This window comes from Tunturiibacter empetritectus, assembly GCF_013410875.1.
GTDB classification, from domain to species: domain Bacteria; phylum Acidobacteriota; class Terriglobia; order Terriglobales; family Acidobacteriaceae; genus Edaphobacter; species Edaphobacter empetritectus.
In genome coordinates this window covers 1,668,836-1,726,506 of sequence record NZ_JACCCU010000001.1, presented here as the reverse complement: position 1 = coordinate 1,726,506, position 57,671 = coordinate 1,668,836, and the positions used below count along the sequence as shown (strand labels likewise).

General features: G+C 58.4%; 47 protein-coding genes and 1 tRNA gene (2 of these 48 running past the window's edge). 22 read left to right on the top strand and 26 right to left on the bottom strand.

Annotated elements, in window-relative coordinates:
* The 4 genes from HDF08_RS07315 to HDF08_RS07300 all read right to left on the bottom strand — a co-directional run.
* Positions 1-469, bottom strand: the 5' portion of a protein-coding gene (locus HDF08_RS07315) for a 3-hydroxyacyl-CoA dehydrogenase NAD-binding domain-containing protein (RefSeq protein ID WP_179637845.1). Its footprint begins 128 nt before the window's first position; 469 of the gene's 597 nt are visible here — the first part of the coding sequence; the start codon lies at positions 467-469; its stop codon lies off the left edge, out of view.
* Positions 469-654 carry a hypothetical protein gene (locus HDF08_RS07310; protein ID WP_179637844.1) on the bottom strand — a complete coding sequence of 62 codons (186 nt, stop codon included), beginning with the start codon at positions 652-654 and terminating at the stop codon, positions 469-471. Before HDF08_RS07310 ends, HDF08_RS07315 begins: the two co-directional genes overlap by 1 nt.
* Positions 655-693: 39 nt before the next feature.
* The gene (malQ, locus tag HDF08_RS07305; RefSeq protein ID WP_179637843.1) at positions 694-2,289 is read right to left on the bottom strand and encodes a 4-alpha-glucanotransferase; all 1,596 of its coding nucleotides are present in this window, start codon (positions 2,287-2,289) and stop codon (positions 694-696) included.
* 301 nt (positions 2,290-2,590) lie between these two features.
* Positions 2,591-4,564 (bottom strand): peptidylprolyl isomerase, encoded by a 1,974-nt coding sequence (locus HDF08_RS07300; protein ID WP_179637842.1) that lies wholly within the window; start codon positions 4,562-4,564, stop codon positions 2,591-2,593.
* Between the two features lie 350 nt (positions 4,565-4,914).
* Here HDF08_RS07300 and HDF08_RS07295 point away from each other — a divergent pair, with 350 nt between their 5' ends.
* Positions 4,915-7,410, top strand: coding sequence for an ABC transporter permease (locus HDF08_RS07295; RefSeq protein WP_179637841.1), 2,496 nt, complete (start codon positions 4,915-4,917; stop codon positions 7,408-7,410).
* 105 nt (positions 7,411-7,515) lie between these two features.
* Here the strand turns inward: HDF08_RS07295 and HDF08_RS07290 are convergent, their stop codons facing one another.
* Complete coding sequence (locus HDF08_RS07290; RefSeq protein WP_257030907.1) at positions 7,516-7,905, bottom strand: FtsB family cell division protein; 390 nt, start codon at positions 7,903-7,905, stop codon at positions 7,516-7,518.
* Positions 7,906-8,170: 265 nt separating this feature from the next.
* Between HDF08_RS07290 and HDF08_RS07285 the strand changes: the two genes are divergently transcribed.
* From HDF08_RS07285 to HDF08_RS07275, 3 genes are all read left to right on the top strand, one after another.
* A complete protein-coding gene (locus tag HDF08_RS07285; RefSeq protein WP_179637840.1) occupies positions 8,171-8,767 on the top strand; it encodes a biotin transporter BioY in 597 nt (198 codons plus the stop codon).
* A 92-nt stretch (positions 8,768-8,859) separates the two neighbouring features.
* Positions 8,860-9,714, top strand: a complete 855-nt coding sequence (locus HDF08_RS07280; RefSeq protein WP_179637839.1) for a menaquinone biosynthesis family protein — start codon at positions 8,860-8,862, stop codon at positions 9,712-9,714.
* Positions 9,715-9,900: 186 nt separating this feature from the next.
* A tRNA-Lys gene (locus HDF08_RS07275) sits at positions 9,901-9,976 on the top strand.
* A 311-nt stretch (positions 9,977-10,287) separates the two neighbouring features.
* Here HDF08_RS07275 and HDF08_RS07270 read toward each other — a convergent pair.
* The 3 genes from HDF08_RS07270 to HDF08_RS07260 form a co-directional block, all read right to left on the bottom strand.
* Positions 10,288-11,376 carry an oxidoreductase gene (locus HDF08_RS07270; protein WP_179637838.1) on the bottom strand — a complete coding sequence of 363 codons (1,089 nt, stop codon included), beginning with the start codon at positions 11,374-11,376 and terminating at the stop codon, positions 10,288-10,290.
* Positions 11,377-11,472: 96 nt separating this feature from the next.
* Positions 11,473-12,687: a glycogen synthase gene (gene glgA, locus HDF08_RS07265; RefSeq protein ID WP_218884519.1), complete on the bottom strand. Its 1,215-nt coding sequence runs from the start codon at positions 12,685-12,687 to the stop codon at positions 11,473-11,475.
* Positions 12,688-12,807: 120 nt separating this feature from the next.
* Complete coding sequence (locus tag HDF08_RS07260; protein WP_257031061.1) at positions 12,808-14,118, bottom strand: winged helix-turn-helix domain-containing protein; 1,311 nt, start codon at positions 14,116-14,118, stop codon at positions 12,808-12,810.
* Positions 14,119-14,159: 41 nt separating this feature from the next.
* On the opposite strand from HDF08_RS07260, the gene HDF08_RS07255 reads away from it, so the two are divergent.
* Positions 14,160-15,362 carry a DUF1579 family protein gene (locus tag HDF08_RS07255; RefSeq protein ID WP_179637836.1) on the top strand — a complete coding sequence of 401 codons (1,203 nt, stop codon included), beginning with the start codon at positions 14,160-14,162 and terminating at the stop codon, positions 15,360-15,362.
* Between the two features lie 215 nt (positions 15,363-15,577).
* Here HDF08_RS07255 and HDF08_RS07250 read toward each other — a convergent pair whose 3' ends face one another.
* Both HDF08_RS07250 and HDF08_RS07245 read right to left on the bottom strand, forming a co-directional pair.
* On the bottom strand, positions 15,578-17,302 hold the full coding sequence (locus HDF08_RS07250; RefSeq protein WP_179637835.1) for a carboxypeptidase-like regulatory domain-containing protein: 1,725 nt from the start codon (positions 17,300-17,302) through the stop codon (positions 15,578-15,580).
* Between the two features lie 137 nt (positions 17,303-17,439).
* Positions 17,440-19,179, bottom strand: coding sequence for a GWxTD domain-containing protein (locus HDF08_RS07245; protein WP_179637834.1), 1,740 nt, complete (start codon positions 19,177-19,179; stop codon positions 17,440-17,442).
* 287 nt (positions 19,180-19,466) lie between these two features.
* Between HDF08_RS07245 and HDF08_RS07240 the strand changes: the two genes are divergently transcribed.
* The 3 genes from HDF08_RS07240 to HDF08_RS07230 all read left to right on the top strand — a co-directional run bounded on the left by HDF08_RS07240 (position 19,467) and on the right by HDF08_RS07230 (position 24,457).
* Positions 19,467-20,867, top strand: a complete 1,401-nt coding sequence (locus HDF08_RS07240) for an efflux RND transporter periplasmic adaptor subunit (protein ID WP_179637833.1) — start codon at positions 19,467-19,469, stop codon at positions 20,865-20,867.
* A gap of 129 nt (positions 20,868-20,996) precedes the next feature.
* Entirely contained in the window at positions 20,997-21,755 is a 759-nt protein-coding gene (locus tag HDF08_RS07235) for an ABC transporter ATP-binding protein (RefSeq protein ID WP_306459670.1), read from the top strand.
* Between the two features lie 62 nt (positions 21,756-21,817).
* The gene (locus tag HDF08_RS07230) at positions 21,818-24,457 is read left to right on the top strand and encodes a hypothetical protein (RefSeq protein WP_373563175.1); all 2,640 of its coding nucleotides are present in this window, start codon (positions 21,818-21,820) and stop codon (positions 24,455-24,457) included.
* 82 nt (positions 24,458-24,539) lie between these two features.
* Here HDF08_RS07230 and HDF08_RS07225 read toward each other — a convergent pair whose 3' ends face one another.
* The 6 genes from HDF08_RS07225 to HDF08_RS07200 form a co-directional block, all read right to left on the bottom strand.
* Positions 24,540-26,150, bottom strand: coding sequence for an amino acid permease (locus HDF08_RS07225; protein ID WP_179637831.1), 1,611 nt, complete (start codon positions 26,148-26,150; stop codon positions 24,540-24,542).
* 24 nt (positions 26,151-26,174) lie between these two features.
* The gene (locus HDF08_RS07220) at positions 26,175-27,665 is read right to left on the bottom strand and encodes an APC family permease (RefSeq protein WP_179638856.1); all 1,491 of its coding nucleotides are present in this window, start codon (positions 27,663-27,665) and stop codon (positions 26,175-26,177) included.
* Positions 27,666-27,793: 128 nt separating this feature from the next.
* Entirely contained in the window at positions 27,794-28,426 is a 633-nt protein-coding gene (thiE, locus tag HDF08_RS07215; protein WP_353068731.1) for a thiamine phosphate synthase, read from the bottom strand.
* Positions 28,427-29,782: an acetyl-CoA carboxylase biotin carboxylase subunit gene (gene accC, locus HDF08_RS07210; RefSeq protein ID WP_179637830.1), complete on the bottom strand. Its 1,356-nt coding sequence runs from the start codon at positions 29,780-29,782 to the stop codon at positions 28,427-28,429.
* Positions 29,783-29,859: 77 nt separating this feature from the next.
* The gene (accB, locus tag HDF08_RS07205; protein ID WP_179638854.1) at positions 29,860-30,357 is read right to left on the bottom strand and encodes an acetyl-CoA carboxylase biotin carboxyl carrier protein; all 498 of its coding nucleotides are present in this window, start codon (positions 30,355-30,357) and stop codon (positions 29,860-29,862) included.
* Positions 30,358-30,396: 39 nt separating this feature from the next.
* Positions 30,397-31,470, bottom strand: a complete 1,074-nt coding sequence (locus tag HDF08_RS07200; RefSeq protein ID WP_257030906.1) for a M24 family metallopeptidase — start codon at positions 31,468-31,470, stop codon at positions 30,397-30,399.
* A gap of 88 nt (positions 31,471-31,558) precedes the next feature.
* Between HDF08_RS07200 and HDF08_RS07195 the strand changes: the two genes are divergently transcribed.
* A complete protein-coding gene (locus HDF08_RS07195) occupies positions 31,559-32,434 on the top strand; it encodes a metallophosphoesterase (RefSeq protein ID WP_179637828.1) in 876 nt (291 codons plus the stop codon).
* Positions 32,435-32,487: 53 nt separating this feature from the next.
* Here the strand turns inward: HDF08_RS07195 and HDF08_RS07190 are convergent, their stop codons facing one another.
* The 3 genes from HDF08_RS07190 to HDF08_RS07180 all read right to left on the bottom strand — a co-directional run bounded on the left by HDF08_RS07190 (position 32,488) and on the right by HDF08_RS07180 (position 34,111).
* Positions 32,488-32,694 carry a hypothetical protein gene (locus tag HDF08_RS07190; RefSeq protein ID WP_179637827.1) on the bottom strand — a complete coding sequence of 69 codons (207 nt, stop codon included), beginning with the start codon at positions 32,692-32,694 and terminating at the stop codon, positions 32,488-32,490.
* 5 nt (positions 32,695-32,699) lie between these two features.
* Positions 32,700-32,954, bottom strand: a complete 255-nt coding sequence (locus tag HDF08_RS07185) for a helix-turn-helix domain-containing protein (protein WP_179637826.1) — start codon at positions 32,952-32,954, stop codon at positions 32,700-32,702.
* A 116-nt stretch (positions 32,955-33,070) separates the two neighbouring features.
* Complete coding sequence (locus tag HDF08_RS07180; protein ID WP_179637825.1) at positions 33,071-34,111, bottom strand: 6-phosphofructokinase; 1,041 nt, start codon at positions 34,109-34,111, stop codon at positions 33,071-33,073.
* A 180-nt stretch (positions 34,112-34,291) separates the two neighbouring features.
* Here HDF08_RS07180 and HDF08_RS07175 point away from each other — a divergent pair, with 180 nt between their 5' ends.
* Entirely contained in the window at positions 34,292-36,019 is a 1,728-nt protein-coding gene (locus HDF08_RS07175) for an energy transducer TonB (RefSeq protein WP_179637824.1), read from the top strand.
* Positions 36,020-36,026: 7 nt separating this feature from the next.
* Here the strand turns inward: HDF08_RS07175 and HDF08_RS07170 are convergent, their stop codons facing one another.
* The 5 genes from HDF08_RS07170 to HDF08_RS07150 form a co-directional block, all read right to left on the bottom strand.
* Complete coding sequence (locus HDF08_RS07170) at positions 36,027-37,058, bottom strand: MBL fold metallo-hydrolase (protein WP_257030905.1); 1,032 nt, start codon at positions 37,056-37,058, stop codon at positions 36,027-36,029.
* Positions 37,059-37,078: 20 nt separating this feature from the next.
* Positions 37,079-37,936 (bottom strand): HAD family acid phosphatase, encoded by an 858-nt coding sequence (locus tag HDF08_RS07165; protein ID WP_257030904.1) that lies wholly within the window; start codon positions 37,934-37,936, stop codon positions 37,079-37,081.
* Complete coding sequence (locus tag HDF08_RS07160) at positions 37,905-39,695, bottom strand: AMP-dependent synthetase/ligase (RefSeq protein ID WP_179637823.1); 1,791 nt, start codon at positions 39,693-39,695, stop codon at positions 37,905-37,907. Before HDF08_RS07160 ends, HDF08_RS07165 begins: the two co-directional genes overlap by 32 nt.
* A gap of 146 nt (positions 39,696-39,841) precedes the next feature.
* Positions 39,842-40,495, bottom strand: coding sequence for a TetR/AcrR family transcriptional regulator (locus HDF08_RS07155; RefSeq protein WP_179637822.1), 654 nt, complete (start codon positions 40,493-40,495; stop codon positions 39,842-39,844).
* Between the two features lie 212 nt (positions 40,496-40,707).
* On the bottom strand, positions 40,708-45,267 hold the full coding sequence (locus HDF08_RS07150; protein ID WP_179637821.1) for a glutamate synthase-related protein: 4,560 nt from the start codon (positions 45,265-45,267) through the stop codon (positions 40,708-40,710).
* Positions 45,268-45,490: 223 nt separating this feature from the next.
* Here HDF08_RS07150 and HDF08_RS07145 point away from each other — a divergent pair, with 223 nt between their 5' ends.
* The 11 genes from HDF08_RS07145 (at position 45,491) to HDF08_RS07095 (ending at position 55,081) form a co-directional block, all read left to right on the top strand.
* Positions 45,491-45,931, top strand: a complete 441-nt coding sequence (locus HDF08_RS07145; RefSeq protein WP_179637820.1) for an arginine repressor — start codon at positions 45,491-45,493, stop codon at positions 45,929-45,931.
* A 13-nt stretch (positions 45,932-45,944) separates the two neighbouring features.
* Complete coding sequence (gene argC / locus HDF08_RS07140) at positions 45,945-47,042, top strand: N-acetyl-gamma-glutamyl-phosphate reductase (RefSeq protein ID WP_179638851.1); 1,098 nt, start codon at positions 45,945-45,947, stop codon at positions 47,040-47,042.
* Positions 47,039-47,821 (top strand): acetylglutamate kinase, encoded by a 783-nt coding sequence (argB, locus tag HDF08_RS07135; RefSeq protein ID WP_179637819.1) that lies wholly within the window; start codon positions 47,039-47,041, stop codon positions 47,819-47,821. Before argC ends, argB begins: the two co-directional genes overlap by 4 nt.
* Positions 47,818-49,113 (top strand): aspartate aminotransferase family protein, encoded by a 1,296-nt coding sequence (locus HDF08_RS07130; RefSeq protein WP_179637818.1) that lies wholly within the window; start codon positions 47,818-47,820, stop codon positions 49,111-49,113. The genes argB and HDF08_RS07130 overlap by 4 nt, the downstream gene beginning before the upstream one ends.
* Positions 49,106-50,194, top strand: a complete 1,089-nt coding sequence (gene argF, locus HDF08_RS07125) for an ornithine carbamoyltransferase (protein WP_179637817.1) — start codon at positions 49,106-49,108, stop codon at positions 50,192-50,194. Before HDF08_RS07130 ends, argF begins: the two co-directional genes overlap by 8 nt.
* Before the next feature lie 8 nt (positions 50,195-50,202).
* On the top strand, positions 50,203-50,649 hold the full coding sequence (locus HDF08_RS07120) for a DMP19 family protein (protein WP_373563174.1): 447 nt from the start codon (positions 50,203-50,205) through the stop codon (positions 50,647-50,649).
* A 52-nt stretch (positions 50,650-50,701) separates the two neighbouring features.
* The gene (gene argG / locus HDF08_RS07115) at positions 50,702-52,039 is read left to right on the top strand and encodes an argininosuccinate synthase (RefSeq protein ID WP_179637815.1); all 1,338 of its coding nucleotides are present in this window, start codon (positions 50,702-50,704) and stop codon (positions 52,037-52,039) included.
* 32 nt (positions 52,040-52,071) lie between these two features.
* The gene (locus HDF08_RS07110; protein ID WP_179637814.1) at positions 52,072-52,665 is read left to right on the top strand and encodes a hypothetical protein; all 594 of its coding nucleotides are present in this window, start codon (positions 52,072-52,074) and stop codon (positions 52,663-52,665) included.
* 68 nt (positions 52,666-52,733) lie between these two features.
* Positions 52,734-54,227: an argininosuccinate lyase gene (gene argH / locus HDF08_RS07105; RefSeq protein ID WP_257030903.1), complete on the top strand. Its 1,494-nt coding sequence runs from the start codon at positions 52,734-52,736 to the stop codon at positions 54,225-54,227.
* A gap of 8 nt (positions 54,228-54,235) precedes the next feature.
* Entirely contained in the window at positions 54,236-54,457 is a 222-nt protein-coding gene (locus tag HDF08_RS07100) for a hypothetical protein (protein WP_179637813.1), read from the top strand.
* Between the two features lie 18 nt (positions 54,458-54,475).
* Complete coding sequence (locus HDF08_RS07095) at positions 54,476-55,081, top strand: GNAT family N-acetyltransferase (protein ID WP_179638849.1); 606 nt, start codon at positions 54,476-54,478, stop codon at positions 55,079-55,081.
* A gap of 117 nt (positions 55,082-55,198) precedes the next feature.
* Here the strand turns inward: HDF08_RS07095 and HDF08_RS07090 are convergent, their stop codons facing one another.
* A complete protein-coding gene (locus HDF08_RS07090; protein WP_179637812.1) occupies positions 55,199-55,990 on the bottom strand; it encodes an ABC transporter ATP-binding protein in 792 nt (263 codons plus the stop codon).
* A 149-nt stretch (positions 55,991-56,139) separates the two neighbouring features.
* Between HDF08_RS07090 and HDF08_RS07085 the strand changes: the two genes are divergently transcribed.
* Complete coding sequence (locus HDF08_RS07085) at positions 56,140-56,574, top strand: DoxX family membrane protein (RefSeq protein ID WP_179637811.1); 435 nt, start codon at positions 56,140-56,142, stop codon at positions 56,572-56,574.
* On the opposite strand, the gene HDF08_RS07080 is transcribed toward HDF08_RS07085, so the two are convergent.
* Positions 56,571-57,671, bottom strand: partial view of a cytochrome P450 gene (locus tag HDF08_RS07080; RefSeq protein WP_179637810.1) — the 3' portion only. It continues 294 nt past the right edge of the window; 1,101 of the gene's 1,395 nt are visible here — the last part of the coding sequence; its start codon lies beyond the right edge, outside the window; the stop codon is at positions 56,571-56,573. The genes HDF08_RS07085 and HDF08_RS07080 overlap by 4 nt on opposite strands.

The following is a 57,671-nucleotide window of genomic DNA, read 5'->3' as shown; positions in this document are numbered from 1 at the left end:
CCGGATATAACACCTGTACCACCGGCGCTACGGCTGCATCACCCCGCACAAGTTCGCCCCGCACAGCAACGCACCGATCCGGCCTGTAGACACAGGACGCCAGATCCGTAATGCTCAGCGCATAACTTGGTGTACACAGAATTGTTTTGGGCGGGGCCATCCGGTCGATCATGCTGAAGATTTCAAGCTTCGACTCGAGCTCATCCGGCACAAAGTCGACGGCAATATCAGCCGTGCGAACGGCATCTTCAACCGTCGCGGCCAACTCCAGGCTTCCCGCCGCAACGCGCTTGCTCAGGTCCGAGTATTCCGCCTCGGCCCGCCACAGATTGGCCGGCATCACGTCTTCGAGCACCACGTCAAAGCCCGCCGCGGCACAAGCTAAAGCGAAGCTGCGGCCAGCCACTCCCGCTCCGATAATCGCAACCCTGCGAATCTCGGGAAGCAGCTGGCGCGCAACCTCCTGCATCACTTTTTGCTCGCGACCGCAGCGATTACGGAGTCGTAGCTCGGTTCTGCGCCCTTGATATGCTCGGACACGCGCTGGCGCTCCTCCTCTGTCAGCGACGGCAGCACTGCTAGAATGCGGCGCAGCGTTACCGAGATGTCATCAACGTAGTTCATAGTGCGGATTGCTTCGCCAGAGAGAGGCATGCTTTGGTGCTCCTAAGAGATTAAAGATACTTATTCAGTCTAAACGTTCGCGCCCAGCTCTGCCCGTTTCGACGCCTCTTCTACCGGCTTGCCTGCTTCGACCCCCTCCGATGGCTTCTCCCATCCATCACGATCGGTCATCGCCATCAGGTCGGCCAGCTGAGCTGCAAAGTCCGGATGCACGGCGTTCAGCCCGTACCGCCAGCACCAGTTCCCCGCTCCAGCCGACGGCGTATTCATTCTCGCTTCGCTGCCCAGATGCAACACATCCTGCATCGGAAAGACGCAGAGATTCGCCACAGACCGAGCCGCCGCACGAATCATCGCCCAGACGATATCTTCGTCGTGATCGATCTTCTGCAGATAGGTTTGCACATTCGTACGCTCGACATCGCTCACATCATCCCGCCACCAACCCAGCGTCGTGTTGTTGTCGTGCGTGCCCGTGTACACCACCGTATTCGGAACGTACCGATGGGGGAGATAGAGATGTGCGCCACGATCCGAGAACCCGAACTGCAGAATACGCATACCTGGCATGCCAAAGTGCTCCCGCAGCTCGTCCACCTCGGGGGTGATCAGCCCAAGATCCTCCGCGACAAATGGCAGATCTCCAAAGACCTCCTTCAAACGCTGAAACAGCTCATGCCCTGGAGCCTTCACCCACTGCCCATTGATCGCCGTCTCCTCCTCAGCGGGAATCGACCAGAACGCCTCAAACCCGCGGAAGTGGTCCAGCCGGATCACGTCATACAGGGTCAACGACCGCCGAATCCGCGCCACCCACCAGTCGAATCCTCGCTCTTTCAACAGACCCCACTTGTAGAGTGGATTTCCCCAACGCTGTCCGGTCGCGGAAAAGTAATCCGGCGGCACACCCGACACACGAACCGGTCTTAGGTCTTCGTCCAGCTCAAACATCTCGGGATGCGTCCATACATCGGCGCTGTCGTAGTTTACGAAGATGGCAACATCTCCCATGATGCGAATCTTCCGCTCGGCACAGTATCCCCGCAGCGCGCACCACTGCTCATTGAAAAAAAACTGGACTACCTGCTCAATCGCAAGCTCGCGTCCACGATCGTTCAAAAGCTTGCCCAGTGCATCGCCTTCACGCCGTGCATACCCCGGTGGCCACTCATGCCAGCTGCCATACTCGTGCATACGACGAAGCACGTTGAACATCGCATAGTCCTGCAGCCATGAGCTGTTGTGTTCGCAAAATCTCTGGAAGCTCGCCCGCCAGTTATCCGGCGCATGGTCGAGGAAGTTCCCAGCTGCTTCTTCGATCAGCGGCAGTTTCAGCCGAAACGCCGCCTCAAAGTCCGCGGACCCGTCATGCCCCGGCAGCCCTGCAATCCGCTCTCCTGCAATCCACCCGTCATGGACCAGAGCTTCGAGGCTGATCAAAAGCGGATTCCCCGCAAACGCCGAAAGCGCGGAGTAGGGAGAACTCCCATAACCGGTCGGACTCAGAGGCAGCACCTGCCACATTCTCTGCTTCGCTGCTGCCAGAAAATCTACAAACTCATACGCGGCAGGTCCAAAGTCCCCTATTCCACCATACGAAGGCAGCGAGGTCACATGCAGCAAGACTCCCGAAAGACGTTCCTGATTGCTCACTTCCCCACTCATCCAGCCCCCTATATAGCCTCAACGTATGATGCCAAAAATCGATCTTCGCACCGCAAAATGATAGGCCCTTGGGCGCACCCGGCCATTCGCCTACAATTAAGTCATCGGCGCCACCATCCATCCTAACCGTCAGGCTTAGATTATTTGCCTTAGTGAGGTACTCTCCCAGGTACGATCAGTATCCCTGGAGGCGCCGCCATTCAGCCCGGCGAGATCGACGGCAGTGTGCTTCGATGCAAAACGCAAAGATGCCCCAGGTCTTGATTCTCCTGGGGCATCTTTTACAGCATGGAGCGAACGGCTAGTTGCCGGCTGGCAAACCGGGCTCAGCCTGCTTCTTCGAGAACCTGACCGCGCCACCCTTCTCGTACTTCTGGGTCAACTCGCCGATGTAGACACGGAAGATCTCTTCCCGTTGCTCGTTGAGCAGTTTGTCTTTCGTTGCGTTGAAGTTCTTCGCGATGTCGTCGGCCGTGGGCTCCTGCTTGTCGATCACGCTGAGCACAACTCCAACTCGCCCGGCATTGATCGGCCCTGAGATCGCGCCCTTGGGCAACGAGAACGCCACCGAACCTGCACCGCTCATCGCACCGAGATCCGGCACCTGGCCATCCTTGCCGACCAGATCGCTGGTCTTCAATGGAACGTTCATCTCCGCCGCAGCCTTCTTCAGATCGTTCAGCACCTTCGCCCGCTCGTCCAGCTTGTTCAACTGGGCGCTCAGCAACTGAGGCACCTGCTGCTCGCGGTAGTCCTCGAGAATGTGAGACTTGTAATCCGCAAACTCCGGAGCGTGAGCCGGCTTTACGTCGGTCACCTGGAAGACGGCAAATCCATCGCCGGTAGCGACCGGAGCCGGGTCTGCACCCTTCACCACCGAAAACGCCTGCGTCAACAATCCCGAACCATCTGCCAACCCAGCGATCACGCCGTCCTTTGAAACATAGTCGGTCGTCACCGCGTGCAGCCCCTTCGAAACAGCAGCTTTGTCCAGACCGTTCTTCTTCGCATCCGTAGCCAGTGACGAAGCGAACGTCTGCTCCGCCGCGCCTGCCCTCTGCTGCTCGAGCACCGGCACAATCTCCGGCTTCACCTCAGCCAGTGGGCGAAGATGCGCCGTCTTCTTCTCCTCGACCTGCAGGATGTGATATCCGAACTGTGTCTTGACCAGCTCCGAGGTCTGTCCCCGTGCAAGGGTGAACGCCGCCTTATCAAACTCAGGTACTGTCTTGCCGCGATCCAGCCAGCCCAATTCTCCGCCCTGCGTCTTGCTGCCTGGGTCGTCCGAATTCTTGCTCGCTAGGTCCGCAAAGTTTCCGCCACTCTTGATCTGCTTCAGGATATCCTCAGCCTTCGCTTTTGCCGCGGAATCGGTCTTAGCATCGGCACCAGCAGGAACTGCGATCAGGATGTGACGAACCTTCACCTGCTCTTTGACCTGATACTGATCCTGATGGGCGTTGTAGTAGGCCAACACATCCGCATCCGAGATCTGCGGCTTGCCGCCTGGCAGATTTGACGTATCGAACGAAACATACTCAATCTTCCGCTGCTCAGGAACAGCATTCGCATACCGCGCCGCGTTTGTCTTGAAGAACGCCTGCAACTCCGAATCCGACGGGTTGATTGTCTTGCGGACATCATCGGCCGAGATCACCGCGTAGTCGAACTTCACTTTGGTACCATCGACCTTGTAGGACTCACGCACTGCGTTATCAGATACCGACACGCCACCCGTGATCAGCGCCTGCAGGCGGTTGAGCTCCATATCGCTCTTCACCTGCGACTCAAAGTCCCCGCGAGTTGTCTGAAACGCGCTTTGCACAAAATTGATATACGCATCGTCGCCGATATATTGGCCATTGGGAAACAGATACTGCGCAAATGGGCCGGTCTGCAGCTCGCGGCGCAGATCTTCATCGCTCACCTGCAGATTCATTCTGTCTGCTTCATGCTTAAGGATCGCCCGCTGCACCAGAATCTGCCCGGCGCGCGGCAGAAAGTAAGGCAGCAGCGCATCTGGAAAGTGCTGCTGCTGCAGCTGCCGACTGGCCAGCTGATTAACTTCAACCGTCTTGATGGGCGTGCTCTCTCCAAAGACGCGCCCGAAGGCTCCGGGCTGCTTCACTGTGGCATAAACCGACGCATCGTTCGTCGTAGCGTTGTCAAAGATGCCGGGCACCAGCGTAATCACCATCGTGATCACGGCAAATCCAATAATGACGGCGAAGATAATCTTCGTGATGCGGTTGTCCTGCTGCAGAATACGAATCATGCTTGACTAAAACCTTCACTTCGCGCAAAAGCCTCTCCCGTGCCGGGATTGGCTGCGTGCCCGGGATTTTGCGTGACCTTGCGGGGAGGTCTCTCGACCAACGCCACGCCGGTTGCAGGGCAAGCGACAAGTATAAATCATCAGCCTATGGAAATTCACCCGCCTCCGGCGCTCCAAAGACTCCACCGTCTACTCGTGTCCGTTCGCGGACAACCATTCCGATCTTGGACACCGACCGCTTCCTCAAAACATCCATGACCAAAGAAAACCCCGGAAAATGAGCTTTCGTCCGTGTTCTCTCTGGCACGGCAATTGCTAACTCCCTCATAATCATCTCTTCGAGGACCCGCATGCGCTCTTTCTTTCAAGATCTGAAGATTGCAGTTCGACATCTATCCAAGTCGCCCGGATTCGCCGCAACGGCCATTCTGATGCTGGCCTTAGCTATCGGTGCTACCACGGCAATCTTCTCTCTTGTTGAAGGCGTCCTGTTGCGGCCGCTGCCCTTTCCTGAACCGAGCCGCCTCGTTGTTCTCTCAGATATCCTCAAAGGTTTGGACACCGGCAGTGGTAATAATGAAGCCGGCGTCACCGCTCCCGACATCCGCAACTACAGCCGCGACACGCATAGTTTCACCAGCCTCGGCGGCTACCATTCCACCAGCTATGAGCTCTCCGGCGCAGGCGAGGCCGCCAACGTCAACGCAACACGCATGAGCAGTGGCGTATTCCCTGCCCTCGCTGTCCAGCCCCTTCTTGGTCGCTTCTTCACGAAGCAGGAGGACGATCAGCACCAGCAGGTCCTGGTCCTCAGCTACTCCACTTGGCAGACCCGCTTTCAGGGCGACCCTAACATCCTCGGCCGCAAGGTCCTGCTCGATCGCAAGCCCTACCTCATCATCGGCGTGATGCCCCGCAACTTCGAGTTCCCTCTCGTCCCTGGCCACCTTAACCGCAGTGAGTTCTGGGTTCCGGTCAGCTTCGAACCGGAGGAGCTCGGCACCGGCGCAGCCTCGTGGAACTTTCAGATGGTAGGCCGCCTCAAGCCGGGTGTAACCATCTCTCAGGCCATCGAGGACGCAAACCTTGTCGCCAAAGAGACTGTAAGGAACTACCCCGCCTTCATGGCAGAATTCAGCATCACCTCGATTATCCGGCCGCTGGATGAAGAGACCGTGGAAGAGGCGCGGCCTCTGATCCGTACCCTTTTTCTCGCTGTTGCCGTCGTTCTTTTGATCGCGTGTGCCAACCTTGCCGGTCTTCTTCTGGTGCGCTCCATCCGTCGCCGCCGCGAGATCGCCGTCCGTCTCGCGCTCGGGGCCACCGCCTCCACCCTGCTCTGGCAGGCGATCCTAGAAAGCCTCGTCCTGAGCGTATCGGGAGGAGTCCTGGGGCTAATTCTCGCCGCCATTGCACTTCGTGTGGGCATTCAAGCACTTCCTGAAACGCTGCCGCGCATCAATGAGATCGGCCTCGACTGGCCGGTCGTCGCCTTCGCCCTCGGACTTGCAGTGGTCACAGGCGTCATCTGCGGTCTCGCCCCCGCGTTTGCGGCCATTCGCACCAGCGTCAACGACACCCTGAAAGAAGGCGGCCGAACCGGTACCTCAGGCGGCGGCCACGCCAGGCTTCGCTCCGCACTCGTCATCTCCGAGATCGCCGTAGCACTCGTTCTGCTGGCGGCCTCCGGACTTTTGCTTCGCAGCTTTGAAAAGATGCGCCAGGTCGATCTCGGCTTTCAACCGGATCACACCCTCGTCGCCAGCTATAGTCTCCCCAAAAAACAATATGAAAACCAGACTGCCGTCAATGAGTTCGGCCACGAGCTTTTGGCACGTCTGCAAGCCCTTCCCGGTGTCAAAGCCGTCGGCTTTACTACCTTCCTCCCAGCGAGCGGAAACAACTCCAGCAGCGCCTTTGTCGCAGAAGGACACTCCCTGCCGGCGACTGCGGGGGGGCTCGATCTAGGAACCTCAATCGGTGTGCGAGGTGATTACTTCCGGGCAATGGGGATTCCACTCCTCCAAGGCAGGTTTTTCACACCCGATGACAACGCCAACCAGCCACCCGTAATCATCGTCAACCACATGCTGGCCCAGCAATCCTGGCCCAATCAAAACCCAATTGGCAAGAGGTTTCGTATCGGCACGGAGACGATGAAGACACCGTGGGCGACGGTAGTCGGCGAAGTCGCAGACGTGAAGGAGAACTCCCCCGACCTTCCCTTGAAGCAGCAGTACTACATACCGGACGAGCAGGAAGCAGAGATGGCGGGATCACTCGGATCTCCCACCGACATCGCAGACAACGGCGGGTACATTGTGTTGCGAACAGCAATGGCACCCGAGCAGATGGAAAATCTCTTGCGTTCCACAGTGCACTCAATCGACCCGCAGCTCCCTCTCACCCAGGTCCAAAGCATGGAGCACGCCATCTCGGACACCGAGGCACCCCGCCGTTTCAACACCGCACTGATCTCCTCCTTCGCCTTCATCGCAGTCTTGTTGGCCGTACTCGGAATCTATAGCGTCATAGCATTCTCAGTCGCGCTGCGTGTGCAGGAGATGGCAATTCGAATGGCTCTCGGATCTCAGCGCGCGGGTATCGTTCGTCTGGTGGTTATCTCAGGCGCCAAACTCGCACTCATCGGGTGTGCGATAGGTTTGGCAGGGGCCATCGCCGCCTCCCGTCTGCTGAAGACCTTACTCTTCGGGGTGAGTGCCTTTGATCCCCTGGTTCTCACTCTCGCGACACTGTCGCTCCTGCTGCTAGCCTTGGCCGCCTCTCTGCTGCCAGCCAATCGCGCAGCCTCGGTTGACCTCACCCAGGCACTCCGGTCCGAGTAGCACAAGAGCTCCGCCGCCCTCAAGTAAGCAAAGAAGAAGACAGCTCCAAAGGATGGGATAGGAAAGTGTCTGGAAGGCACTGCAAGGCTAAGCAGCCAGATTCATTTACTGCTTTGCGACACCTGTAGGACTTGATCCTGCGGGAGCGGGCATATACACGATCACCTCACCGGGCCGCGTGTAGTGCAATTCCTCGCGTGCCTGATGCTCAATCGCATTCGGATCGCTCTGTAATCTGCCGACATGCCCTTTCAACAGATCGTTCTCGCGCTGCAGACTGTGCAGCTGAATGTCGAGGCTTTGCGCGTCGTTGCGCTTCTGCTGATAAACCGTCAGCCCATTCTGCCCAAAGATAACGTGGTAACCCATCGCGACCGCGAGCACCGCTGCGGCACCAGTAGCGATCTTTCGCCACCCTACCCGGCCATGTTCATAGAGACGTGCGATGGCACCGGATCGCATCGCCACTACGCCTGCTGTCTTTAAACGTGTCATCCCAATTTCAGTACAAACTTCGCTCCTCGCACCGTCAAGTGGAAATCCCCAATTCCCCCAGGCACGTACCTACTTCATACCGGCTTCTGCTAAAAGGCTGAAAACTGAAGTCCACATCTTCCGTATCCATGCTGATGACCGAATAATCTGCACGAACCCAACCACCTTGTTATCCTTCTTGTGTGGAACGTGCAGTCTGGCCCCAACCCCAACACTTCAACCGCAGCACAAAACACTAAAGCAATAGCAGCGAAAGGATCTCCGCATGCAATCCGCCACCTCCTCTCAACTCGGTCTCACCCACCGCACCGGATCGCTTCAGGAATCTCTCTCCGGCAAAGTCATCCTCACCATCGCAGCGAGTGCCTTCGTAGCCATCTGCGCTCACATCTCTCTCCCACTTCCCTTTACGCCCGTGCCCCTCACCCTGCAGAACTTCGCCGTCATCCTCGTCGGCATGCTGCTCGGTCCCGTAGCTGGCTTCTCCGCAATGGTCCTCTATCTAGCCGAAGGCGCGATGGGCCTCCCCGTCTTCACGCCCCACAGCATCGGTGGCATCGCTCACCTGCTCGGGCCCAACGCAGGCTACCTCTTCTCCTACCCCTTGGCCGCGGCAACCGCCGGCTGGGCTGTCAGAGCCATGCAGCGCATCACCACCCCTTTCCGTGCAGGCCTTGTAGCCGCAACCCTCGCCAGCGCACCTATCTTCATCTTCGGAGCAGGCTGGCTAGCCCATCTCCTCCACACCAGCGCCGCCGCCACCTGGACCATGGCCATCGCCCCATTCCTTCCCGGCGAGATCGTCAAGATCACCGCGGCCGCCGGTATCTTCAGCTCAATCAAACGATGGCGCAAGTCCTAACGCGACCCATCAGCCGCAAGCAACCCAAACTTGACGCAGAGCCACTCACCACTGCGCATCACACACGCATAACGAACACCGAAGGAAGCATCATGACCACCGCAACCACCGCAATCCAGGAAATCAGCATCGCCCACAGCCCCGACTCCGACGACGCCTTTATGTTCTATGGCCTCGCCACCAATAAGGTTCGAGTCCCCGGCTACAAATTCACCCACACCCTCACCGACATCGAGACCCTTAATCACCGCGCCATCAACGAGGCCTTCTACGACGTCACCGCCATCTCCTTCCACGCCTACCCCTACCTGCAGGACAACTACACCCTCATGTCCTGCGGCGGCAGTGTCGGCGAAGGCTACGGCCCCATGATCGTCGCCCCCCGCAAGCTCTCGCTCGACGAAGTCAAGAAGACGCGTATCGCGGTCCCCGGCACCCTCACTACCGCCTATCTCACGCTCAAGCTCTTCGCGCCCGAGATCGAAACCGTCACCGTCCCCTTCGACAAGATCATCCCCGCCGTCGTCGCAGGCGAGTTCGCCGCTGGCCTCATCATCCACGAAGGCCAACTCACCTACGCTAACGATGGCCTCATCAAGCTCCTCGACCTCGGCCAGTGGTGGCGCGACCAGACTGGCCTACCCCTCCCTCTCGGCGGCAATGCCATCCGCCGCTCCCTCGGCGCCGAGGCTCTCCTCACCACCACCAACGCCTTGCGCGACAGCATCCAGCACGCACTCGACAACCGCGAAGAGGCCTTAGCCTACGCCATGCAGTTCGCCCGCGACCTCGACCCCACCCTCGCCAATCGCTTCGTCGGCATGTACGTCAACGAGCGCACCCTGAACTACGGCGAAGACGGCAAGGACGCCATTCGCAAACTTCTCGCCATGGGCTACGACCGCGGCATCATTCCCCACCGCGCCAGCGTAGACTTCGTCGGCTAGACCGGCCAGTTCACAAGCACTCAGCGCCAGCGCGCTGCGCAGATACTTTCATCCAACTCACAGCTTGCAGGCCTGTTTTACGCTGCAAGCTGTGTTATCTTTAATAAGTCGCCTGATTGAGTCCTGTCTACAACACCCCATGCAAAGACTCTCACCGATCTCCTTCTCCAGGAGTAAAAAACTAAAGGACGCGTAGCTCAGTTGGTAGAGCATTCGACTCTTAATCGACTGGTCGTAGGTTCGATCCCTACCGCGTCCACCACCTTTAACTACCATGCAAGTCAACAACTCACAGAGTGCAGGGAGCGAATTGCACTACTTTTGCACTAGATATAATCCCGGTGCATGATCAACAGCTCAGAGTCGGCCCCAGCACTCCGGAAGATCCGTCGCCATGACAGCAGAGCGCGATACTCTCCTCGTTGTAAGTGATACGCTCAACAGCGTGCTGTGCTTTACAGCAGACCTGTCTACGGACATCTCCACGCCCCCACACTGGCAGCAGAGGTCCCCAAGCCACTCAGTATCACTACACTTTTCGAACCCGTTTAATTCAACGTCAGATTCGCGTCGCTAAAGGGTAGGATGAGCTCCACGCCACTGAGCAATCTCGCCTAGGCTCATCGGGAGCAGCAGCACTCTTCCCTGCTCGGCCGAGCGAAATGTTGTCTCCAGCACAGCCATCACCGCAACCGCATCGATCGCCGGAATCGAAGCTTGTTGCCCTCCAAGCATCGCGTCCCTGATCTGCATGTAGTACATCTGCTGGTTGCCCGGCGGTGCGGGAATCTCTGTGCGCATGCCCATCTCGCCATCGTACAGAAGGCCCGGGTCAGGGTCGTAGCCGAAGCCGGGACTGCCAGGCACCATGCCTTCCTTCAACTGTGTCTCCTGCACATCTGCACCGTACTTCATCCAGCTCCCTCTTGTCCCATGCACAATCGACCTTGGACCGCCTTTCGAGACCAGCAAGGACGCATGAAGTATCGTACGCATGCTCTCATAGTTCAGCTGAACATGAGCCCAGTCGTCTGTCTTTCCGCCTTCGCGCAGAGTGGCAAAGCTCGCGCTAATAGATTGTGGGAGGCCGAAGAGATAAAGCGCCTGATCGATTAGATGTGGCCCCAGATCAAACCACAACCCCGCACCTGGACCCATATCCTCGCGCCAGCGCTGACGAACGTGAGGCCGATAGCGGTCCATGTGGCACTCATAGTGTGAGACCACACCAAGCAGGCCCGACTGCAGCACCGCACGTGTGGCCTGAATCTCGCTCTCCCATCGGCGATTGTGAAACACCGAAATCATTCTTCCCTGCTCCTCTGCAATTTGCAGCAGAGAGCGCGCTTCGGCGAGTGTCACCGTGAACGGCTTGTCGACCACCACATCCTTACCCGCGCGCAACGCAGCCGAAGCAAGCGGATAATGGCTGTCGTTAGGGCTCGCGATCACCACCAGATCGACATTGGGATGTATCGCCACCTCCGCGGGAGAACAAACCGTGATCTCACCCAGGTCCTTCCGCACAATCTCAGGCCTGCTTGAGCCCACCATTCTCAACGCAAGCCCCGGAACCGCACGAATTAGCGGTGCGTGAAAGGTCTTTCCTGCATAACCATAGCCGACCAGGCCAACATTAATTCTTCTGGAATCTCCGCTCATCCCACCTTCAGAGTCGCCAACCAAATATCAGCTCGGCAGTTTCGTGTTCTAGATTGTTATGTAACAAGGATCAACGAAATTACTTCGATGAATTGCCTAGCTGCGTTCGCGGATAAGCTTTCGGTAAAGATCGATCGTCTGCTCTGCGATCGCCGACCAGGCAAAGGTCTCTTCTACACGTCTGCGGCCAGCCTCCCCAAACCTCTTAGCCTTCTCAGGATCAGCGAGCAAGTCGGATATCTTCTCTGCCAGATCACGCGAAAACTTCTCTGGATTCGAGGGAAACGTAGTCACCGGATCTTGCTCGAACGACACCAGAGAACCCGTTACCCCGTCTATCACGACCTCAAGAATCCCCCCGGTCGCACTCGCCACTACCGGAGCGTGGCAGGCCATCGCCTCCAGATTGATAATGCCAAATGGTTCGTAGACAGAAGGGCAACAAAAAACAGCCGCGTTACTGTAAAGCTGGATCGCCTCCGGCTTGGTCACCATCTTCTCGATCCATACTACGTGCGGATTTATCTTACTGACTGCCTCAACCTTTTCGCGCATCTCGGCCGCAATCTCCGGTGTGTCCGGCGCGCCTGCGCAAAGCACAACCTGTGTTCCCTTCGGCAGATGAGGGATCGCCTCGACGAGATGCGTAACACCCTTCTGCCGAGTAATTCGCCCGACGAACAAAACGTAAGGCACCATCGGATCAACTCCATACTTGATGAGCGCCGACGTGTCCGAAGTCTTCTGATACTCCTTCAGATCAATCCCGTTATAGATAACGTGAATGCGTTCCGGGTTGATCTCAGGATAAGAACGAAGGATATCTTCTTTTGTTCCCTTCGACACAGCGATCACCGCATCGGCATCCAAGATCGCGGTACGTTCCATCCAAGAGCTCATCGCATACCCACTGCCCAGCTGCTCCGCCTTCCATCCACGCAAAGGTTCCAGGCTGTGCGTGGTCAGGACGAACGGAACGTTGAAGAGCTTCTTGGCAAAAAATCCTGCCATCGATACGTACCACGTGTGCGTATGCACCACATCGATCGCCGCCAGCGACTTCACCTGTGCGAGATTGAGACTCAACGCCTCAAGGGCCGTCTTGTACTTTCCCTCTGTGCCATTTGTGATCTCCGACCATGGTTCTGCACCATGAACATGCAAGTTCCCTTCATCGACCGATTGATTTCCCCAGCAATAGACCTCGACGTCGATCGTCCTGGCCAACTCGCGGCTGAGATATTCCACATGAACTCCGGCCCCGCCGTAAACATTTGGGGGATACTCCCGTGTCATCAGAGCAACTCGCAAACCAAGCCTCCTCCTGTTCGGTATCAACCTTTCAGCGTCGAAACGAACAGAGACACATCATACGCAAATACACTCAAAAATTCTGCGGCAGATGCGCGGATCTTCCGATCTGACAGAGCGTCAAGACAGCCAGCTCTTAGAAAACGCCGCGAGGCTCGATCGCGATTCTTCAACGAAAGTCTCCGCATTGTGCAGCAGGGAGTTAAACTCTGGATGTTTTCGCACTGCACTCAACCATGGGTCGGAACTCAGAGTGGCGGTTGCGCAAACAAACCCTGACTGCGCCGCCTGCTTTATAGCTTCTACAGCTAGGTCCGTCATCTTGAGCCGGCCATAGTGTCGCGCAAAATAAACGAGAATTTCGGGTTCGCGAGTTGTATCCGCAGTCTCCATCAGCTGGACAGCTTCACTCGTCCTGCCTTCGAGAACAGCCAACAGCGAGCTCATAAGAGCAACCATTAATTTCGATAACGCCATTCCGTTCAGTCGATCGCGCAAGAGACTAATCGCCCGTCTTCGATTTCCCAGAGCCGCCCAGGCTGCCGCGTCGAGATAGTAGGCAGCCCTTCCGCTGTAATGCTCAATGGCAGAGGCATATTCGCCGGAAAGAAACAGCGTATGAGCCACGCTCGTCACAAGCGCCGGGTCCAGCTCGACTCCTCGGTGGTGTGCTTTAACCGACTGCTGGAGCAGTCCTCGAAATCGGAATACTTGGACCAAACTGGTAAACGATTCCGGTTCTCCAGGATGGCGCCGCAACCGTTCCAGCAGCCGATCCAATGCTTCATTCGCATGTCCAGTGTCTACCTGAATCAAGGTATAGAACTGGTGCGCGCAGGCTAGGTCCGGATCAAGAGCGAACGCCCGCTGAAATGCGGCATGCGCCAGCTCCAGATTTACTGAAGAGCTGCTGCTGAATTTATCAAGGAACCAGCAGCATCGACCCAGCCACGCCCACGCAGGCGCAAAGCTGGGATCCACCGCAAGACAGGTCCAGTACAGGTCGCGCGCAAGCTGCATCGACTCCAAAGATCGTTGAATGGTCAGCTCTTTTGCGCGAGTGAACCTCTCATACGTCGCTTGCGCTACACCCGGTTCCCCCGTAACAGCCAGCTCAAATCGATAGCCATGCTTCGAAACGGTGCGAATCGTATCGCGACCAATAATCTTTCTCAGGTTTACGATCGTGTTGGTAAGGTTTGATTCACTCACATGCACGGATGGCCAGAGCGTCTCAATCAGCTCTTGTTTGCTAACCAGGCGTCCGGCCCTCCGTATTAGACAGAGGAGAGCGTCAAAGGCTTTAGGTTGAAGCGGAACCGGAACGCGAGCTTTCTTTAGGAGACGCTCGTCCGGATGCAGTTCGAAATCGCCGAACCGGTACGCATACTCCACTGAGCTTTGATTTTTCTTTGAAAATCCGTGTGTCATAAGTGGAATGCTCAACGTGGAAACAAGCCTACACTGCTCGCATGAACGAGACCAGAACACCAATCATTCGTCCTCTTATCGTCCCGGCTAAGATACTCGGAACGGCGAAACGGCAGCTTCCCACAAACACACGGGGCATCAAGCTTCGCATCGCTGCCATCTGTCTTCTGATCTGTGGTTTTGACTGGCGGCCGGATCTAGCGTCTTTCCTGATGGCCCAGGTAGCCGACCCTACGCCCCAGACTAGTTCGTTGCGAGACGGACAACACGACTTCGATTTCAACTTCGGAGTATGGCATACCCATATCAGGAGAGTCCTCGATCCTTTCTCAGGCTCGTCCAAGTCAGTCGAACTCAACGGAACAGTCACAGTAAGAAAAGTCTGGGACGGTCGCGCGCAACTGGAGGAGATCGAGGCCGACGGTCCCAACGGACATTGGGAGGGACTAACCCTGTTTCTTTATAATCCCCACTCTCATCAATGGAGCCAGACCTTCATCGACAGCAAGATGGGCGTTTTGAATACGCCGACGATCGGTTCGTTCAAAGACGGACGCGGCGAGCTCTTCTCCCAGGACACATTCCACGACAAATCAATCCTGGTTCGTGGAGTGTGGTCTAACATCAAGCCGGGTTCTCATCGTTACGAAGAATCCTACTCGAACGATGGTGGCGCGACTTGGGCAGCAGCTTTCACGGCAGACCTGACGCAGGAAACGCAATCGACTGCCCCCGACATTCCCATCGCTGATGCGAACAAGGATGCGAAGACCACGTCCGTAGAGGACGGACAACACGACTTCGACTTTGACTTCGGCACTTGGAAGACCCACTCCTCTCGCCTTCTGCATCCCCTCACGGGATCGACGACGTGGGCCGACATGGACGGAGGATCTGTGATCAAGAAGGTTTGGAATGGCCGCGCCAATCTAGCGGAGTACAAAGCGGACGGTCCTGCAGGTCACATCGAACTCCTATCCCTGCGTTGGTTCAACCCAGCCACGCGCGAGTGGAACCTCGACTTCGCAACCCCAAACGTTGGCACGCTTGGTATTCCAGGTGTCGGCGAGTACAAAAACGGGCATGGCGACTTCTATGACTACGAGCTCATCAACGGCAGATCCGTGCTTGTACGGTTTTCCATCTGGAAGATCACCCCAGACACCGCACAATCCGAACAGGCATTCTCTGACGATGGCGGAAAGACCTGGGAGGTCAACTGGGTCAATAAGTACGAACGGTAAGCTGAAATGAGTCGGTATTCTGCCCCTCCTGCGTCATCTTACGAACGCACTTCTCTACATCGGGCACTTGAGAGGAGATGCTGGAGAGGTTCCAACTCATACGATCCCGCCTGGAGCCAAAGAGATTTCGGCACCAGGCAAGGATTCGACCCCGGAGTACGTTGTTCGGTTCATGCTATCTGGATCGAAATAAAGGAATGAGAACGAAGCGCGGCTTAAAACGTGAACGCAAGCCCCGCCTGAACTGTCCGAGGCGATTGAGCAAGGAACAAGGTCTGTCCATCCGCCGACAGGAACGGTCGATACCCCTGCGCCAGGAGATTCGTGACATCAACAGTAGCATCGAGCCCCGGCGGTAAGAGATGCCCCAGTCGCAAAGCCTGCCGCAGATAGCAGCTGAAATATGCCTGGTCACTGAACGGCGCGTAGGGATCAACCGCAGTTACCAATCGCGTCGGCTGCCAGCGATAGGCTGCTCGAATCGCCGTTCCACTACGCAGCACTCGGCCCTTCAAAGCGACCGTTGCAGTCCGGGCACTCACAGGCGCCAGATCAGATCCAGTCCCAGGCAGGCCGACGGAAGCCCCATCTTTCGCGCCAAGCCCGGCCCCAGTACCGTACTCTACCGCGACCCAAAGGTTCGTCGTCAGTGGCTCAGTCAACATTACATTCAGGCCCCTTGCGTTGTAGCCCGCATTCAAAAACCGGAAGTTCCCCGTCGTCGAGTCGGCGATAATCCCACTCGCGCCGTTCTGCCCTGTCTGAGCAACGTCACCCGCAGTCAACGCACCGCCACCTGAGACCGCCACCCGGTTCAAAGAGTCACTGTAAAACGCAACTTGTACCATTCCGCGGCCTGTCTTCCGGCCAACCGTAAACTCCTGGTGTAGCCCACCCTCGGTCTGTACCTTCCCTTGATAGATCACCGCAAGTGGCAGCTCGCGTTTCACCGTATCGAGCCCTGCAAACGACTGCAGGTCCTGCGACGTGGCCATCCGATAGCCAACGCTCCAATTCTCGGTAGGGTGAGCCGTTACCTTCAGGAACGGCCGTGATCCGGAGGTATATCCGGAGGTCCGAGCGACATACACGGTGCCCCCCGCTTCCACGTCAACCAGATCTCCAAGCTGCATCTTCTGTCCGCTGGCCAACTGCACGACTTGCAGACCAGAGGATCCATCCGGCCCCAGAACTTCGGGATGCGCTTGATAGCTCAATACCGTCCGCGCCGCGCCGCCCATCCCAAGCTGCATTCCATAGCCCGTCGCAACCTCAGTGGATTGCCCGGCTGAGGGTGCCCCAGGCTGCGTCCCAATATCCGCCCGCAAGGTCAACCCAGCCCCGTCGTCGAGCACCCGGTCGAACGCAAAAACATTATGAACTCCGCTGCTCCCAAAGCCGCCATCGCCGGCCATAACCTCGGCACGCACTCTTTCAGCACGCTTAGGTGTCTCACGAACGCTTGACGAGACCATGATCACGTCCCCATCTTCAGCCAGCCGAAGGATAGGGCGATTGGCGACTGACCGCAAAGTCCACTTCCAATCGTCACCCGGCTCGTCCGCCTTCCGACGCTCGGCTGGAAGCCATGCAGTCGATTCGAAGAGGGTGCTCAGAGTGAGATTGACAATCGCCTGTGCTCCCGACTGAAGCTGCAGGTTGCCCCGCATCGCCGGAACAAACAGCGCCGCGCTCGCACGGACCTCATATTGGCCCGGAAGCAGATGCGCAATGAAATAGCGGCCGTGGAGGTCGGTAAAAGCAGTCCCAGCCATGGCAGAATCTGCCGCTATGACTTGAACCAGGGCACCCAGTTGTGCCACTCCCTGTGCGTCGCGAACCACCCCTGAGACAGCCGCACCTTGGCCCATAGCAACGCTGGTAGCTGCAAGGAGCAGCATCAGCGGCAGAAGCGCGATCTTCACCTGGGGTCGTTGCACAGTAAAACCGTCCTGCGCGTCGAATGGCTGTCCAACAATTCCGCACCCAGAAAATTAGGGGACGGCGTTACAGAGTGCGAGGTGACTGGTTATCGCGAATTGGCATCTGCATAACCATGTTCTAAAACTGCACCTGTCTAATCTACGATAAACGGCGCAGATTCTGCGATCTGCTGCTTCGTTATTCCATCATTTACTTTGATGTTGACCTGATACTTACCGGGCTGAAGACTCGCCAGCGGCAAACTCTTTTCAATCGTAACCTGATCCGCGTTGGGGTTGGTCTTCGTGGTCAACTCCTGCGTCTCAAGAATGGCTTTATTCGTAGCCACATCTAAGATCTGATACTCGATCGTCGCACCATTCTGCTTACTCTTCTCGTCAATTCCGAGGTTATAAACCTGCATCCAGAAGTTAAGATTCTGCGCTCGATGAAACGTAACCGGAACTCCGATTCCAGTAGGTACACGTGGAGTAATGTGGGTGTCGCCAATGATGAAGTTCCCCGCACCGATATCCTTTGACGGAACCCTCTCCATCGAAGAAGCCAGAATCAAGGAAGACGAAGCAAGGCGGTCGTCGTCGTAGGCTGGCACGTTCAAACTGCGCTGCCACCTGCCAATGTGGTCGGGATTATTGACATCCTTGATGACAATATCGATCTTGTAAAGCCCAGGACGCAGTGGCAGCGACTTCCAATAGACCGACTGATCAGCCCGCTTGCGCCCGAGCAGCTCGCTCGGCACCTGCACACTGACCGTATCTTCAAAGGTCTGTATCGCCTTGTGATTCAAATTTGAAACGCGTCCTAGAATGTTCACCGTGCCCATCGCGACGCCGTCTTTATTGGTGAAGGTAATGTCACCGTTTTTAATCTGCAAGGTTACAGGAACCAGAATCGTATCGTTAGTCACCTTGACGTAGTCGGTCCGAACATCAAATAGAAACGGCGGCCCAGTCAAAATCTTCGAAGTCGTCATAAACGACTCGAGGTCTTTGAACTTGATCTCAGGGGGAGCCATCAGCTTGGCGAATCGGTCCAGTCGATCAAACTGTTTGCTTTGGTTCTGGGACGATAACGGCCCGGCTCCAAGCTGCTCGAGTCCGCCGCCTGAAAAACGGTCTGCCTGTTTCGACTGCCCCGTCTGCTCATACATCGTCTGACCGGCGCCCGGAACATGCTTCAACGCATCTTTCTCAGAGCGGTCGATCGTCATGTGATAGTCGCCGCACATGCAGGTGTCGACAAACTCGATATCGATATTGTCCCCGATACCCTCCAGATACCTGTAGTGCCAGATCTCAAACGGGAACGTAGAGGTGTTTCCGCCGCCTTCTTCAATCGGACGCTCGTAACTGCCGCCGCTGGGGTGCGAGTCGATGCTGTCCGCCTTACCGTAGGCGATGTAGATATGACCGCGATCTGTTCTCCAACCAGGTTTGCCGGCGGCGAAGTGGTCGTTCGCATAGGCGATGCGCGCGTAGTGCTCCTCGCGAAACTCGTTCTCTGGTGAGTCAGGATTCGGATTGCGACGCAGCCAGAAGTTCTCTATAAACTGGTCGCGCTCCTCATCGTTGCTCAAGCTCTTGAACGCCTGCAGCTCCTGATCTGTGATGATCCAGCGAACATCCTCATCCACCCACTTCTTGTAAACACCCTTTAACTCAGCCTTCAGAGCCTTCTGCTGGTCACGCCTCTCTTTATCGCTTAGAGGACGCTTCAGCGGATCCGGCTTCTCCACCGTCACCGGCCCTCTCGTCACACCGTCAGTCTGGGCGGAATCGCTGGGTGTTTCCTGGGCAGTCAAAAGACGCCCCCCCATTAGGACCAACAAAAATAGGGTCGTGCCGGATACCAAGCGCCGAGAAGTCGTCATAGAGAAGGGGTGCACTCCTGTTACCAACCAACATTGTAGAGCGGTTACACCTTCGTTACAAGAGGAGACTCTAGGCCGCCCCTGATATCATCGCTCCTGATCCCGGGCAAGTCCATAGGTCTCTATCCCGGATAGTTGCAGGCTTTTGCGTACTCTCTCGTAAAGTGATCTGATTCAGGTTTTGGAAAGGATTGCGGAACGCAACCTCGTCCACTTCCGTACTGTCTTAGCAAGCACCGACTCCCAACCACCTCTGCCTGACCGCGGAGGTGCGATAGAAAGCGGCAATGAGCATAAAGAAAATCCTCTTGATCGTCGTTGCGGTCCTGATCCTTGCAGGCATCGTGGTTGGCACCATCCTTCACGGTCAGGCTAACGTTACGAAAGTCTCCACCACCAAGGCCGCTCATCAGGATCTGGTCTCCGTAGTCAACGGCACCGGCCAGATCAAGCCGAAGACCTATGTCAACATCGGCGCCACAGCCTTCGGACGCATCACCCACCTCTACGTGAAAGAAGGCGATCATGTGAAGGCGGGTACGACCCTCGCCACGGTTGAGAGCGTTCAGCCTCAAGCCACCGTCGCTGCCCAACAAGCAACGATCGCCTCCTCCCGCACCGATATCACCAGCTACATCGCCGCGGAAAAGACCGCTGATGCAAACATCGCCCAGGGCAAAGCCGATCTCGAACAGAAGAAACTCGACTTCGGCCGCGCCGAGTCTTTATACAACGAAAAGCTGATCGCGAAACAGGACTACGACGCCAAGAAAGCCGCATACGACATGGCTGTCGCTACCCTCGCCCAGCGTCAGGCCGCTCTCGCACAAGCCACCGCGCAGACCGAGTCACAACGCGGCCACATGAATCAGGCAGTCGCCAGCCAGCGCGCCAACTACGACGCCCTCGACAAGACGGTTAGCCGCGCACCCTTTGACGGCCTTGTCACCAACGTTCCCGTCCGCGAAGGCGAGACCGTCGTTCTCGGTATTCAGAATGCCGAAGGTTCCACCCTGATGACCCTCGCCGATATGTCCGTCATCACCGCCGAAGTCAAGGTCGACGAGACAGACATCGTCAATGTCGCCATGAACCAGCCAGCCGACATCACCGTCGATGCCCTCCCCGGCCGCGTCTTCAAGGGCCACGTCACCGAGGTGGGTGACCAGGCGCTCCTCCGCACCACCGGCGTCGCCACCAGCCAGAGCACCACCGGCACAGAAGAAGCAAAGGACTTCAAGGTCGTCGTAACCCTGGATCAGACCACCAACGAGCTTCGCCCGGGCCTCTCCGCTACAGCAAAGATCACCACCGCCCACAAACCGAATGCCCTAACCATCCCCATCCAGGCGCTTGTCCAGCGTGACCCGGCCGTCGAAACCGCACTCGAAAAGAATGCGGGCAAAGGAAGCGTCGTTGCCGTCTCCGCGTCCAGCACTCCTAGCCGAAAACCGCAACCGATACAGGGGGTTTACGTCCTCCAGTCAGACCACAAAAAGCGGCGCGCGATCTTCGTTCCAGTCACCACCGGAGTCACGGGAGCCACAGACATAGAAGTCCTTAGCGGTTTGAAGGACGGCGATGAGATCGTCACCGGCCGCTATCGAATCCTGCGAACACTAAAGAGCGGGACCGCCGTCAAAGTAGACAACAGCGTCGAAGCCTCAAGTGACTCTGACAAGTCATGAGAAAAAAATCTGAAATATCGGCGAAAGTCCTAAAATTGTTGTTCTCGGAGTGACTCAATCAATACCGCGGGAACCATCCCACCACCCCAAACGTACTATCCTGAAACACGTAGGAGCACGGAGAACCGGATGGCCATCGAAACTGCAGTCGAATCCAACCTCAGCACCAGCAACGCCTCCGGGCCTACCCCAGGAGACGTCATCGTCACCGACAATCTCTGGAAGACCTACGAGATGGGCGACCAGCAGGTGCACGCCCTTCGCGGCGTCAACCTCCGCATTCGCCACAACGAGTACGTTGCCATCATGGGCCCATCCGGCTCCGGCAAATCAACCCTGATGAACCTCATCGGCTGCCTGGACTCCCCCTCACAAGGCCGATACTGGCTCAATGGCCACGATGTCTCCGAGCTGAACGACGATGAGCTCGCCCGCATTCGAAATAAAGAAATTGGCTTCGTCTTCCAAACTTTCAACCTGCTCGCCCGCGCCACCTCGCTCCACAACGTCGAGCTGCCTCTCATCTACAACGGCACACCAGCCGCTGCACGTACCGAGCGTGCAAAGAGTGTCCTCGAGTCGGTAGGCCTCGGCACCCGCATGATGCACAAGCCCAATGAGCTCTCCGGCGGCCAACGTCAGCGCGTCGCCATCGCCCGCGCCCTGGTCAACAAACCCTCGATCATCCTCGCCGACGAACCCACCGGCAACCTCGACTCCAAGACCGGTGACGAGATCATGGCCCTCTTCGACGAGCTCCACTCAAATGGCAACACCATCGTTCTCGTCACGCACGAACCCGACATCGCCGAGTACGCCCACCGAATCATCACCATCCGCGACGGTGTCGTCGCAGGCGACCATCTCTCTTCGCGCATTCGCAACTAGCAGCAAACATTCATCTTCTAAGTGACATCCGTATCCTTCTCATTCCCGTCTAAAATGGAATGATGGCAAAAGTGTTTCGCCGTTTGCGCCTCGCTGGAACTCTCGCTGCCGCCCTCCTGGGCTCTCCCCTGCTCCACGCCGCTGACCCCGCGCGCTTCGACCTCGCTGGCCCCAAGGTAGATGTTCACGTTACACGCGCAGGCAAAACCCTGCCCATCGCCCAGGTTCCCAATCTCCAGCCAGGCGACAAGATCTGGCTTCGCGCCGACTTGCCCCCCACGCAATCGGTCCACTACCTCCTCGTTGCCGCCTTCCTGCGCGGAACCACAAACCCTCCGCCAGACAACTGGTTTCATGAGATCCAGACGTGGAATAAAAAGGTTCGCGAAGAGGGCGTCACCATCACCGTCCCCGCCGAGGCTCAGCAGGTCATCCTCTTCCTCGCGCCTGAGACCGGCGGAGACTTCAGCACCCTACGCTCTGCGGTTCGCGGCCGCCCTGGCATCTTCGTCCGCGCGTCTCAAGACCTCATCGAATCCGGCTTCGAGCAAGCCCGCATCGAAACTTATCTCGCCGCCATCCGTCGCGTCCCGCCCGATGACGCCAAAGGACTAGCCGAGCACTCCGACCTCCTCGCCCGCACCCTCAACCTCAAACCCAACGGAGACTGCTTCAAGCGCCCCGTCGACACCCAATCCACCTGCCTCACTCAGGCCGGAAATCAGTCCCTCCTCGACGACGGCCACGGGCAGTCGGTCGCCGACGCGCTCAACGACGGATCCAACTCCGACCTCATCAACCAGGCCAGCTACACCAGGCTCGCTGGTGGCGGAAACTACAGCCCATACGTCGGCGCCATCGTCGACCTCATCCGCATTACCAGCACCCTCCACACCGCCAAATATCAGTACATCCCCGCCATTGCCTTCCCGGACGGTGACGCCCTCAACCTCCGCCTCAACACCCCACCTTCCTTCAACAACCCCAAATCTGTCATCGTCATCGGTCTTCCTGCAATTCAGGCTGCAGTCCCCCCGCCTCTGCGCTCGCCCAACCCTGAGGCCATCTCCTGCCTGCTGAAACCCGAAGTGGCCCTTCCCGTTGAAGGCGCACCTCTGGTCTACGCTACAGCTCTGGCGCATGATCTCGTCCTCCACCTCGACGGCCCCAACGGCGGTACCGACATTCCCGTCACTCCAGACGCCTTTCGAGGCGGTCTCGTCCTCGCTCACCTTCCCGCCCGTAAGCCGTTACCTATCGATTCGAGCCTCACGTCAGACACCGACTCCAGGCCAACCGCAAGCCCCGCCGCAGCCGAATCCCATCCGGCAGAAACAGCCTCTAAGCCAGCCCTGCATCCAGGCACAAACACCATCACCGGCACCATCACCGGCTTCTGGGGCTTCGACGCCTTCAAGGGTCCAACCCTCAAACTCCAGGATTCCCCGGGCAAAGACTGGAAGCTCGCCGAGGATGACGTCCTTATTGCCGGTCGCGAAAACCACCTCATGTTGAGCTCCACCGGCACCGCTTGTGTCGACATCATCTCTCTCGATACCAGCACGGGCAAACTAATCGAAACGAAGTGGAAGCCTACCGACAAGCCCTCTGCGGTCGATGTCACCGTCTCCCTCAAATCCATCGACCCAGGCTCCCTCCATCTCGCCATCAAGCAATTCGGCGACGAGAAAGCCGACACCGTCGCAGCCAGGACGTACTCTGAACCCGCGCGCCTCGCCTCCCTCGAGTTCCACGCCGGTGACACCACGGCGGACCTTACCGGCTCCAGCCTCGATCAGGTCCAGCAGCTCACCATCAACAGCCTCGTCTTCACGCCAGCTCCGCCAAGCACCCCGTCCAATCAGGACACCGCGACCCCAATGCCAGCACCTTCAAACTCCGACACCCAACTCCGTCTTACCCTTCCGCCAAACAGCCAGGCGCCTAAGTTCCGTGTCGGCGAGCATCTCAACGCGAGCTTCTCCCTCAAAGATGGCCGCACCCTCACCCTTCCGGTCACGGTCTCCCCAGCACGTCCCTCTGTCACTCTCCTCAGCAAAAACATCGGCCAATCGACGACGACATCCATTCACCTGGCCGATCAGGACGACCTGCCCGCCGACCAGCAACTCACCTTCTCCCTCAAATCGATAGTCCCCTTCCCCCGCACCGGAAAGATCGAAGTGGCGAACGCCGACGATAGCCTCCACACCACCCTGAGTGTCGCCTCCGGCAATCTGGTGCTTCAGAACCCACACACCATCCTGGCCACACTAGATCCCATCAAAGACTTTGGCGCCTCCGCCTTTGGTCCGCTCCGCCTTCGTCCAGTCTCTCCTGACGGAACCACCGGCGACTGGCTCCCATTGGTCACTCTTGTCCGCCTACCGACCCTCAAAGACCTTCACTGCCCAGCGGACACCGCTCAACCCTGCACCGTCACCGGCTCCAGCCTCTATCTCGTAGACTCTATCGCCACCGACTCCGCCTTCACCTCTCCCACCACGGTTCCGGAGGGCTTCGTCGGTACCTCACTCACCTTACCCCGCCCCGCAAAAACTGGCTTCTTTTTGCGCCTGCGCGACGACCCCACGGCCGCAAACACCGTAACCCTTCCAATCCTGCCTCAGCCGGCATCGATCGCCGCACCCAACTCTCCAACCGCGTCTGCCAGCCCCAGGGGTCCCGCGAGAGCTCAGTAACCACAAAGCCATCACAAGCCATATCCTCAAATAGAGAAGGCGCCCTGCCGAAGCTGGACGCCGTCTATCTTCCAACGATCTTCTATTTAATCTCTACCGATTCCTTCGCTTCAAGGCTCTGCTGCAGCGTGCTGTGCTTTCTGCTGTAGGTAAAGTAGACAACTAGCCCGATAATCAGCCAGACAACCAAGCGAACCCAGTTCCAGATCCCTAGCTTGTACATCATGTATCCGTTGAAGAGAATCCCAAGAGCCGGCACGACCGGCACCCACGGCGTCCTGAACGGTCTTGCTCGGTCGGGATCAGTCCTCCGCAGCACAATCACGGCAATACACACGATCACGAACGCAAGCAATGTCCCGATATTCACCATCTTGCCGATATCGTCGATGGGAGTAATGCTTCCCACGATCGCCGCCAGAAGACCCGCAAGAATCGTCCCCTTCCACGGCGTCCGGAACTTGTGATGGATGTCACCGAAAAACTTCTTTGGCAGCAGACCGTCATGCGCCATCGAATAGAGCACCCGGCTTTGCCCCAGCAACATCACCAGCATCACGCTGGTCAGCCCCGCCAGCGCGCCAATCGTCACAACGTTTGAGGCCCAGGCAAGGTTGTGATCCAGAAAGGCCCGCGAGATCGGTGCTTCAATGTTCACCTCGCGCCACGGCACCATCCCAGTCAAAACAGCTGCCACGCCGATATATAACAGCGTGCAGATCGACAGCGACACAATGATCCCAATCGGCAGATCGCGCTGAGGATTCTTAGCCTCCTGCGCCGTCGTCGACACCGCATCAAAGCCAATGTACGAAAAGAAGACCAGGCCGGCAGCCAGCCCGATTCCACCAACGCCAAACGGTGCAAAGCTATGCCAATCCGTTCCCCAGTTTGATTTCGTGATGTAGTGCGACCCCAAACCAAGCACAAACAACACGATCCCAACTTTGATTGCCACGATGGTCGCGTTGAACTTCGCGCTCTCTTTAATTCCCACCACCAGCACCGCTGTAATCACCAGCGCAATCAGGAACGCCGGAACGTTGATCCCTATCTCTACTCCAAAGAGGTGCGGCGCATTCAACAACGCGTGTGCCTGTGTCACCAGCTCAGGCGGGTGCGCCGCCTTCAGAGCGTCCATCGCGTCGCTGAACGCCGGCGTACCCGGAACCATCCCCGGATGAGAGCTCAACACCATGCCTCTCGCCACCATATCGGTCGCCTGCCTTAGGCCCGTCCAATGATCATAGGCCAGCCACAGGGGAAACTTAAGGTGGAAGATGTTCAACATCTCCACAAAATTATTCGACCAGCCCGAGCTCACCGTACTCGCGCCCATCGCGTACTCAAGCGTCAGATCCCACCCGATAATCCAAGCGATCAACTCACCCAGGGTCGCGTACGCATAGGTGTAGGCGCTGCCAGCCAGCGGAATCATCGCCGCAAACTCCGCATAGCACAGTCCCGCAAAGGCGCATCCCAATCCGCTCAGCACAAACGCCAGCATTAGGCTAGGCCCAGCGGTTCGCGCTCCCAATCCACTCAACACAAAGATACCTGCGCCGATGACCGCGCCGATGCCCAGCGCAGTCAACTGCACCGGCCCCAGCACACGCTCTAGTGTATCGACGCCGTGTTCATTGGCCTCGGCCATCATCTTGTTCATTGACTTCTTGGCAAACAGATTTCCCATGCGCGTTCTAATCTCCCAACTTCCCTAAACAGCTTCCGCAACAGCTTGTCGCTTCCACACCAGATACACCGGTATGCCCAGCAGAACAATTATCAGGCCCGGCCACGTGTATTGAGGTTTGTAACGCAATAGTACTGCACAAATCCACACAGCCATCACGATATAAAGTGCCGGCAACACCGGGTATCCAAACGCCTTATAAGGCCGCGCCGCCGTCGGCCGAGTCCGTCGAAGCACAAACAGCCCCGCAATCGTCAGAATATAAAAGACGAGCACGGCGAAGATCACATAATCCAGCAGCTGCCCGTAACTCCCAGACAGACACAACAGACACGTCCAGGCCCACTGCACCCAAAGCGAGTTCACCGGAGTCTTCGACCGCTCACTCAGCCTGCCCACCGCTTTAAAAAACAGCCCATCCCTGCTCATCGCGTAGTACACTCGCGCACCCGCCAACAGCATTCCGTTCACACATCCAAACGTCGAGATCAAAATCGCACCAGCCATCAGCTTCGCGCCGTAGCCCGCAAAAGCCTGCTCCATCACCGCCGTCGCAACCCTGTCCTCTGACGCAAACTGAATCCCTCGGCCCACAATCGTCGTCGCGGCCGGATCCCCCGCCAACGGCAGCACACTCAGATAAACGAAGTTGCACAGCACGTACAGCAGCAACACCACGCCCGTACCAATGGCCAGCGATAGTGGGAGATTCCTCTTCGGATTCCTAATCTCCCCAGCCGTGAATGTAACGTTGTTCCACGCATCCGAGCTAAACAGCGACCCCACCTGCACCACCGCAACAATGGTCAGCACTCCAACATAAGCCGTTGGCCCACCTACACCGACCTGCACCGCATGGGTCGTATGCCATCCAGCTCTCGCCCAGAAGTTCTGCCATCCCGTACCGAAGTTCGCGGCCACCGCAGCCGAGTTCTTCGCGACCACCCCAACCAACACCACCGCCATCAGAGCCAGCACCTTCGCAGAAGTGAAGACATTCTGCACAGCCGCGCCCATCTTCACCCCAAACGTGTTCAGCAGCGTCAGCAGCGTAATCACCACAATCGCCGACAGGTTCGCCGTATTCAACCCAATATCCATGTTGCCCAGCACCATCGGCCCCACATGCCACGGCGGAACATGCCCGATATGCCAGATCCAGTTCTGCGCGCTCACTCTCGGAAAGAAGACCCCAAGAAACTTCCCGAACGCCACTCCCACCGCAGCAATCGTTCCCGTCTGGATCACCAGGAACAGCGTCCACCCATAAAGAAAACCCCACAACGGCCCCAACGCCTCGCGCAGATAAACATACTGCCCACCCGCCTTAGGCATCATCGCCGCCAGCTCTCCATAACTCAGCGCACCAATAATCGTCATCAGCGCAGTCACCAGCCACGCCGCAATCAGCAACGCCGGCGACCCCAATCCACGGGACATATCCGCCGACACAATGAAGATGCCCGATCCAATCATCGAACCCATTACAATCGCGGTCGCAGAAAACAACCCCATCCCCTGCACAAACTGAGGAGCAGAAGACACCGGCTCGCCATCTTCCGCAACGCATCTTTGTTTGTCATCCCGCAGCGAAGGGGAGAGGTCGGCTGTTATTTTTTTCACAAGATTCACGTTCGTCTGTTCTACCGTAAAACATCGAGAAAGTCTCTCGCCACTTTCTCCACCGACTCCCCCTCAGCAATCAAGGCGCTGATCACCGCAACCGAATCCGCCCCAGCATCGATCACGCTTCGCGCATTCGCCCGCGTAACTCCGCCAATCCCCACAATCGGCTTCGTCGTCAACGTCCGCGCCCGTCTCACACCCGCCAACCCAATCACCGGCTCCGCGTCCAGCTTCGTCCCCGTAGCAAACACCGGCCCCACCGCAACATAATCCGCACAACTCAACTCCGCCAGTCGAACCTGCTCCTCCGTATGCGTAGAAACCCCAACCCAGCTCTCCGCCCCCACTACCCGGCGCGCATCATCTGGCGACAGATCCTCCTGCCCCACATGAACTCCATCCCACCCGGCAATCACCGCAAGGTCCGCTCGATCATTCAGAATCAACCGGCACCCGCTGTCGCCCATCGCATCGCGAATCAGGGCGGCAACCCGCAAAATCGCCTGAGGACCGCCCGCCTTGTTGCGATACTGAAGCAGTCCGACCCCAGCCGCTTTTAGTTCCTTCGCAAATCGCTCAACTGCCATTCCGCGACTCGCCAGAAAACCATCGTCCACAATCGGATACAAACGCGGTAGCAGGATTCCCACCTAGCTTTCCTTCTGCCGCTCGAAGAACCGCTCCATAAACTTCGTATCGAACTGCCCCGAACGAAACTCTTTATCCGCAAAGATCTTCTCGTGCAGCGGAATCGTCGTATGAATTCCCTGCACCACAAACTGGCTCAGCGCCCGCTGCATCTTGTTCATCGCCTCTTCGCGATCCGCTCCATGACAGATCAGCTTCGCAATCAAAGAGTCGTAGTAAGGCGGCACAAACCCCTCAGCGTATTGGGCAGTATCCACCCGCACCCCATTACCTCCCGGCAGATTGAAGGCCGTAATTTTTCCGGCGCTTGGCGTGAACTTCTCTGGATGCTCCGCATTAATACGGCACTCGATCGCATGCCCGCGAATCTCCGCCGGACGCGTAATAATCGAGGTCAGCTTCTCGCCCGCAGCAATCCGCAGCTGCGCCTTCACTAGATCAATTCCTGTAACCATCTCGGTTACACAATGCTCCACCTGGATCCTAGTATTCATCTCGATGAAGTAGATCTTGCCATCCTCATCCATCAAAAACTCAATCGTCCCGGCATTCCAATAGCCAATATTCTCCAGCGCCCGCTTGATCGTCTTACCCAGTTCTTCACGAAGCTTGGGAGTGATCATCAGACTGGGAGCCTCTTCAATCAACTTCTGGTGCCGTCGCTGGATCGAGCACTCACGCTCCCCCAGGCTCATCACATTGCCATGCTCATCGGCCAGCACCTGGAACTCAATGTGCCGGGGCCGCTCGATGAACTTCTCCATGTACATATCGCCATTCCCGAATGCATTCGCCGCCTCGGTCGAAGCCTGCTGGTACATCCCCGGCAACTCTTCTTTGTTACGACAGATGCGCATCCCACGACCGCCACCACCCGCGACCGCCTTCAGAATCACCGGGTACCCAACATCCTTGGCCCACTCCAGCGCCTCATTCTCGTCCGCGATAATCCCATCGGACCCCGGCAGAATCGGCACCTTTGCCTTCTTCATCGTCTGCCGCGCCGTGGACTTCTCGCCCATCATCCGTGTTACCTCGGGCGGAGGCCCGATGAACTTGATGTTCGACGCGCGGCACACCTCGGCGAAGTTCGCATTCTCGCTCAGCAGCCCATACCCAGGATGAATCGCGTCTACATCCGCAATCTCAGCCGCCGAGATTACGGCAGGTACATTCAGATAGCTATCCGCCGAACGCGGAGGTCCGATACAGATCGCCTCATCGGCAAACCGCACATGCAGCGAATTCCGATCAGCCTCGCTGTACACCGCAACCGTGCGGATACCCATCTCCTTACAGGCGCTGATCACGCGCAGTGCAATCTCCCCACGATTGGCAATCAATACCTTACGAAACATAAATACAGGTGCCTTCCATTGATCTTTGCGGACTGATCTTTGCTGACGAATCTTTCACTGACGAATCGCTACCGTCTTTACCGCGCCTTGATAGCAAACAGTGGCTGTCCATACTCCACCGGCTGACCGCTCGCTGCGATTCGTTTCACAACTTCGCCGGCCACATCGGACTCAATCTCATTCATCAGCTTCATGGCCTCGACGATGCAGAGCACCTGCCCCACCTCCACCTGATCGCCCACCTTCACAAACGCAGGCGCGCCTGGCGACGGCGACTCATAGAACGTCCCCACAATCGGCGACTTCACCTCATGCAGCTTCTCCTCAACCTCAGCAGCCGGAACAGGAGCGCTCGCCGCGGCAGCGACAGCCGGAACCGCTGCAGCAGGCGCCGATGCCATCAATCGACTCAAATGCGCCATATCAAATCCGCCAGCAGGAGCAGCGACAGCAGGCTCACCCGCGAACTTAATCCGCACCTTCAGGTCGTCCTGTTCCATATCGAACTCGGCGATCTCGTTCGCCTTCAAAAACTCGACCAGTTCGCGCAGCTCATTCAACTTATTTCCGTCCATCATGTCTCTTCCCGTGCCTCTTCCGGCACCATGTCTTTTTTAGAGCTCTATCCAGGCCTTCACACTGGGCGTCAAAACCTCGCCGCCATTAGCCGTCACTAAAACCATATCTTCGATGCGCAACCCAAACCTTCCGGGCATATACACACCAGGTTCGATTGTAATCACCATTCCCTGCTCTAACACCTGCGTCTGCTTCGCCGCAAGCCGTGGTCCTTCATGAATCTCCAACCCAACACCGTGCCCGGTAGAGTGGCTGAAGTACTTATCCAGCTTCACCCTCCGCAAAACGCTCCTGGCCGCCTCGTCCACCTCTCCGGCAGTCACCCCCGGCGCAACAGCGGCGACCGCGGCCTCCTGAGCTTCCAGCACAGAATCATACACGTCCCGCTCACTAGGCAACGCCTTGCCTATGTGTACGGTACGAGTCATGTCGCTGCAATATCCGTCGAGAATAACACCGAAGTCCAGGGTCACGAACCCCTGCTTTGGCAGCTTAGCCCCTGTTGCACGCCCATGCGGCAGCGCCGATCGCTCCCCGCTCGCAACGATCGTGTCGAACGACATCCCCTCCGCCCCCGCCAGCCTCGCCGCGTACTCCAACGTCGCCGCTACCTCCGTCTCGGTCAGCCCCGCCTCCAGATACGTCAGCATGCCCTCAAACAGATCGCACCCCACCAGCGCAGCGGCACGTATCAACTTCACCTCGTCGACGTCTTTCACCTCGCGCATCCGCGCCACTAACGGCCCCACCGCCACAAACATTCCTCGCCGCACCTTAGCCGAGAGAGCCTTCCGCATCATCTCCAGGCCCGCCACCGTCGTATGCGCCGCGTCAAATCCGCAGCGCCTTACCCCGGCAGTCTCAAGCCACTCACAAGCCGCCACCACCGCAGGCTTCTTCGCAATCATCACCCTGGTCCTGGCCGCCTCCACGCGCGCTTGCACCGTATACCGTCCGTCAGTAAACAGAGTCGCGCGTCCCCCCGCGAACGCAAGCACCGCATTCGAGCCCGTAAACCCGCACAAATAGCGAACATCCGGCAGATGCGCGATCAACATCCCATCAACGCCAGCTGCCTTCGCGGCCGCAGTAGCTCTTTTCTTCCTCAAGCTAAAATTCATCACCTCTGATTCTACCCAACCCCATCGTCCCTAACCTGTCTTTCGCCCATAGCGTTGCAACCGGTATTATGGAAGTATGCCCGGCTCTCAACCCGATCAGCCGTCGCGCTTTACCCGACGCAAATTCCTCATAGGCTCAGGGACCGCAGCAGCAGCTCTGGCTCTCTACTCCGGAGAGATCGCTCGCCACGAAGTCGACGTCGTCCAACGCCCCATCGCCATCGCGAATCTCCCAACCGCCTTCCACGGCTATCGCATCGTTCAACTCAGCGACATACACCTAGACGAGTACACTGAACCCTTCTTCTTCGAACGCGTCATCCACAAAGTCAACACGCTCGCCCCGGACCTCGTCCTCCTCACCGGCGACTTCATCACCCACGGCTCTGTCACGTTCATCGCCGGCAAACACGCTGCTCACCGTTGTGCGGAGATCATCGCTACCCTCACCGCCCCTCTGCGCTACGGCATCCTCGGCAATCACGACGTAGCCGTCAACGCCCCCATGGTCATTCAGGCTCTCTCCAGCCGCGGCACACCCGTCCTGGTCAACCGTTATCTTCCCATCGAACGCAGCGGCTCCCGTCTCTGGCTCTGCGGCGTCGACGACCCCGGCACCAGCGCTCCCAACCTCGACCTCGCCATCCCCACTAGGCCCGACGGTCCAGTCATCCTCATGGCCCACGAGCCCGACTACGCCGACGACGTCGTCGCCCATCCCAGGGGCCCCCTCGTCGACCTCATGCTCTCCGGCCACGCCCACGGCGGCCAGGTCCGTCTGCCCTTCCTTGGCCCGCTCATCCTGCCTCCACTAGGCGAAAAATATCCAGAAGGTCACTACCAGTTCAATCGAATGCAGCTATACGTGAATCGCGGCATCGGCACCGTTGGCCTGCCCTTCCGCCTCAACTGCCCCCCGGAGATCACAGTCATCACCCTTCAGCCAGCCTGAACCGTAACGCCAGACACCCAGTTGCGCGCATCTCCAAACCATCGAGAAAACCTTCAGTCCGACCCGAAGGCGGTAAAAAAGATCATCACCACTCCCAGCGCAAGCAGCGCCACAGCCCCCGCCAGTCGTCCCACCACGCCATACCAGGGTTTGCCTGCAGCCGACCAGCAAAGCTGAATCGCAAACCAGAACGCTGCCACCGCGACAGCCCCAAACAGGACGACATACCCGTCAATGTGAAACGCCAGAAGTCTGATCAATCCGTCTACCGCGCCCTCGCAACCGGTTTCTTTTGTTTTGGCATCACGGCAATCGGCGTAGGCGGCTTCACGCCCGACTTCTCATCCATCCACGCATCCAGCAGCGTCTTCTTGAACCGCCACCGATTCCCCAGCTTGAACGCAGGAATAAACCCCTCCGACGCGTACCGGTACAACGTATCCCCGCTGATCCCCAGATACTCCGACGCCTGCCGGATATCCATCACCTCACGCACCGTTGTCTGTACCGACACAGCCATCACAAGTCTCCGTTCGACCCAAAAAGCAGCGCTGCAAAATGAATGCCGGACGCGGAAGCACCCAGCACCCTCTTTGTACCCCCTTTTGTCTACCGGCACAACAAAAATCTCCTTTGTTAACTGGAAGCTAACGGCTGCAACCCCTTCATTACCGCCAGTAAGTCCTCCCCCACCGTTCTCGTCTTCGCAATCGCGTCCGCAAGGGGAATATCCGTAATCGCAGTGCCCTTCAGCACCACCAGCCGGCCAAACTTGCCCGCATGCACTAGGTCGATCGCCGCCACGCCGTACCGAGTAGCCAGCATCCGGTCATAAGCCGAAGGCGTCCCGCCCCGCTGTGTATGCCCCAGGTTCACGCTGCGTGTCTCATACCCTGTCCGCTTCTCAATCTCCTCCGCCAGCGCCTGCCCAATCCCGCTCAGTCGCGCATGTCCAAACGAATCAACAGCCGTCCCATGAGTCGCCTGCCCCGTCTCCGGAAACTGCGCACCTTCGGCCGCGACCACAATCGAAAACTTCTTCCCATGCTCGCGCCGGTACTTCACCAACCGGCACACCTCATCAATATCGATCGGCACCTCTGGCACAAGAATCACATCGGCGCCACCCGCAATCCCCGCCGTAATCGCGATCCACCCGGCATCGCGTCCCATCACCTCGCACACCATCACGCGGTTATGCGCCTCGGCAGTCGAGTGCAACCGATCGACCGCCTCCGTAGCGATCCCCACAGCCGTATCGAACCCAAAGCAGGCATCGGTCCCATTCAAATCGTTATCGATGGTCTTCGGCACGCCAACGCACTTCACGCCCTTCTCACTCAGAGCCAGACTGATCGACTGCGTATCGTCCCCGCCCAGCGCAATCAGAGCATCCAGCTTATGCTTCCCCAGCACCTCAACGCACTTGTCAAACCCACCCGGAATCTTCTTCACATTCGTCCGTGAAGACCGCAGAATCGTACCGCCCCGATGCAGAATTCCAGACGTCGTCTCAAGCGTAAGCGGCATCGTCACATCATCCAGCACGCCGCGCCACCCCTCCATAAACCCAACAAACTCATCCCCATGGTGCAGGATTCCCTTACGCACCGCCGCCCGAATCACCGCATTCAGCCCAGGACAATCTCCGCCCCCCGTCAACATCCCAATCCGCATCGCAAGCTCCTTTATTTTTAACGTCAGCGAAATAATACCGCGAAATAACACCTTAGTCCGCCACAAGCCTCAGCCTGCCACCGGCCTTGCGGATCGACAAAAGCCGCCCCCGCTAAAGTTCATCCTTTACTCCCGTCAGGATGGACCCCCCAGGCACAATCCGCATCCAAATCAAAAGTTATGGCCTTTTTTTCAGACTCACAGGAAACAATCTCCCACTTCGGCGGCTCCATCAATGAGCTGCAGGATTTTTTTCGAATCAGTACAGTTCCTTACGGCGAGCCGGACGACTTCTTCGCATTTGCCCGGAAGCTCCGGAAGGACATCCAGCTTCGCACCAATCTCTCCGTTCTGGCCAAATCCATCATGGAAAGGGAGAGCGAAATCTCCCTCCGTATCTTCCTCACGATCCTCGCCATAGCCAGCGGCGGCCCGGACATCGCCACCTCTGAACGCGAGATCAGCTCACCGGTCAACCTCATCATCGACTTCCTCATCAGCATAGGAAGCTGCAGTCAGATCAGCGCCGAGCACCCTGACAGCCCCTGCTCCACGCCTACAACCGACCCTGCCGCAATCGACCATGCCGGAGATTTTGAAGCGCTCGAGCGCGTCTACGTCCATCCATCCCTCGAAGCGCAGTCCAACACCTTTGCGCCTACTGCCATCTACGACGAAGAACCCAGCGAAGAATTAATCCCTCACTCAAGCTTCGATTCCCCACTCGATCCGAGACACGTCGCCTCCCATGACGTCAACATGCTCACCGAATCGCTCAGCCGACTCGAGCTCAACAGTCTGCAGGTCAAGTTCTACCTCGACTCGATCGATCAACGCATCAGCCGGATGGAGCCGCGACTCGAAAACATTCCTTCGCTTGTCTTGCCCGCTGCGCCCCAACCCTCCGGCGAGCGCGTCGGCTCCCGCCTCAGAGACCAGAGCGACGCAAAGTTCTCCGCCACCGTTCCACCAACCCAACAGCTCAGCGATCCACAAACAGATCAGTACCCCGGCGAATCAGCCCAACAAGTGGAAGCCACCAAAGAAACCGACATAAACCAGGCAACCGTCGCAAAGGAAGAGATCCAGCTAAAGATCCCGCAGGCAAAAGAAAATCCCGAGGTGGTTACCAAGCCCTGGATGAGGTTCATACATCCGCTCCCCTCCGGGAAACAATATATCTTTCAGATCTTCCTTCTCGGTGCGGCACTGCTCCTTGCGAACCTGGTCTACTGGCGCCTTGTACGTGATACGACCTTCGCAAAATCGGCTCCAGCCAGTGAGGCTCTTCCTGTCGCCGAAGCTCTTTCACCCAGCTCCGCCTCGTCGCCGGACTCGCCTGATCAGACGCAAAAGCCCTCTGTAACCCTCCCCACCGACGCACCAGGCGTTAACTCGCAGCCCACCGCTCAGATCGATCCGTCGCTAAACCCAAAACTCCCCATCATCACGAAGCCATTCGACACCAATCAGCCGACTCACTCCAACACCTCCGCATCTTTGATCTCCACCCCCACCAAAAGCCCTGACGAGGTAGCCACCGACACCGCCTCTCGCGCAGGTGGCCCTCCGTCTGCCCCTCGCGCAACCACGCGATGGAGTCCCATAACGATCTCCGGTCGCCGCGTCAACGTCACGTCCGGCGTCATGGCAGCAAATCTCCTCTCCGCCCCAAAGCCTGTATACCCGAAGCTCGCCAGTCTCACCCACACGCAGGGCAACGTCGTCATGCAGGCCATCATCTCGAAGAGAGGTACCGTCGAGAACCTGCGCGTTATCAAAGGACATCATTTACTACGAGGCGCCGCAACCGACGCCGTGCGCACGTGGCGCTTCCGTCCCTACATCGTCGATGGAGTTCCAGTTGAGGTTGCAACTATCGTCAGTGTCGACTTCGTCCGGCACTAGACCTCACTCACCGCCACCAATCCGACCGCACCTCGACCCCCGCTACCACCTCGCTAGGCCGCCCCGGCTCAGGAGCCCACAACAGAATCTCCCGCTCCCCCGCAATCTCCAGCATCCGCGTGATCGGTTGCCGCCACGCATGCAGCGCCAGATCGAACAGCCCCCAGTGAATCGGCATCATCAGCCCCTTGCCGCCAAGCGCTTCAAATGCTCTCGCCGCGCCATCGGGCCCAAGATGAATTCCATCCCACAACGCATCGAACGCGCCAATCTCGAGCATCGTAAGATCGAACGGCCCATATACAGAGCCAATCTCTGCAAACCCTTCCCACCATCCCGAATCTGCGCCAAAGTAGACTTTATGTTTCGGCCCGCGAAACACAAACGCAGACCACAGCGTCTCGAATCGATTGAATAGACTCCTCCCGGAAAAATGCCTCGACGGAACAGCTGTGATCTCCACCTCACCCACCGAGACACTCTGCGTCCAATCCAGCTCCGTGATCCTCCCGGCATCGACTCCAAACCCCTGCAGCAGCTCTCCCACTCCCAACGAAGTCAGCCACTTCGCCTCGCCCATCGAATCGAGCCGCGCCAATCCACAAATCGTCGCCTCTCCCAAGTGGTCGAAGTGGTCGTGCGACAGCAGCACCACATCCACAGGCGGCAGATCCTCCAGCTTCATCGGTGCAGCAAAAAATCTCTTCGGCCCCATCCATCGCGTTGGGGAAGCGCGCTCATCCCACATCGGGTCGATCAGCACTCGCAACCCATCAATCTCCATCAACAAAGACGAGTGCCCCATCCAGGTCACCCGAAGACCGCTCACCGGAACCCCAGCATACACGGAGACATCGGTGTGGAACGGCCCCAGCGTCTTCGTCGGCACCGTCTCCGCCTTGTTGAACAAGTAACGGGGCAGCACCTTGAAGATCGTGCTCAACCCGCCGATCACCGTAGGCACCGGATTCAAAAACCTCCGCCCTACCTTGTTCGCCCGCCGCAGCATCGTCGTATCGCCGGATACTAAAGTCCCCAAATCAAGCCCCCTGCAAACCCCTAAGGCAAATAGTAAAAGGGATTCGGTAGTTTTACGCTGATTTCCGCTCTTGGCTCCCCATTCAGGTCACTCCACTGATCCCCCACGCTCATCACAATGCGATACCCTGCATCCACAATCCTCTTCCGCTCCTCGCTCTTGTAGGCAACCGTAGCCATCGTCTTCTCAGGCCCCTCGCGCAACGCAAGCCCCTTCCATCCCCGATACCCCGCGGCCTCCAGGTTCTTCGCCGTGGCCGCCTTTTGCTCCCCAGGCCGACCCGTAATAAAAAAGACCTCCAGCCCCGCAGCCCGAGCTTCGTTGAACAACCGAAGTGTCCCCGGTATCGCCATATCCGCTTCGGCGGAGACCGCCCACTCATTGAAAGGCACCGAGATAAATCCGTAGTCCTCCCGCTTCATCTCGCAGTAGTTCGTCAGCGCAGTCTCATCGATATCCAGCACCAGCGCCAACTTCTCGCCAGTCTTCTCCGCAGCGATCAGCCGCTTCAACTCTGCCTCGGCCCTCTTCGCTTGAGCGTCCAGATCCGCCCAGTAACACCCACCCGTCCCCACGCAATCGGCGTAGTCCTCCAGCCGATACCGCGCCACACCGAAGTTCTCCATCGGCTCCGCCGCCACCACCATCGTCGGATCAGCCGCCGCCGTCTCCGCCGTAGCCACTGCGACTTCCACCGTAGGCCTCGGCCCCACCCGAGGCCGCAAACTAGCCGCCTGCTTCCCCGACGGCACAGCACAAACCGGCGGCCCAACCTGCGCCAGACAAACTCCACCAGCCAGCGCCACCACACCCACCAAACGCAACCCGCCGCCTAAAGCACTTAGCTCACCGCTTCGATGCAGTCGCCTCATCCGCATAGAAATCTCCAATCTCCTTCGCGTACTTCTGCTCCACCACACGCCGTTTCAGCTTCATACTAGGAGTCAGCGTTCCATCCTCCACGCTCCACTCGTCAGCAACCAAACTCATCCGCTTCATACTCTCGAAGTTCGCCAGACCCATATTCACCTTATCCACGATCTCCTGGTAAGCCTTCACCACCTTCGCATCCTTCACCAGAGCCGCACGATCCCCCGCAGCAACTCCCTGCCCCTTCGCCCATCCCTCAAGCGCCGCAAAGTTCGGCGAAATCAGCACACACGCAAACTTGTGTTTATCTCCCACCAGAGCCGCCTGCCCCACTAGAACATTCGCCTTCAGCTTATTCTCAATTGGCTGCGGAGCAATCAGCTTCCCGCCACTGGTCTTCAACAGCTCCTTCTTCCTGTCCGTAATCGACAAGTACCCGTCCGTATCGATATTCCCAATATCACCAGTCTTGAACCACCCATCCGCAGTAAACGCCTCCTTCGTCGCTTCCTCCTTCTTCCAATACCCCACAAACACCGAAGGGCCTCTCACCTCCAGTTCTCCATCTTCCGCAAACCGGCACTCCACATTCTTCAGCGCCTGCCCAACCGTCCCAATCCGGTGCGCCTCCGGATAGTTCACCGCAATCACCGGCGAGGTCTCCGTCAACCCATACCCTTCAAAGATCCGAATCCCTACATCCGCAAACCATCCCGCCGAATCCATCCCCAGCGGCGCGCCGCCCGAGATAAACACCTCCGCGCGCCCCCCAAACGCCTCGCGAATCTTCGAGTACACCAGCTTGTTCGCAACCTTCCAGCTCAGCGAACCAGGAGTCTTTCCCCCCAATATCTCCGCCCGATGCTTCTTCCCCACGCCCAGAGCCCAGCGCAGTATCTTCAACTTCGCCGGTGACGCAGCCGACTTCCCCTCCACCGCCTGCCGAATCTTTTCATACACCCGAGGCACCGCAAGAAACACCGTCGGCTTCACCGCCTGCATCGCCGGCGCCAGCTGGTCGAACTTTGGGCAGTAAGCCAGCTTCACCCCATAACTCAGGAACGCATAGTCCGTATGTCGAGCCGTTACGTGCGACAGCGGCAAAAACGAGATGCAGCTGTCCTTCTCCGTAAAACCCATCTCCCCCGTCGAGAAGTTCACGTTGCTGGTCAGATTTCTATGCGTCAACATCACACCCTTCGGTTCACCGGTCGTGCCGGACGTGTAGATAATCGTCGCCAGATCCTCCGGCTTCACCCTCTTCAACATTCCATCGAACTCCACATCTCTCTGCTGCCTCGCCTTCGCGCCATCCATCAACGTGCCAAAGCTCTCAGCATTCGGAAACTCTCCCGCATCCATCACCACCACATGCTTTAACTCCGGCAGATCCCCCGCAGCCGACAGCTTGTCATACTGCTCCCGCGACGACAGCACCGCCACCTTCGAGCCCGAGTCCCGCAACATATATCCAATCTGATCCGGCGTCAGCGTCGGATACAGCGGCACATCCACCGCTCCAATCGACAGCGTCGCAAAGTCCGTCACCGCCCACTCCCACCGGTTCTCCGAAAGAATCGCCACGCGATCGCCCTGGGCCACACCCCAGCCGCGAAGCACATCCGCCAGCGCCCGCACTTGCCCATAAAGCTCATCAGAAGTAATCGGCTTCCACGCCCCATCCGCGCCCTGCCCCATCATCACTGCCCGGCTGCCCCGTCCCGTAACCTGCTCCAGAACATCATTCAAAGTCGAAAAATCAAACATCGTCTCTCCCCAAAAATCTAATGCTGCTGTTGTAACTGTGCGTTTTCTATTCTTTCAAATCTGGAAGTTGGTCATCTGGAGTCATGCGGGAAACCGCTGGCGTAATCATTTGCGGTTGCTTTTCTTCTAACATCACATTGCAGCCGTCACTTCGTCTGAATCCCGCTCAGCAGCACATCCATCACCTGAGCAGCCGTCGCCTTCGAATCATAGACCCGCCCTGTAAACACAGCAGAACTCAGCAGCTCATCGATCGCCCCGAACATGCAGTGAGCCACCACGCCATCGGAAACATCCCGCCGGAAGATCCCCTCCTGCTGCCCCCGCCGCACCACCTCGCGCACCACCTGGATGTACTTCACCAGATGATGATGCGAAAACTCCGCGATAAACTTCGCGCTCTGCCGCACCTCGGTCTGCATCAACACCGCCATGCTGCGATTCACCGCATGACTCTCCAGGTGAACCTGCGCGATGTACTCCAACTGCGCCCGCGGATCATGCAGAGTCCTGAACTCCTCCTCCACCTGCCGATGAAACTTATCGAAGGTCGAGTCGATCGCCGTCCGCAGCACGTCATCCTTACTCTTGAAGTAGAGATAGATCGTCCCATCCGCCACCCCGGCGCGCTTCGCAATCGCACTCACTGGCGAGCTGAAATAGCCATGCTCGGCGATCACCTCCACCGCCGCATCCAGAATGCGTTGATATTTTTCGCTTCCGGGTCCCGTTGCCGGCACCTCTGCCCTAATCGAATCAGGCCTCGTCTTCTTCGCTAATCGTTTCAGTCCAGGCCTCAAACCGGAAATCTCCGGTGCCGCCACTCTAATGAATCCACACAACTTTGCCAAGAATGAATTAGGATTCATTGCCCCAAAATGAATCTTTATGCAACTCGCATTTGACGAACCGTGTCCAACGATGCGGAGTCGTAGGCTGGCTAGTCGCCCTCCCACACCGTGGAGGCGCGTTCATACCAGGCCACACGCAACGCAGCAGCCTGATCAAACGCCTAAGCTTGGGGACGCGGAGTCAACCGAATGAACCCCACCGCCCGCGCAGGCCAATCCGCCAGCATCGTCTGCCCAAGCCCACTCCCCGACTCCCTGACATGCTCTGCAATCAAAGCCCGCAGACTCTCCTGCGCCTCCGCCCCAACAGCATCAAATGCTTCAGCATCAATGAACTCCGAATGATACCTCAACCCCGACACAAAGGACCCATCGGCATCAAAAACCCACGCCAGACCGCCCGTCATCCCAGCGCCAAAGTTGATCCCCACCCTGCCAAGAATCGCCACCACTCCCCCAGTCATGTACTCGCACCCGTGGTCGCCAACTCCCTCGACGACAGCAATCGCACCGGAGTTTCGAACCGCAAACCGTTCTCCCGCCCGCCCCGCCGCGAACAACCTTCCAGACGTCGCCCCATAAAGAGCAACATTCCCCAGAATCACATGCTTCCCGCTGTCCTTCGCCGCCAATCCACGCGCCCGAATCACAAGCTCGCCACCCGACAGCCCCTTCCCAACGAAATCATTCGCCTGTCCCTCGAGCACCAGCTTCATTCCATCCACCGTGAACGCGCCAAACGACTGCCCAGCCGTCCCCGTCAGGTTGAACGTAACATCCGCCACAAGCTCTCCCTGCGCTCGACGCAGCGCCAGCTCTCCCGCCAACCGCGAACCAACCGCGCGATCGCTGTTAGCAATCTTTGAGTCCACCACAAACGGCTCTCCAGCATCCGTCGCCGCCATCGCCGGCCCAACCCAGGCCTCATCCAGCGGCGGCCCCGCCACAGGCTGCGTATTCCGCACGCCCATAAACCGGCTTGGCCCATCCGATACCTTCGCCAGCATTGGCTGCAGATCAAGATTCCCATCGAACCGCACCTGCTCCAGCAGATCCGCCCGCCCAATCGCCGCCTCAATCGAAGGCAGCCCATAGCGAGCCAGCAGATGTTGCAGATCCCCCGAGAGCTGCTCAAAAAACCGAACCACATGCTCCGGCTTCCCCCGAAACTTCGCCCGCAGCTCCGGCTTCTGCGTCGCAATCCCGGTCGGACAGGTATTCAAGTGACACTGCCGCGCCATATCGCAACCCAGAACCACCAGCACCGCCGTCCCAAACGCATACTCATCCGCACCCAGCAGCGCCGCAATCAAGATATCCCGCGCCGTAGCCAGCCCGCCATCGGTACGCAGTCTTACGCGTCCGCGCATGCCGTTCTGCATCAGCACCTGCTGCGCCTCAGCTAGCCCCAGCTCCCAGGGATTCCCCGCATACTTGATGCTCGAAAGCGCAGCCGCACCAGTCCCGCCTGTGTTCCCAGCGATCACGATGTAATCCGCATAAGCCTTCGCCACACCAGCCGCAACCGTACCCACACCACAACCCGACACCAACTTCACGCCAATCGCAGCCTTCGGATTCACACGCTTCAGGTCGTAGATCAGCTGCGCCAGATCCTCGATCGAGTAAATATCATGATGCGGCGGTGGTGAGATGAGCGACACTCCCGGCTGCGCATGACGCAACCGCGCAATCAATCCACTCACCTTATGCCCCGGCAGTTGTCCACCTTCACCAGGCTTCGCTCCCTGCGCCACTTTGATCTCAATCTCCTCAGCATGCACCAGGTACTCAGCCGTAACACCAAACCGCCCCGACGCAATCTGCTTGATCTTGTTATTCAGGTCATTGTTCCGCTCCTTACTAAAGGACACATGCACCGCAGGCGCTACTACCGCAGCCTCAGCCACCGCCGCGCCTCCGCCCGACCGCGCCGCAAGGCTCATCCCCCCGCCTGCATCGACCCTCTCCGCGCCCTCAGGATGCACCCGATAAACCGCCGAGTCCTCTCCACCCTCACCCGTGTTCGACCGCCCGCCCAGCATATTCATCGCAGCCGTAATCGTCTGGTGAGCCTCCGGGCTCAAAGACCCAAGCGACATCGCGCTGGCCACAAACCGCTTGCACAAACTCGCAGGCGTCTCCACATCACTCAAAGCCAGCTCAGGCCCCGCCGGACGAATCTCCAGCAGATCTCGCAACACCGCAGGATCACGCGCAATCACATCCCGCGTATAGATCGCGAACGCACCCGCAGGGTCCGCAGGCTGCGGCACATTCCGCGCACTCCCCACCACCGACTGCAACGCCTTCACCGTCGGCGGCTGCCACGCATGCGGCTCAGAAACATCAGCCTTCCGGAATCGCACCCAACCATAATCCGGTAACTCCGCCGAAGGAGCAGCAGCGACACCCTCGCCCGGCGTCCAAGTCTGTCGCAACTGCCGCTCCACCTCAGCAAATCCCACGCCAGACAATGGAGCCGGCGTCCCAAAGAAACATCGCGCCACCACACTCGAATGCAAGCCGAGGATGTCGAACAGATGTGCCCCACGGTAGCTGTCCACCACCGAGATCCCCATCTTCGACATCACCTTCGCAAGTCCTCCGTCAAGCGACTTCATCATCTTCCGCTCAGCATCCGCCGCATCCGTCCCCGCAGGCGCAAGACTCCTGCCTGTCTCCAGCGCAAGCCACGGACAAACCGCACCAGCCCCATAGCCAATCAACACCGCAGCATGATGAATATCCCTGCAATCTCCCGCCTCAACCGCAAGCCCAGCCAACGTACGCAGACCAGCATCCACCAGCGAATGATGCACCGCTCCGGTAGCCATCGCCATCGGAATCGGCAGCCTCCCCGCACTCGCACTGCGATCAGACAGCAACAGAATCCGAGCACCCTCACGCACCAGCTTGATCGCCTGCATGCATAGCTCATCAATCCCCTGCGTCAGCGTCTTCTCCGCGCCAAACACCGCCTGCAGTTCCGCCAGCTTCAGCTCTTCCTTATGCGGATACTCACCCTTCCGCAGCGCCTCCACCTGCCCCAGCGTCAAAAATGGAGAAGGCAGCGACACTCCAGGCAGCGGCGCATTCTTATCCAGCATGTGAGGCCAAGGCCCAAGCCGCGTATGCAGCGACACCACGCAGGACTCGCGCAACGAATCAATTGGCGGATTGGTCACCTGCGCAAACCTCTGTCGAAAATACGCATAGATCGGACGCGGCGACCGGGCCAGAAACGCCAGCGGCGTATCATCGCCCATCGAATACACAGCGTCCTTCCCCTCCAGCGCCATCGGCTGCAGAATCATCTTCACGTCTTCGCGCGTATACCCAAACCCACGCTGGACCGCAGCCAGCGCAGCCGAATCCACCGCCCCCGCCTCAGCCGCAATCAGCGGTGTGTCTTCCATCAACTTCGCGTAAGTCGCCCCCGCATCAAACAGCTCCAGCAACTCCTCATCCTCATAAACCTTGTGGTGCTCCAGATCCACCAGCAGCATCTGCCCGGGCCCCAACCGTCCGCTATGCGTCACCTCTTCCGGATCGAGATCCACCAGCCCCGCCTCCGACCCCGCAACCACAAGCCCCCCACTAGTAATTGCAAATCGACAAGGCCGCAGTCCATTCCGATCCAGCGCTGCACCTACAACGCGTCCATCGCTGAACGCAAGCGCAGCCGGACCATCCCACGGCTCCGCGCAATCCGTGTGGTATCTCAAAAAAGAAGATTCATGATGCCCATCCGTCGCGGGCGGCAACAACATGCGAACCGCCTCAGCCAGCGTCCTGCCATTCTGCGACAACAGCTCCACCGCCTCGTCCAGACTCGTAGAGTCCGTCCCATCCTTCGTCAGCACCGGCTTGCACTCCACCGGCAGCGTCGAGTCGCGAGCATCCATCCGCGCCCTATTTCCCCACACCGTATTGATCTCGCCGTTATGCCCCAGCTTCCGCCCCGGCTGAGCGCGATGCCAAGTAGGGGACGTATTCGTCGCATAACGCTGATGAAACACCGCGAACGGCGTAACGTAATCCTCTGAAGCCAGATCAGGATAAAAGTCACGCAGAAAAACGCCCGTGCACATCGCCTTATAGACAATCGTCTGCGACGACATCGAGCACACATACCCCGTTACATCGCCCTGCTCATGCGCCCGCTCAAATTGCTTCCGCGCAAGATACAGCCGCCGCTCCATCGTCTCCGGCTCTGCATCCGTCGCATCGACGATCAGCACCTGACGAATCTTCGGCATCGTCTCCAGCGCCGTCTGCCCTAGGTATTCCGTCTTCACAGGCACATCGCGCCAACACAAAATCTCAAAGTCATGAGACTGCAGACACCGATCCACAATCTCTTCAGCACGCGTCTCCGCCATCGGAATTAGCAGCATCCCAACGCCCAGCACTTGTTTTTCATCAATCGAAAGATTCGCAGCTTTAACCAGCAGAGACCGCGGAACCGCAGTCATCACGCCAACCCCGTCGCTGCTCTTCCCATCAGCCGCCGTCGCACCGCGATGCGCCAGCCGTCCCAGCGCGGTCAGGGCCTGCTCCAGAATCACATGCGAAGCCGCAGCATCCACCGAAGCAACAAAACCTACACCACAAGAGTCATGATCGAAACGCTCGTCAATTAGCGACGGCGAAACCGCGGAAGACACACCCACATCACGGCGAGTTGGGGACAAACTAGCTGCCAGGGACCGTTCCATGCTTCACTATACGTCGCACCCGGCAGCAAAATCCCGGGCGCGACCCTTCCTTTTGTGTGGAGCGCTCGTCAACCGAGAAAAAAGACGAGACAGCATTATGTATAAATATACATAAAATAATGTATATTTATACACATCAACCTCATCTACCTAATTGAGTTCATCTACTAAATTGAGCCGCTGTTGACGACTTAGCTACGCAAACACAGGTACAACAAATCCAATGAAACAACAGCGTCACGCCGTAATTCGAGAGTTACTGGTAAAGTCTGCGGTCACCAGCCAGGATGAGTTACGCCGAAAACTAGCCGGACGCGGATTTCACGTCACTCAAGCAACATTATCGCGCGATATTCATGAGCTTAGATTAAATAAAGGACCAAACGGCTACTCTCTTCCCAACGGCAACGACTCCGACGAGGACGCGCTCCCCGGGATCCGAGAAGTACTTGAAAGCTTCGGCCTCGAAGTCCGTCAGGCCATCAACCTCCTCGTCCTCGTCACCACCACCGGAAGCGCTCAACCCATCGCCGCTGGCATTGACTACGAGGACTGGCCCGAGGTGATAGGCACTATCGCCGGCGACGACACTGTCCTCATCATCTGTCCGGACGAGAAACAAGCAAACCTGTTGAAGACACGAATCGAAGACTACCTTGGCTAACTCAACCATCTCAATGACAAACGTACTTGAACAACCCGCCGCACGCACCACCGCGCCCCGCACTGCCATCGCCGGCATCGGCGGCTACGCCGGTGGCGAACTCGCCCGCCTGCTCCTGCATCATCCCCGACTCCGCGGAAACGCGCCAACACTCCTTGGCCGAGCCGGAGAACCAGAGTCCACCAGCCTGCACTACCTCGAAGACATTCATCCCCAGCTTGCCGTCGCAGGCGATCAACACGCCCATCCGATCCTTCCCTTCTCCTGGAACCGCATCACCGACACCGGAACCGAAGTCCTATTCCTCGCCACACCGCACGAGCAATCCCGCGAGTGGGTTCCTCAGGCCATCGAACGCGGCATCAAGGTCATCGACCTCAGCGGCGCATGGCGGCTCCAGCACCACACCAACCGCGCCGTCTACAAGCTCAAAGACGCCAACGCCGACCACGCCGCCCAGCTTCAACAAGAAGCCGTCTACGGCTGCCCCGAGCTTCACCGCGACGAGATCCGCAACGCCCGCCTCGTCGCCAACCCCGGCTGCTACGCCACCTCCATCCTCCTCGCCCTAGCCCCGCTCCTCCAGGCCGAGCTAGTTGATCTGGAACACGGCATCATCTGCGACGCAAAATCCGGCGTAAGCGGAGCAGGCAAAGCCCCCACCGCCAAGACCCACTTCATGCATGCGGCCGACAACCTCTCCGCGTACGCAGTCTTCGGCCACCGCCACACCGGCGAACTCCTCGAGCAGCTTCACATCACCTCGGACCAGATCCAGTTCACCCCGCATCTACTCCCCATACCGCGCGGAATCCTGTCCACCATCTACCTCCGCCTCAAAACCAAAACCGAAGCCGCCGCAATCACCACCGTGCTGCAAAACTTCTACCAACACAGTCCGCTGGTCCGGCTCCGCAACACGCCGCACCTGCCGGAGATCCAGCACATCGTTCGCACCAACTTCTGCGATCTCGGCTTTGCACTCGCCGCCGACGGAAACCGTCTGATCCTGGTCTCCTGCCTCGACAATCTTTTAAAAGGAGCCTCCGGTCAGGCGGTTCAAAACCTCAACCTGATGTGCGGATGGAACGAAGAGGAGGGCTTGCTGTGAGATTTGTCGTCAAGCTAGGCGGTGCCGCTCTCGAAGATAAAAAGATCCTCCACGCTTGCGGAAAAGCCATCGCCGATCTCGTCACCGATGGAAATCAGGTCGCCGTCGTCCACGGGGGCGGCGTGCAGCTCACCCGCACCCTCGCCCAGATGGGCAAGAAGAGCGAGTTCATCTCCGGCCTCCGCATCACCGATGCCGAGACCCGCGACGCCGCCCTCATGGTCCTCGCTGGCCGCGTCAACAAGTCCCTCGTCGCGTCCATCGGCACCCACGGCCAGTCCGCCGTCGGCCTCTCCGGCGGTGACGGCCACGTCTTCCGAGCACGCAAGAAAAAAACCACCCCCGACCTCGGCTTCGTCGGCGAGATCGCCGCCATGGACCCCAAGTGGCTCGAAGCCATCTGGGCCATGGGCGCCGTCCCCGTCATCTCCTCCATCGCCCTCGGCTTCGACGGCGAGTACTACAACATCAACGCCGACGAGATGGCCGCCGCCTGCGCCATCGGCGCCAAGGCCGACACTCTCGTCTTCCTCACCGACGTCCCCGGCGTCAAAGGCGCCGACGGCAACGTCATGCGTTGGCTCACCCTCGCCCAGATCCCCGCCATGGAGCAGGCTCAGGTCGTCTCCGGCGGCATGCTCCCTAAACTCAACGCCTGCCGCGACGCCCTCACTCACGGCGTCAAGCGTGTACGCATTCTTCCCGCAGAAGCGGCATCTCTACTACCTGACCTCGTCTCCACACGGGTCAACGACGGAACGGAGGTCATGGTCGCATGAACGAAGCATCCACTCAGAAGCCGAACTTGCAATCCAGCTTGCAATCCATTCAGGCAGCCGAAAAAAAGCTGCTCCTCAACACCTACGAGCGCAACCCCATCCTCTTTGTCAGCGGTGAAGGCGTTCACCTGCGCGACGAAAACGGCAATGACTATCTCGACCTCCTCAGCGGCATCGGCGTCTGCGGCCTCGGTTACAACCACCCCGCAGTAGAAGAGGCCATTGCGCATCAGTCAAAGCGCCTCATCCACACCTCCAACCTGTTCTTCCACGAGCACACCGCCGAACTCGCCCTTCGCCTCACCGAGATCACCGGCCTCGACCGCGTCTTCTTCACCAACAGCGGCACCGAAGCCTGGGAGGCCGCACTCAAGCTGGCCCGCGCCCACGCCGGACTTCTCCGCTCCAAAGGCCGCACCATCGGCACAAAGTTCCTCGCCCTTGACCACAGCTTCCACGGCCGCACCATGGGTTCAGTCGCCACCACAGCGAAAGAAAAATACCGCGAACCCTTCATGCCCGTCATGCCCGGCGTCGACTTCGTCCGCTTCAACAACGTAGCCGACCTTCGCGCAAAGTTCTCATCCGAAGTCTGTGCCATCTGCATCGAGCCCATCCAGGGCGAAGGCGGGATCCACCCCGTCACCCAGGAGTTCTTCGCCACCGCACGCGAGCTATGCGATTCCACCGGCGCCCTCCTCATCGCCGACGAGATCCAGTCCGGCATGGGCCGCACCGGCAAATGGTTCGCCTACCAGCACTACGGCAACCTGCCCGACGTCACCATGCCTGACGTTGTCACTATTGCCAAACCCATCGCCAACGGCATCCCCATGGGCGCGATGCTCTGCACCAACGCGGCTGCCGAGGCCATCACCCCGGGCATGCACGGCACCACCTTCGGCGGCAACCCACTCGCCTGCGCCGTAGCCATTACCGTCATCGACACCATCAAGCGCGACAACCTCCTCGCCCACATCAACGAGACAGGCGCCTACTTCCACGACCAGCTCACGCAACTGGCCCAGCGCCACGACTGCATCACCGAAGTCCGCGGCAAAGGCCTCATGCTCGGCATTGAGATCAACTCCGCCGACCTTGCCCAGCGCGTCACCGCTCAAATGATGGAGAAGAAAATCATCATCAACCGCACCAGCGAGACCGTCCTCCGTCTCCTTCCACCCTTCATCCTCGAGCGTCAACACGTCGACACCGCCATCAAGGCCTTCGACGAGATCTTCACTGCAGCACTGGCCGGAGCAGCACCGGCAGGAGAAAAATCTCATGGGTAGCAAAACCGTCATTATGAACTCAAAACCCGACACCGAAGACCTCATCCCCCACCGCGCCCCCCTCGACATCCAGTCCGACACCGCCTTCAGCGAAGCCTCCAAGCGCCTCCACGGCCGCGACCTCTGCTCCATCGCCGACCTTACCGTCGAAGAGATGGCCGCCCTCATGGAGCTCGCCCACGCCGTCAAAGCCAACCCCGAAGACTTTCGCCACGCCCTCGACGCCCGCCAGATGGTCATGTTCTTCGAGAAGGCCTCCCTCCGCACCCGCCTCACCTTCGAGACCGCCATCAACACCCTCGGCGGCAACGCCATCTTCGTCGACCAGACCCAGTCCCCCCTCGGCGAACGCGAATCCCTCGCCGACATGGCCCACAACATCGAGCGCTGGATGTCCATCATGGTCCTCCGCACCTACGCCCACGACACCATCACCGAGATCGCCGCCTGCTCCAAAATCCCCGTCATCAACGCCCTCTCCGACCTCGAGCACCCCTGCCAGGCCATCGCCGACTTCTTCACCCTCGAAGAACGCTTCGGCTCCGCAGAGGGTCTTCACTTCACCTACGTCGGCGACGGCAACAACGTCTGCCACTCCCTCATGCTCACCGCCGCGCAACTCGGCGCGCACTGCACCGTCGCCACACCCAAAGGCTTCGCCCCCAAGCTCGACATCATCCACAAAGCCATCGAGATCGCCGAGACCACCGGCGGCAGCATCACCCTCATGCACGACCCCGTCAAAGCCGTCATCGGAGCCGACGCCGTCTACACCGACGTCTGCACCTCCATGGGCTTCGAGCACGAGGCCACCAAGCGCGCCCCCATCTTCAAGCCCTACCAGGTCAACGAAGCCCTCATGGCCCACGCCCAGGCCGACGCCGTCTTCATGCACTGCCTCCCCGCCCACCGCAACGCCGAAGTCACCGACGCCGTCCTCGACGGCCCCCAGTCCCTAGTCTTCGACCAAGCTGAAAACCGCATGCACGCCCAAAAAGCCATCCTGCTCATGCTCCTCGGCGGAGCCAAGCGCACCACCAACAGCCGCAACCGCGGAACCCAACCCCGCGCCAAACGCTAGGAGAGAACATCCTGAAATCGACTCTCGATCTCGCGGTAGATGGCCTCTACAAGGAACTCGCAAGAGTAGACAACGACCTCTCGAAAATTCCTGAGGTCACGAGGCCTATTGCCCTTCTTTATATGTTCCAGGGCATGGTGGACAACGGAGGCTTTCGCTATCCCATGGAAACTGATTTCCCCGGCCATCCGCCGTATTCAGTTTTCGTTGACGCATACCGTAACATTGGAGCGCCGGACGCCGCCGCAGCCCTGGAGAAGGCCGTCGCACTATTTCCCTTCGCACGTCCAGAACTAGATGCTAATGCGCGCAATGAGTTCATGCCTCATCTCGGAGACGATCACGAATTCAATGACTTGAGTGACCGAGTTTGCGGAGACGAAACAATTTGGCGACGCATGGATGAGTACGTCGCAATACATCACAACGACTTCGCTCCATACATCACTCAATGAGAGCTAACAGCTCCGTTTTTATCCACTAATTACCAATTCACTGGAACCCACTATGTCCGTAATCCTAGAAACCCTCCCCCTCGGCCAAAAAGTCGGCATAGCCTTCTCCGGCGGCCTCGACACCAGCGCCGCGCTCCACTGGATGAAGCAAAAAGGCGCTCTCCCCTACGCCTACACCGCCAACCTCGGCCAGCCCGACGAAGCCGACTACGACGAGATCCCCCGCAAAGCCCTTGAGTACGGCGCCGAAAAAGCCCGCCTCATCGACTGCCGCGGCCCCCTCGTCCGCGAAGGCATCGCCGCCCTCCAATCCGGCGCCTTCCACATCACCACCGCAGGAGTCACCTACTTCAACACCACCCCCATCGGCCGGGCTGTTACTGGAACAATGTTAGTGACGGCCATGAAGGAAGACGACGTCAACATCTGGGGCGACGGCTCCACCTTCAAAGGCAACGACATCGAGCGCTTCTACCGCTACGGCCTCCTCGTCAACCCCGACCTCAAGGTCTACAAGCCATGGCTCGACGCAGCCTTCATCGACGAGCTAGGCGGCCGCGCCGAGATGTCCGCCTTCATGACCAAGGCCGGCTTCGGCTACAAGATGTCCGCCGATAAAGCCTACTCCACCGACTCCAACATCCTCGGCGCAACCCACGAAGCCAAGGACCTCGAGCTCCTCACCACCAGCATGAAGATCGTCGCCCCCATCATGGGCACCGCCTTCTGGCGTGACGACGTCACAATTAAACCTGAAGCCATCACCGTCCGCTTCGAAGAAGGCTTCCCCGTAGCCCTAAACGGCACCGCATACCCCGACCAAGTAGCCCTCATGCTCGAAGCCAACGCGATCGGCGGCCGCCACGGCCTCGGCATGAGCGACCAGATCGAAAACCGCATCATCGAAGCCAAGTCCCGCGGCATCTACGAGTCCCCCGGCCTAGCTCTCCTCTTCATCGCCTACGAGCGCCTCATCACCGGCATCCACAACGAGGACACCATCGAGCAGTACCGCGAAAACGGCCGCAAGCTAGGCCGTCTCCTCTATCAGGGCCGATGGTTCGATCCCCAGGCCATCATGCTCCGCGAAGCCTCCCAGCGCTGGGTCGCCAAACCTGTAACCGGAGAGGTTACAATCGAACTCCGCCGCGGCAACGACTACTCCATCCTCAACACCGCCTCACCCAACCTCACCTTCCACCCCGAGCGCCTCACCATGGAAAAGGGCGAATCCACCTTCTCCCCCCGCGACCGCATCGGCCAACTCACCATGCGCAACCTCGACATCACCGACACCCGCGCCAAACTAATCACCTACGCCCAATCCGGCCTAATCACCCTAAGCAAAGGCTCCGAAATGCCCCAACTAAACAGCACGGACAAGAAGTAACCACATAGATAAACGAGAGGAAACAAGCGTTGATGGACTGCGATACCTTACAGGCCGCTCGAATCGGTGCCGAGGCCGCAATCGTTGGTGGTATTGTTGCCGGAATTTTGTCTGGTGCTTATCAACACTTTCGCGATTGGTATGCGCGACCCAAACTAAAACTTGAATTCGATGCTAACGCAGACAAATTCGAGGCGGCGTGGACTAGCGGAGGCCCTTTCAATGGCGTCTTAATTAGAGTGAGTCTCCGTAATCAAGGAAAAACTGCCGCTCAGAATTGCCGGGTTTTCGTTACGTCTCTCACGAGTCAACATCCTTCCGGAAGCACGCCAACCCCGTTCACAGGTTCGCAGATTCCGTGGGCAGGTTGGAACTTTGACCCCAGATCCATTCAAAAAGGTATCGTTTTCTACGTCGATCTTGCCCGAATTAGCAAAGAGGGGCCAGGATGGCAATTCACATTCAAAGAGACTCGGGCAAAGGATGAAGAACTGAAAGGTTATACAGGAACGTATCGATTTCGGGTCGCTGCTGTGGCTGACAACTGCGAGCCAAACTACCTTGACGTTGATGTTGATTACAACGGCAATTGGAATAATTTGCGTGCTTGGACACCATCCAAATAAGTGAGCTCACTACATGAACCGTTAGTGCCTCACTTACATTAGTCCGCAACCGGAAAGAAATGATAGATATGCACACCGATACAAATTCGAGCAAAATGTGGTCCGGCCGCTTCCGCGAACCACTCGACGCCACCTTCGAATCCTGGCAGCGCTCCTTCCCCTTCGATGTGCGGCTTCTCTCGCATGAGATAGCAGCTTCAAAGGCGCACGCAGAGACCATCGCGGCCGCCGGTATCCTCACACCTGATGAACTAAAGCAAATGCTCGACGGACTGGACCGCGTGATCCCGCTCTCTTTAGAGGAAAGCACGAAGCTCACCAACCTCGATGCCCTCCGCGACGCCCACAAACTCAACAGAGCCGGTGTCGACTTAGTCATCTCCGCTTCCAGCAGTATCGTGGCACTCAACCCCCAAGCCGAAGACATCCACCACTTCGTAGAACTCCAACTAACAAAGGTGATCGGCGACCTAGCCCTCAAACTTCATACGGGCCGCAGCCGCAACGAGCAGATCGCCACCGACATGCGCCTCTTCGTCCGCGAAGCCATCGACAACACCCTCACGGGCCTGACCGCATGGCGCAAAGCCTTGGTCGAACTAGCCGAGCAAGCAGGCGAAGCCACCATGCCCTCCTACACCCACCTCCAGCGCGCCGAGCCCGTCCTAGTAGCCCACTGGCTCCTCGCCTACGTCAGCATGATCGAGCGCGATGCCAGTCGCCTCATCGACGCCCGCAAGCGCATGAACCTCTGCCCCCTCGGCTCCGGCGCAGTAGCAGGCGCAACCCTCGCCCTCGACCGCTCCATCGCCGCCCGCGCCCTCAACTTCGACGCCCCCACCCCCAACAGCATGGACGCAACCAGCGACCGCGACTTCGCCCTCGAATTCACCCAAGCCATAGCCACACTAGGCATCCACATCTCTCGCTTCGCCGAAGAACTCACTCTCTACTCCACGGCGGAATTCGGCTTCCTCGACCTCCCCGAGCGCTTCTCCACCGGCTCCTCCGCCATGCCGCAAAAGAAAAACCCTGACCTCACCGAACTCATCCGCGGCAAATCCGGCCGCTTACTGGGAGCCGCTACGACCCTCGCGACCCTGATAAAGGGCCTCCCCCTCGCCTACAACAAAGACCTGCAGGAAGGCCAGGAACCAGTCTTCGACGCTGCCGACACCATCGCCGGCATCCTCAGCGTCCTCCCCGCCTTCACCTCCTCCCTCAAGTTCCGCTACGACACCATGAAGACCGCCGCCCACTCCGGCTACCTCAACGCCATGGCCGCCGCAACCTACCTCACCGACAAGGGCATCCCCTTCCGCAAAGCCCACGAGCACATCGGCAACGCCGTCCGGCTAGCAATGGGAGAGGGGACCCCCAAAACCCAACGCGAACTCCAGCAACTCACCCTCGAAGAACTCCGCACCATCTGCCCCCAATTCGGCGAAGACTTCTTCCCCGCCATCACCCTCGAAGCCACCCTCGACTGCCACGACGTCATCGGCGGCACCGCCCGCCCCCGCGTCAAAACCGCACTCTCCGAAGCAAAGTCCCGTCTCTAGGAACACGCGTGACGTTTGTTTTTGCCGTCATCCTGAACGCAGTGAAGGACCCCGAAGAACTCAACCAGCCTCTACCGCCCGAACCTTTCTGCCTCAAAGTTCAACCCGGAAGTTTGAGCTTCATCACAAGCGCGGTTCCCCGCACGCGAACCGCATTCCTCAACCCCGCACCAAACCCGGTCCTCAAATCATCCAATACTCTGCGAAAATATAAAGAGGAGCCAAAGTAATTGCCCATCACCCCCCTGATGACTGTGAGTGAATCCACCTCCTCATCGCGCCCACGCGTAGGCGGAGCAACCGTGCGCAAGGCCAAGCTCCCCGACGCCGTCGACATCTTCGACCTCGTCAACTCCCTGTCCGGCGACGGCACCCTCCTCCGCCGCAACTACGCCGAGATCTGCGAGAACATCCGCGACTTCGCCGTAGCCGAATCCCCCATCGACGGCGACTCAGGCGGCGTCTTCCTCGGCTGCGGCGCTCTCCACCTCTACGGTCCCCACCTCGCCGAGGTCCGCTCCATCGTCGTCAAGCCCGAAGCCAAAGGCCAGGGCGCCGGCGGCCGTCTCCTCCGCGCCCTCCTCGAAGAAGCAGAAGAGCAAAAGGTCACCGCCGTCTGCCTCTTCACCCGCATCCCCGACTTCTTCTTTCACTTCGGCTTTCGCGCCGTCGACCGCACCACCCTGCCCGACAAGATCTACAAGGACTGCCAGACCTGCCCCCGCCTCTACGCCTGCGACGAGGTAGCCATGGTCCGCGGCCCCCTGCCAAAGATCGCCGTCCTTGGCCCATCCCGCATCGCACAAACTGAACTAGTCAAACTCCAGACCGGCGTAATCCCCCAGGCAGAATAGAGCGGTTCTCCTCCTTCCGACCAACGGGAGGACCAGCAATCCCAATCGTGCCAGGAAAAGGTATACAAGTCACGAAGTGACCGCCCCACGCGCAGTGGGCCCGTCCGGCAGGACACATCACCAAGCATGATAAAAACCATCCCTCTCCGAAAGCTGAACCTCCGTATTAAACAACTCACTCAGCCTCTCCGCGGTCAGCAGCTCCCCCTTCGACCCATCCGCCACAATCCGCCCCTCCCGCATCATCAAAATCCGATCGATCTCCGGCGGGATATCCGCAATATGGTGCGTGATCAGCATGATCCCAGTCCCCTGCTGCGCCAGCCTCCGCAACAACCCGCGCAGCTCCGCCTGCGCCGCCAGATCCAGCGCATTCGAAGGCTCATCTAACAACAACATCCCAGCCGACCCAACTAGCGCCCGCCCAATCATAATCCGCCTCTGCTGCCCCGCCGACATCTCCCCCACCGTCTTCTCCGCAAACCTCACAGCATCAATTTGCTCGAGCACCTCCTCCGCATGAACCCGCATAGCATCCGTCACCACAAGATTCGGCCAAAGTGTACTACTCGAAAAAAAGCCAGTAATCACCGCATCTCGCCCTGTAGTCTGCAGCGTCTGCTTCCCCGGCAGTTCCGCCGAAACCACGCCCAGCCGCTTCTTCAACTCCGTCAGATCCCACCGCTCCCGCCCAAAGATCCTGACCTTCGTCTCCGGCTGCACCAGCGGATAACACTCGCAAGTAATCGTCTTGATCAGCGTCGACTTGCCACACCCATTAGGGCCAAGAATCGCAATGTGCTCTCCAGCGTTCACCGACAGGTTGATATCGTGAAGAACTACATTCTCTCCGCGGGCTACATTAACATGGGCAAGATGAAGAAACGGCTCGGTTGAGTTTCCTGACATGGCTCCAGAATATAGAGAGACGCGCGCAACTTATGCCTCTCTCAACCATTTCTTATCTTCTACGGCAAGGCTCGTAACCCTGCATCAGTTTTGGCATCTGATGAAAGAGCGAATCTCGAATTCAACAAACACAAACAAGCGGAGAACCGATGGCAGAAGAATTGAAGCTTTCCGATGAGCGAACAGCATACGTCTTGCTCCGTATCGCAGTCGGCGTAAACCTTCTGATGCACGGCGTAAGCCGCATGATCGCAGGCCCGGGAGAGTTCGCCGCGAAACTCGTCATGCAGTTCAGTCACGCACCACTTCCCGCCTGGAGCGTATGGATCTTCGGCTTAATCCTGCCCTCAATAGAAGCTCTCTTAGGTCTCCTGATCATGATCGGCCTGAGAACGCGAGCAGCTCTCATCGCCGCAAGTCTCCTCATCACACTCCTGACATTTGGGTCGGCGCTCCTGCAGGACTGGGCCGCCGCAGGAACGCAGCTAACCTATGCCCTGGTCTACTCCGCGCTAATCTTTCTCCATCGACACAACGGATGGTCGATCGACTCGTCAATCACTCTCCCGATCAACCGCCGCTAGCTTCTCCGCTCCACCAGCAACGGAACTCCATACTTCGGCCGAAGACTGATCGCAGGATTAAGCACGATCTCAGTAGCTGATCCCTCGGGCAGACTAAGCCGCCAGTCGCGAACGATCGTAGCAAGAGACAGCACTCCCTCCATCCAGGCCAACCCTTCACCGATGCACTGCCGGCTACCCGCCGCGAACGGAAAGAAGGCAAACCGTGGCCGCGATCTCGCACCCTCCTTCTTGTCTACCGCAAAACGCTCAGGATCAAAGCGTAGCGGATCAGGATAAAAACGCGGATCCCGATGAACAACGAACTGCGGCGCGATAAGAACAGTCCCTTTGGCAATTGGATAACCGGCGATCTCGTACGGATCTACACAAGTGCGCGCTATCACCCACACCGGAGGATAAAGCCGCATAGTCTCCGAAAAGACTTGAGTAGCATAAGTCAGACGCGCGTAGTCGTCCGCCGTCGGCGCTCGGTCGCCAAGAATCGTGCATGCCTCCTGCCACAGACGTGTCTGCACATCTGGGTGTTTCGCAATCAGCCATAACGCGAAGCTCAGCGCGTTAGCAGTGGTCTCATGGCCCGCCAGCATAATCGTCAGACACTCATCATGCACCTGCTGATCCGACATACGGCCACTTGAGTCTTCGACATCCACCGCTTCAAGCAACATCGAAAGAAGGTCGCCCCGATCACCCGGCAACCGGCGGCGCTCCCGAATCATTCCATAGATAATCGCGTCGAGGTCAGCCTGTCCTTTGCGAATTCGCCTCATGGCAGGCAGAGGCAGTCGTTGAATCTGTTCGGAAAAAGGCAGAATAGCCAGCGGAAGAAATCCCATGAATGCATCGACCGCCGTCGAAACCTTCTTCACCTCTTCGTGAGACTGAACATCCAGGTCGAACAGGCATTTGCCAACGATCCGCAACGCCAGCTCCAGCATATCTTCATGCACATCACGCACCGCCCCAGGCTTCCAGCTCTCCGAGATCCCCGCAGCGTTTTGCCCAATCACCTCGCCATACGCCGCGATTCTTTGACGCAGGAATGCCGGCTGCGCAAGCCTTCGCTGACGCATATGCAGCGGCTCCTCACTGGT

What these genes read in the sequence shown, in the direction of transcription:
- HDF08_RS07195 (WP_179637828.1), top strand. Translation starts at nt 31,559, where the DNA reads ATGCCCGGCTCTCAACCCGATCAGCCGTCGCGCTTTACCCGACGCAAA.
- HDF08_RS07145 (WP_179637820.1), top strand. Translation starts at nt 45,491, where the DNA reads ATGAAACAACAGCGTCACGCCGTAATTCGAGAGTTACTGGTAAAGTCT.
- HDF08_RS07300 (WP_179637842.1), bottom strand. Translation starts at nt 4,564, where the DNA reads ATGATTCGTATTCTGCAGCAGGACAACCGCATCACGAAGATTATCTTC.
- HDF08_RS07235 (WP_306459670.1), top strand. Translation starts at nt 20,997, where the DNA reads ATGGCCATCGAAACTGCAGTCGAATCCAACCTCAGCACCAGCAACGCC.
- argC (WP_179638851.1), top strand. Translation starts at nt 45,945, where the DNA reads ATGACAAACGTACTTGAACAACCCGCCGCACGCACCACCGCGCCCCGC.
- argF (WP_179637817.1), top strand. Translation starts at nt 49,106, where the DNA reads ATGGGTAGCAAAACCGTCATTATGAACTCAAAACCCGACACCGAAGAC.
- HDF08_RS07220 (WP_179638856.1), bottom strand. Translation starts at nt 27,665, where the DNA reads ATGGGGTTGTTTTCTGCGACCGCGATTGTAATGGGTTCGATGATTGGA.
- argH (WP_257030903.1), top strand. Translation starts at nt 52,734, where the DNA reads ATGCACACCGATACAAATTCGAGCAAAATGTGGTCCGGCCGCTTCCGC.
- HDF08_RS07090 (WP_179637812.1), bottom strand. Translation starts at nt 55,990, where the DNA reads ATGTCAGGAAACTCAACCGAGCCGTTTCTTCATCTTGCCCATGTTAAT.
- HDF08_RS07240 (WP_179637833.1), top strand. Translation starts at nt 19,467, where the DNA reads ATGAGCATAAAGAAAATCCTCTTGATCGTCGTTGCGGTCCTGATCCTT.
- malQ (WP_179637843.1), bottom strand. Translation starts at nt 2,289, where the DNA reads ATGAGTGGGGAAGTGAGCAATCAGGAACGTCTTTCGGGAGTCTTGCTG.
- HDF08_RS07260 (WP_257031061.1), bottom strand. Translation starts at nt 14,118, where the DNA reads ATGACACACGGATTTTCAAAGAAAAATCAAAGCTCAGTGGAGTATGCG.
- accC (WP_179637830.1), bottom strand. Translation starts at nt 29,782, where the DNA reads ATGTTTCGTAAGGTATTGATTGCCAATCGTGGGGAGATTGCACTGCGC.
- HDF08_RS07085 (WP_179637811.1), top strand. Translation starts at nt 56,140, where the DNA reads ATGGCAGAAGAATTGAAGCTTTCCGATGAGCGAACAGCATACGTCTTG.
- HDF08_RS07150 (WP_179637821.1), bottom strand. Translation starts at nt 45,267, where the DNA reads ATGGAACGGTCCCTGGCAGCTAGTTTGTCCCCAACTCGCCGTGATGTG.
- HDF08_RS07185 (WP_179637826.1), bottom strand. Translation starts at nt 32,954, where the DNA reads ATGGCTGTGTCGGTACAGACAACGGTGCGTGAGGTGATGGATATCCGG.
- HDF08_RS07285 (WP_179637840.1), top strand. Translation starts at nt 8,171, where the DNA reads ATGCAATCCGCCACCTCCTCTCAACTCGGTCTCACCCACCGCACCGGA.
- HDF08_RS07310 (WP_179637844.1), bottom strand. Translation starts at nt 654, where the DNA reads ATGCCTCTCTCTGGCGAAGCAATCCGCACTATGAACTACGTTGATGAC.
- HDF08_RS07290 (WP_257030907.1), bottom strand. Translation starts at nt 7,905, where the DNA reads ATGACACGTTTAAAGACAGCAGGCGTAGTGGCGATGCGATCCGGTGCC.
- HDF08_RS07165 (WP_257030904.1), bottom strand. Translation starts at nt 37,936, where the DNA reads ATGCGGATGAGGCGACTGCATCGAAGCGGTGAGCTAAGTGCTTTAGGC.
- HDF08_RS07270 (WP_179637838.1), bottom strand. Translation starts at nt 11,376, where the DNA reads ATGAGCGGAGATTCCAGAAGAATTAATGTTGGCCTGGTCGGCTATGGT.
- HDF08_RS07245 (WP_179637834.1), bottom strand. Translation starts at nt 19,179, where the DNA reads ATGACGACTTCTCGGCGCTTGGTATCCGGCACGACCCTATTTTTGTTG.
- HDF08_RS07110 (WP_179637814.1), top strand. Translation starts at nt 52,072, where the DNA reads ATGGACTGCGATACCTTACAGGCCGCTCGAATCGGTGCCGAGGCCGCA.
- HDF08_RS07160 (WP_179637823.1), bottom strand. Translation starts at nt 39,695, where the DNA reads ATGTTTGATTTTTCGACTTTGAATGATGTTCTGGAGCAGGTTACGGGA.
- accB (WP_179638854.1), bottom strand. Translation starts at nt 30,357, where the DNA reads ATGGACGGAAATAAGTTGAATGAGCTGCGCGAACTGGTCGAGTTTTTG.
- HDF08_RS07295 (WP_179637841.1), top strand. Translation starts at nt 4,915, where the DNA reads ATGCGCTCTTTCTTTCAAGATCTGAAGATTGCAGTTCGACATCTATCC.
- HDF08_RS07175 (WP_179637824.1), top strand. Translation starts at nt 34,292, where the DNA reads ATGGCCTTTTTTTCAGACTCACAGGAAACAATCTCCCACTTCGGCGGC.
- HDF08_RS07280 (WP_179637839.1), top strand. Translation starts at nt 8,860, where the DNA reads ATGACCACCGCAACCACCGCAATCCAGGAAATCAGCATCGCCCACAGC.
- HDF08_RS07130 (WP_179637818.1), top strand. Translation starts at nt 47,818, where the DNA reads ATGAACGAAGCATCCACTCAGAAGCCGAACTTGCAATCCAGCTTGCAA.
- HDF08_RS07095 (WP_179638849.1), top strand. Translation starts at nt 54,476, where the DNA reads ATGACTGTGAGTGAATCCACCTCCTCATCGCGCCCACGCGTAGGCGGA.
- HDF08_RS07230 (WP_373563175.1), top strand. Translation starts at nt 21,818, where the DNA reads ATGGCAAAAGTGTTTCGCCGTTTGCGCCTCGCTGGAACTCTCGCTGCC.
- HDF08_RS07180 (WP_179637825.1), bottom strand. Translation starts at nt 34,111, where the DNA reads ATGCGGATTGGGATGTTGACGGGGGGCGGAGATTGTCCTGGGCTGAAT.
- HDF08_RS07225 (WP_179637831.1), bottom strand. Translation starts at nt 26,150, where the DNA reads ATGGGAAATCTGTTTGCCAAGAAGTCAATGAACAAGATGATGGCCGAG.
- HDF08_RS07255 (WP_179637836.1), top strand. Translation starts at nt 14,160, where the DNA reads ATGAACGAGACCAGAACACCAATCATTCGTCCTCTTATCGTCCCGGCT.
- argG (WP_179637815.1), top strand. Translation starts at nt 50,702, where the DNA reads ATGTCCGTAATCCTAGAAACCCTCCCCCTCGGCCAAAAAGTCGGCATA.